This is a genomic window from Pseudomonas sp. NY15372 (genome assembly GCF_048068215.1).
Lineage (GTDB): Bacteria > Pseudomonadota > Gammaproteobacteria > Pseudomonadales > Pseudomonadaceae > Aquipseudomonas > Aquipseudomonas guariconensis_A.
Genome location: NZ_JBLUPY010000006.1, coordinates 113,852 through 170,845 on the forward strand (window position 1 = coordinate 113,852; position 56,994 = coordinate 170,845).

Sequence of the window (56,994 nt, forward strand, 5' to 3'; positions counted from 1 at the left end):
CGCATTGCGAGCCATGGCAATCGGCCATGGCCTGCTGCACGCTGTGCAGCTCGCCCTGGTGCTTGAGGCCTTCGACGCTGATCAATTGCTTGCCGTGCAAGGCCGAAACGAAGGTCAGGCACGAGTTGAGGCTGCGGTAGCGCAGGGTGTCGCGGCCCTGGTCGTCCTGGGCCAGCTCGCCCACCACCACCGTGCAGGCACCACAGTCGCCACTGGCGCAGCCTTCCTTGGTGCCGGGTTTGCCCAGGTGCTCACGCAGGTATTGCAGCACCGTCATGTTCGGGTCCAGGGCGTGCTCACTACGCAGCTCCTGGTTGACGAGAAACTGGATCACGGGGAAGGCCTCGCAATGGTTTTATTGTTGTTCGGGCGGACTCTAAGCAACGGCTGACCTTTTGGTCAATAATTTTCTGACTCAAAGGTCAAGAAATTGCCTGCAGCCCCGCCCGACGGTAGTGATCGACCTATCCCAAGCATAGTGCCTGTCAGCTTTCAGGCAGGCTCCGCAGGTCGAATAAAGCGCGTCGATCCGCTGCGCGGTAGGCAGGTAATTACGCTACAATCGCCACCTTGTGCCCCGTTCAAAGATTCTGAAGGAAAACCATGACGTTCAAGGCGCCGGACAGCCTCTCCGAGCAGATTGCCCACTACCTGGCCGAGCGGATCATTCGCGGCGAACTCAAGCCGGGCGAACGCATCCAGGAGCAGAAGGTCACCCAGGCGCTCAATGTCAGCCGCGGCTCGGTGCGCGAGGCGCTGCTGATCCTCGAACGTCGGCACTTGATCGCCATCCTGCCGCGCCGCGGCGCCCACGTTACCGAGCTGGATGAACGTGGCGTACGCAGCCTGTGCACCCTGATGGGCGAGTTCTACATCCTGCTGGGCAACGCGGTGGCCAGGCACTGGCGCAGCGAGGGCGACCTCGAGCCGTTCCTGGAAATCCAGCAGCGCCTGCAACAGGCTCATGCCCGGCAGGACATCGAGGCCTTCGTCGCCGACAGCTTCGCGGTGATGCGCGCAGCCTACCCGTTCGCCGACAACCCCTACCTGCAGGAAACCGTCGAGAACCTGCAGCCGGCCATGAGCCGTGCCTACTACCTGGCCCTGGACCAGCGCCAGGCCAACATGGTCGATTACCTGGAGCTGTTCGCCCGGCTGCTCGAAGCCGTGGTCGCGCGTGACCAGGTGCGCATCCGCGAAGTGCTGGTCGCCTATAGCCAGCGCAGTTGCGAGCTGGTGCTGGCGGCGCTGGCCCGGGCCTGATCGATGCGCCTGAAGTGCATTCGCCTGGCCGGGTTCAAGTCGTTCGTCGACCCGACCACGGTCAACTTTCCCAGCAACATGGCAGCCGTGGTGGGGCCCAACGGCTGTGGCAAGTCCAACATCATCGACGCGGTGCGCTGGGTGATGGGCGAGAGCTCGGCCAAGAACCTGCGTGGCGAGTCGATGACCGACGTCATCTTCAATGGCTCATCCGGCCGCAAGCCCGTGAGCCAGGCCAGCATCGAACTGGTGTTCGACAACAGCGAAACCACGCTGCTCGGCGAATATGCCGCCTACGCCGAGATCTCCATCCGCCGCAAGGTCACCCGCGACGGGCAGAACACCTACTACCTCAATGGCACCAAGTGCCGGCGTCGTGACATTACCGACATCTTCCTCGGTACGGGCCTGGGGCCGCGCAGCTACTCGATCATCGAGCAGGGCATGATCTCCAAGCTGATCGAAGCCAAGCCCGAGGAGTTGCGCAACTTCATCGAGGAAGCCGCGGGCATCTCCAAGTACAAGGAGCGCCGCCGCGAGACCGAGAACCGCATCCGCCGCACCCAGGAAAACCTCGCCCGCCTGACCGACCTGCGCGAGGAGCTGGAGCGCCAGCTCGAACGCCTGCACCGCCAGGCCCAGGCTGCCGAGAAATATCGCGAATACAAAGCCCAGGAGCGCCAGCTCAGGGCGCGCCTGTCGGCGCTGCGCTGGCGCGAGCTGGACGAACGCGTGCGCCAGCGCGAGGCCGTCATCGGCGACCAGGAAGTGGCCTTCGAGGCCCTGGTGGCCGAGCAGCGCAATGCCGATGCCAGTATCGAGCGCCTGCGTGATGGCCACCATGAGCTGTCCGAGCGTTTCAACCAGGTCCAGGGCCGCTTCTATTCGGTCGCAGGCGACATCGCCCGGGTCGAGCAGAGCATCCAGCATGGCCAGCAACGCCTGCGCCAATTGCAGGACGACCTCAAGGAGGCCGAGCGCACCCGCCTGGAAACCGAGTCGCACCTGGGCCACGACCGCACCCTGCTGGCCACCTTGGGTGAAGAGCTGGCGATGCTCGAACCCGAGCAGGAGCTGACCCTGGCCGCAGCCGAGGAAGCCACCGCTCACCTCGAGGAGGCCGAGGAGGGCATGCAGGGCTGGCAGGAGCAGTGGGACACCTTCAACAGCCAGTCGGCTGAGCCGCGGCGCCAGGCCGAAGTGCAGCAATCGCGCCTGCAGCAGCTCGAAGCGAGCCTCGAACGCCTGGCCGAGCGCCAGCGTAAGCTGGGCGAGGAGCGCGACCAGCTGGGCGCCGACCCGGAAGGCGAAGTGCTGCTCGAGCTGACAGAACAGCTCGCCGGTAGCGAGCTGTCGCTCGAAGAACTGCAGCTGGCCGAGCAGCAGGTGGCCGAGCAGATCGAAGGGGTGCGCGAGCAATTGCAGTCGGCCACCGAGGCCCACCAGCAAGCCCAGGGCGAATTGCAGCGCCTGGGCGGGCGCCTGGCTTCCCTGGAAGCCTTGCAGCAGGCCGCCCTGGAGCCTGGCGCCGATGCTGCCGACTGGCTGCGCGGCCAAGGCCTGGAGCAACGACCGCGCCTGGCCGAAGGGTTGCGGGTCGAACCCGGGTGGGAGTTGGCCGTGGAAACTGTGCTCGGCGCCGACCTGCAGGCGGTGCTGGTCGACGACTTCCGTAACCTGGATTTCGCTGCCCTCGAGCAGGGCGAACTGCGCCTGACACTGGCGCAGCGCCAAGGTGCCCGGCTGCCGGGCAGCCTGCTGGATAAAGTCGAAGGCCACACGGACCTTGCGCCCTGGCTCGGTCAGGTACGCCCGGTAGACAGCCTCGAGCAGGCCTTGGCGCTGCGCGAAGGCCTGGGCGAGGGCCACAGCTTGGTCAGCCGCGACGGCTACTGGGTCGGGCGCCACTTCCTGCGGGTCGATCGGGGTGGCGAGTCCCAGGGTGGAGTGCTCGCCCGGGGCCAGGAGATCGAGCGCCTGGGCCTTGAACAGCGCGAGCTGGAAGAGCGTCTGGAGCACCTCGACCGCAAGGTCCAGGCCCGGCGTGAGCAACAGCGCGAGCTGGAAGCGCAGCGTGAACAGCTGCACCGGCGTACCCAGGACGCAAGCCGCCAGCAGGGCGAACTCAAGGCGCGTCTGTCGGCTGGCCGCGCCCGTGCCGAACAGTTGGCTTTGCGCCAGCAGCGCCTGGGCGAAGAACTGGCCGAGCTGCAAGAGCAGCGCGCCCTCGAGCACGAGCAACTGGGCGAGGCGCGCCTGTTGCTGCAGGAGGCCCTGGAGCAAATGGCCCAGGATACCGAGCAGCGCGAACAGCTGATGGCCCGCCGCGACACCCTGCGCGAAGGCCTGGACCGCATTCGCCAGGAAGCCCGCCAGCACAAGGATCACGCTCATCAACTGGCCGTGCGTCTGGGCTCCCTGCGCGCCCAGCACGACTCCACCCGCCAGGCCCTGGAGCGCCTGGAGCTGCAGGCGGCGCGCCTGAGCGAGCGCCAGGAACAGCTGAGCCTGAACCTGGAAGAGGGCGAGGCGCCGCTGGAAGAGTTGCGCCTGAAGCTCGAAGAGCTGCTCGAGCGGCGCATGGGCGTCGACGAAGAGATGCGTCAAGCGCGTCTGCACATGGACGAGGCCGACCGCGAGCTGCGCGATGCCGAGCGCCGCCGCACCCAAGCCGAGCAACAGGCCCAGTTGTTGCGTGGCCAGCTGGAGCAGTCGCGCTTGGAGTCCCAGGGCCTGGACGTGCGTCGCAAGACGCTGCAGGAGCAGTTGCAGGCCGATGGCTATGATTTGCAGGGCGTGCTCGCCACTCTCGAGCCCGAGGCCAGCGAGCAGGGCTCCGAGCAGGAGCTGGAGCAACTGGACGGGCGCATCCAGCGCCTGGGCGCGATCAACCTGGCGGCCATCGACGAATACCAGCAGCAGTCCGAACGCAAGCGTTACCTGGATGCTCAGGATGCTGACCTGGTGGAAGCCCTGGAGACCCTGGAAAACGTCATTCGCAAGATCGACAAGGAAACCCGCAACCGCTTCAAGGATACCTTTGATCAGATAAATGCCGGTTTACAGGCACTTTTTCCAAAAGTTTTCGGTGGCGGCAGTGCCTACCTGGAACTGACGGGCGAAGATCTACTCGATACTGGGGTGACGATCATGGCGCGCCCACCGGGCAAGAAGAACAGCACCATCCATCTGCTGTCCGGCGGCGAGAAGGCGTTGACCGCCCTCGCACTGGTGTTCGCCATCTTCAAGCTGAACCCGGCACCGTTCTGCATGCTCGACGAGGTCGATGCCCCGCTGGACGATGCCAACGTCGGGCGCTATGCCAGGTTGGTCAAGGAAATGAGCGAAAGCGTGCAGTTCATCTACATCACCCATAACAAGATCGCCATGGAAATGGCCGAACAATTGATGGGAGTGACGATGCACGAGCCGGGCTGTTCACGCCTTGTTGCAGTTGATGTGGAGGAAGCGCTGGCCATGGTCGACGCCTGATGAGACAACAGGGGGTACAAACCAGAGGGAAATGCCCCCGACATGTGCGACAGACGGTGTAAAGTTGTCTTTGGTCGTGCTAGCTTAATGTCACTTGTTTTTTGCGTGGGTAAAACGCCTGTCAGAACATAGAGTTGGCGCCACGTGTTAAAGGGCTTTGAAGCCTTTGTTTTCAAGCATATTTTTTAGAGGCACGGGATTACATGGAAATCGGTCTGCGCGAGTGGCTGATCGTCATCGGCGTCATTGTCATCGCCGGTATTCTTTTCGACGGCTGGCGCCGCATGCGCGGCGGCAAGGGCAAGTTGAAATTCCGTCTGGATCGCAGTTATTCCAACCTGCCGGACGAAGAGGGCAGCGCCGAGGTGCTCGGCCCTGCACGTGTGCTGGAAACCCAGAAAGAACCTGAGCTGGACGAAAGCGACCTGCCGTCGGTCAGCGCACCGGCGCGCGAGCGCGAGCCCAAGCCGGCCAAGGCTGCCAAGCGCGGCAAGCGTGCTGGCGAGCCGCAGCAGGGCGACCTGAACCTGGCCGCCGAGCCACGCGAGCCCGACTTGTTCGCCGATGCCGACGACGATTACCCGGCCGACAAGCGCCACAACGGTTCGGCTGCAGGCGGCAATACCGTCAAGGAGCTGCCGCCGGCCGAAGAAGTGCTGGTGATCAGCGTGATTTCCCGTGACGAGGGCGGCTTCAAGGGCCCGGCCCTGCTGCAGAACATCCTCGAAAGCGGCCTGCGCTTCGGCGAGATGGACATCTTCCACCGCCACGAGAGCATGGCCGGCCACGGCGAGGTGCTGTTCTCCATGGCCAACGCGGTCAAGCCGGGCGTATTCGACCTGGACGACATCGACCATTTCAGCACCCGCGCGGTGAGCTTCTTCCTGGGCCTGCCTGGGCCACGTCATCCGAAGCAGGCCTTCGACGTGATGGTAGCTGCCGCGCGCAAGCTGGCCCACGAGCTCAACGGCGAGCTCAAGGACGACCAGCGCAGCGTGTTGACCGCCCAGACCATCGAACACTACCGCCAGCGCATCGTCGAGTTCGAGCGCCGTGCGCTGACCCAGAAGCGTTGATGTACCCAAGCGGGCGGGTCTGCCTCGATTCTGCCCGCGAGATTTCAACGAAAGCGTAGCCCGTAGGCTGGTACTGTTCGCTCAAGCTATTTGTGGCATTCGTTGGGGCTGCTATGCAGCCCATCGCGGGACAAGCCCGCTCCTACAGGAATCGCACTTGCGCTGTAGGAGCGGGCTTGTCCCGCGATGGGGCGCGTAGCGGCCCCAATTGCTTAGGTACACAGCATTGGCTCCAGGCTGCTCTTTTGCTTTGCAAGAGAAAACGAACGATGAACGTCGAAAACCGTATCCATGAACTGCGTGCCGAGCTCGACCAGCACAACTACCGCTACTACGTGCTGGACGAACCGAGCGTGCCCGACGCCGAATACGACCGCCTGTTCAACGAGCTCAAGGCCTTGGAGGCCGAGCACCCGCACCTGGTGACCCCCGACTCGCCGACCCAGCGGGTGGGCGGCTCGGCCCTGGCGGCGTTCAGCCAGGTCCGCCACGAAATCCCCATGCTCAGCCTGGGCAACGCCTTCGAGGAAGACGACCTGCGTGATTTCGATCGCCGGGTAGTGGAGGGCCTGGACCTGCCGACTGGCGACCTGTTCGCCGAAGAGGCGGCGGTCGACTATAGCTGCGAACCCAAACTCGATGGCCTGGCGGTCAGCCTGCTGTACCGCGATGGCCTGCTGGTACAAGGCGCCACCCGTGGTGATGGCACCACCGGCGAGGACATCAGCGCCAACGTGCGCACCGTGCGCAACATCCCGCTCAAGCTGCAAGGCACCGGCTGGCCGGCAGTGCTGGAGGTCCGTGGCGAGGTCTACATGAGCAAGGCCGGTTTCGAGCGCCTCAACGCCGCCCAGGCCGAGGTCGGCGGCAAGACCTTCGCTAACCCGCGCAACGCAGCCGCCGGCAGCCTGCGCCAGCTGGACTCGAAGATCACCGCCAGCCGCCCGCTGGAGTTCTGCTGCTATGGGGTGGGCCAGGTGTCCGAGAGCATCGCCGACAGCCATATCGGGATCCTCGAGAAGCTCAAGGGCTGGGGCATGCCCATCAGCCGTGAGCTCAGGCATGCCGCCGGGGTCGAGCAGTGCCTGGCCTACTACCGCGACATCGGCGCCCGGCGCAACGACCTGCCGTACGAGATCGACGGCGTGGTGTTCAAGGTCAACAACCTGGCCGCCCAACGCGAGCTCGGTTTCCGTGCCCGCGAGCCACGTTGGGCTATCGCCCATAAATTCCCGGCCATGGAAGAGCTCACCGAAGTGCTCGATGTCGAATTCCAGTTCGGCCGCACGGGCGCGGTCACGCCAGTGGCGCGCCTGAAGCCGGTCAAGGTGGCGGGTGTCACCGTTTCCAACGCCACCTTGCACAACATGGACGAAATCGCCCGTCTGGGCCTGATGATCGGTGACACCGTGATCATCCGCCGGGCCGGCGACGTCATCCCGCAGGTGATGCAGGTGGTGACCGAGCGCCGCCCCGAGAGCGCCCGGCCGGTGCAGGTGCCCAGCCAGTGCCCGGTCTGTGGTTCGCAGGTCGAGCGCACCCAACTGGTCAAGCGCAGTAAAGGCAAGGAAACCACCAGCGAAGGCGCGGTATACCGTTGCGTCGGTCGCCTGGCCTGTGCCGCCCAGCTCAAGCAGGCGATCATCCACTATGTCTCGCGCCGAGCCATGGACATCGACGGCATGGGCGAGAAAAGCGTCGAGCAGTTGGTCGACGAAGGCCTGATCCGCTCGCCGGCTGACTTGTACCGCCTGACATTCGAGCAGGTGGTCGAGCTCGAAGGTTTCGCCGAGGTCTCCAGCAACAAGCTGCTAGACGCCATTGAGGCCAGCAAGCGGCCTAGCCTGGCGCGCTTCATCTTCGCCCTGGGGATCCCGGACGTCGGCGAGGAAACCGCCAAGGTCCTGGCCCGTTCCCTGGGTAGTCTGGCGCGGGTGCAGCAGGCCTTGCCGCAGGTGCTGACCTACCTGCCGGACATCGGCCTGGAAGTTGCCTACGAGATCCACAACTTCTTCGAGGACGACCACAACCGCGACGTCATCCAGCAACTGCTCGACAGCGGCCTGCAGTTGCAGGACGAAGGCGAGCTGGCTCCCGAGTTCGCCGCCAGTACCACCCTGGACAGCATGATCGCCAAGCTCGATATCCCCTCGGTCGGCCCGACCGGCGCGCAGAAACTGGTAGCCAAGCTGGGTACCCTGGACAAGATCATCGAAGCCGACGGCATCGACCTGCGCCAGGCCTTGAACACCAAGCAGGCCGAGGCCGTGCGTGAGTTCTTCAAGGCGCCAGCCAACCAGCAACTGGCCCGTGCCATCGAAGCGCAACTGCTGGGATTCGGCATGCACTGGGCCAGCGAGAAGAAGGTTGCAGAAGGCCTGCCCCTGGCAGGGCAGACCTGGGTCCTGACCGGCACCCTGGAGCGCATGAGCCGCGACGTCGCCAAGGAAAAACTGGAAAGCCTCGGCGCCAAGGTGGCCGGCTCGGTATCCGGCAAGACCCATTGCGTGGTCGCCGGCCCCGGCGCCGGTTCCAAGCTGGCCAAGGCCAATGACCTTGGGGTCAAGGTGCTCGATGAAGACGCCTTCGTCAGCTTCCTCGACGCCCAGGGCATCGCGGTCTGAGCGACCAATGGGGACAAGTCATTGAGAAATGATGGTTTTTTCTCGGTGCAGAGGTTGTAACTTCGCCCCAGACCGGTACAATGGCGCGGCTCGTCACTTGGCGAGCCGCGCAGTGGTGGCCCCATCGGTCCCCCCGCAACGATTACCCGTTAACCTGGTCAGGCCCGGAAGGGAGCAGCCATAGCGGGAACATCGTGTGCCGGGGTGTGGCTGGTGGGGCCGCCTCCATTTTGGCGTCTGCCAAGCCGCTTCATCCTTCCGACCTTGCCCTGTGTACCCAGCATTCAACGCCTGGTAATACCACGCACCTTTCTCCCGCCCCTTCGCGCGCCTTATCATGCAAGGCATTCCGCCAGTCCGTTTTGGCCGCGAGGTAACGACCATGGACCACGTAGACGACCTGACCCGCCACAAGATCCGTGAATGGCAGGTGCGCCGCCTGGAGATCAAGGACCTGATGGCTGCCCACCCCGAGCGGGTGCTGGAGCTGACCAAGGTGCTTGACCAGATGGAAGAAGAGCACGAGCGCATACTGGGCGAGGCCGAGGTGGTGAGCAGCGACAAGCCGGCCATGACGAGCCCCGGTGGGTTCGAGCTGCAGTTGCGGGTTTCGGCCGGCAACGCCCGGCACTTGCGCAAGCTGCTGGAGATGGCGTTGTACGAACTTGATGGCGTGATCGAGTCCGACGGCGAGGCGAGCGCAGGCGAGGCGCGAACATACCCGGGAGGTATGGCCGGCAGCCTCGGGGCCTATGAGTACGCATTGCAGGTGGCGGCCGGTGCCGAGCCGTGCGCTGTTGAATGATTTTGGCGTGAGCGCGTATGCAACCTGAACACTACGATTTCACCCAGCCGGTGTTCCTACCGGTGACCGCGCAGGCTTGCCAGGGCCTGCTCGATGCACCTGGCCAGCCGGCGCTGGAGGCCCTGGGCGATGCGCAGTTGGCTGCGGTGCTGGTCATTCAGCATCTTGCCGATGCCAAGGGGCAGGTGCTCGACCCGGCAGCGGCCGAAAAGGTGCTGGCCAGGCTTCTGGCCTGGGCGGTCGATGGGCGTCATTCGCCGGGCGTGGGGCTGCTGTCGGAAGCACGCCGGTTGTTCGATGCGCGCAAGCTGTACTTTGGCCTGGAGGTCATGAAAGGGTCGAAGTTGCATCTATTGCCGGCGGAGGAAGTCAATGCCGGCAATTACCTGCTGCCCGACGGCAAGTGGGATTTCGAATTCAAGGTCCGTCGGCACCTTAACAACAACCCGTTCCGCCAGCAGGCCGTCACGGGTGTAAACAAGGAGCGGTGGCTCACCGATGCGCAGGACAAGTTGGTCCGGGTGGTGCGGGCCAACCCGGACGAAGACTTGCATGTGCAAGGGTACGCTGGCATCGGCAAGAGCTATCTGCTCGGCGCCTTGATCGATTGCCTGCCGGCGGGCCGCGTACTGCCATTGGCGCGTACCACCGGCAAGCTCCAGACCCTTCGCCGCCGCCTTGGCGTGCAGGCCGATAGCAAGCGCGGCAAGACTTTCGGTGAGTTCGCCCAGGAGCTGCTGTCAGGTTCGCGACGGCCGTCGAGCAAGCCGGCCAGGCTGCTGCGCAAGCGCGCCCTGGCCGAGGAGCTGGGAATCCTCGGCTTTCGTCAATACGGGCCGGAGAAGGCGCTGGAGATCTGCCTGGAGGTGCTGAAAAACTATTGCGAATCGTGGGACTACAGCATCACTGCCCGCCACCTGCCGTTCTTCGAGCAGCCGTTGTCGAACGTCGACGGCCGCGTTCTGCTCGAATACGCGAGCCGGCTGTGGACGTACCTGCAGGCCAACCCTGAGTGGGGCAGCCACAGCGGTTTTGCGCCATTGTTGCTGGTCAAGCGCGCGAGCCTGGCCGGTTGCAGCGTGCCGGCGCACTACAGCCATGTGATCATCGACGAAAGCCAGGACGTGCCGGCGTCGCTGCTGCAGATCATCGAGCGCGGCCGACAGGTGCTGATCACCCTGGGCGACGAATACCAGCGTGCCTGGGGCCCGGGTTTGCGCAGGCAGCGCGAGGTACGCCAGCGCGAGATTGCCTTCTCCGTACGCAGCGGGCCTCAGGTCGAGCGCTTGATCAACCCGCTGATCAGCGTGCACTCGCAGAAGTCCAAACTCGCCTTCGAGGGCGCCGGCAGCGCCGAGGTCGGGATCGAGTTCTATCCGCAAGCCTTCGTGCCGCCGGTTGGGTGCGTGGTGTTGACGGCCTCGCACTGGGACACCATGAAATGGGCCCTGGAGCTGGCGGGCAAGCGTTGCGCGCTTGGCTTCGCCGAGCAGTCGGGCATGGCGGCCTTCATGGAGACCGCGATCAAGCTGTTTCGCGGCGAGCAGGATGCCGACACCTCGCACCCGTATTTCGCCCATAGCACCGATTGGCGCCAGGTGCAGGATGCCCACCGTCACGATGCGTCGTTCCAGTGGGTGCAGGGCCGGTTGCAGGAGAGCTTCAGGATGGCCGACCTGAATGCGCTCAAGGCGCAGGTGACCGGCCAACCGGGCAGCGTCATGCTGATGCTGGCCGAGGACGCCGGGGGGCTGGAATTCGACCATGTGCTGCTGACGCCAGAGCTGATGAGCACCGAGCCGTTCAAGGACGCCTACGCGTTCGACGCCCGGGTCTGTGCGGTGTACATCGCGCTGTCGCGAGCCCGTCGGCACCTGTACCTGCCGTACGATGTGCAGGAGTGGGTTGCCTATCACAAGGGGCAGCCGTTCCGGGAGTCCCACGGTTATTGACGGGCTGGCCTGTGCCGGCCCAATCGCGGGGCAAGCCCGCTCCCACAAAGGTCAGCGCGACAGCGTAGCCCGAAGGCCTGGGTAATCTCCTACAGGATCAGCGCCGGCCAGCAATTCCCTGTGCGATAGCGCATATCTCCCTGTGCGGGCTTGTCCCGCGATTGAGCTGCTACAGGCAGGTCAAAGTTTGAACAGCCTGTGTACTGTTTTGATCTTGAGTAGGAGTTGCCTTGCGGAAGAAGCAGAGATATCTGGCATTTATGTAGGAAACTAATCCTTATTATCCAGGCTCATCACAACAACAAGCGGAGACGCAAGCATGCAGATGAGCACTATGAAACCTGGGCCCGGACATCAGCCTGCAAGTTGGCGCCAAGGCAGCATCCGAATGGTCGGGTCGGGGCTGCTTGTGTCGCCGCCATCCTTTCAAGAAGAGTTGACGCCGCTGCAGGGTGTCGCCATCGGGCTTGTCGTGCTGGGGATCATCATTTTTCTGAACGCTATATCTTTCGCCTAGCGATGCTCATCGATCAATGACCTGACGGGATGCGGCTGGCTGTACTGCAGGTGCGCTGTAGCGCTGCACGATCCGGTCGATCTGCCCCGATTGCTTCATGCGTGCCAGCGCCTTGAGTATCTGCTGGGTCGGAACGGCCGGGTCGTCGCGGACCATGCAGTGCAGGTCCTGCTCTTCCAGCACGGCCACGGCTGGCAGTTGCCGGGCGGGTGGCTGCTGGCGGTTGAACCAGTGCAGGGAGAACGCATTGCTTACGGCGTGGCGGTAGCGCCCGGCCTGCAGTTTCTGCAGGACCAGCAGCTGGTTGCGGCTATCTTCGCGGTGCAGCCTGCCTTGGGCGAACAGGCGTTCCAGGGCCGGGTAGCTGTACCCCAGCACGGTGCCCACGGGCTGGCGCACCAGCTCATCTGCCTGGGTGGGGTGGTGTGTGCCGGGGCTGCCGACCAGCAAGTCGCGCTGGCGAAGCAGGGGTACGCTCCACAGGAAATTGTCGAAGCGCTCGCTGAACCATTGGGGCGTGACATAGCAGCGCACGTCGATATCGCCGTTGTCCATGGCCTGCTTGAGGCGCAGGCGGGCCATCAGGTGGTAGCGCGGGCGCACGCCGGTTTCCTGGGCAAGGGCCTGCATCAGGTCGAACAGGATGCCTTCGACCGGCTGATCCTGCTCGAGGCGTATCAGCGGCATGCTCCAGCTTTCGGCCACGGAAAAACGTAGAAGCGGCTGTTCCGCCAGGGTGTGGCTGGCCCAGAACACGAGGATGAGCAGGACTCGCCGCACGTCAATCCTCCCTGATCGCTGCCGGAGCGTGCCTGTTCATAGCGTAGACGAGTTCGGCAGGGTGCAATTTTGCCCCCGCTCCGCTAGCATTAGCGATCTTCCGCTCGTTCAGGTTGCGATGGTTTTTTGATGAGTTATCAGGTTCTTGCACGTAAATGGCGCCCGCGCTCGTTCCGCGAAATGGTCGGCCAGGCCCATGTGCTCAAGGCTTTGATCAACGCCCTGGATAACCAGCGCCTGCACCATGCCTATCTGTTCACCGGTACCCGCGGCGTGGGCAAGACCACCATCGCGCGTATCATTGCCAAATGTCTGAACTGCGAAACCGGCATTACCTCGACGCCGTGCGGCACCTGCTCGGTATGTCGGGAAATCGACGAAGGCCGCTTCGTCGACCTGATCGAGATCGACGCCGCGAGCCGCACCAAGGTCGAAGACACCCGCGAATTGCTCGACAACGTGCAGTACGCCCCGAGCCGTGGGCGCTTCAAGGTCTACCTGATCGACGAAGTGCACATGCTCTCGACCCACTCGTTCAACGCCTTGCTCAAGACGCTGGAAGAGCCGCCACCCTACGTCAAGTTCATCCTGGCCACCACCGACCCGCAGAAGCTGCCGGCCACCATTCTCTCGCGCTGCTTGCAGTTCTCCCTGAAGAACATGAGCCCGGAGCGTGTGGTCGAGCACCTGAGCCATGTGCTCGGCGCCGAGAATGTGCCCTTCGAGGAGGACGCCCTGTGGTTGCTCGGCCGCGCGGCCGATGGCTCGATGCGCGATGCCATGAGCCTGACCGACCAGGCCATTGCCTTTGGCGAGGGCAAGGTCTTGGCCGCGGACGTACGGGCGATGCTCGGTACTCTGGATCACGGTCAGGTCTATGGCGTGCTCCAGGCCTTGCTCGAAGGCGATGCCCGGGCACTGCTGGAAGCGGTGCGCAACCTGGCCGAGCAGGGCCCGGACTGGAACGGTGTGTTGGCCGAAATGCTCAACGTGCTGCACCGGGTTGCCATCGCCCAGGCATTGCCCGAGGCCGTCGACAACGGCCAGGGCGACCGTGAACGGGTGCTGGCCCTGGCCTCGGCACTGCCGGCCGAGGATGTGCAGTTCTATTACCAGATGGGCCTGATCGGCCGTCGCGACCTGCCCCTGGCGCCGGACCCGCGCGGTGGCTTCGAGATGGTCCTGCTGCGAATGCTGGCCTTCCGCCCGGCCGATGCCGACGATGCACCGAAGCCGGTACTAAAGCCGGTGGGGATCAGCCAGGCCACAGCTGATCCGGCAACCCCGGTGGCAGCTGCGGCGCCTGCCGTCGAGCCGGCTGTTGCCAGCGTTCCCGAGCCCGCCGCGGCACCTGCAGACGTAGCGGCGGTGGCCGATCCCGTCGTCGAGCCTGCCGAAGCGCCGCAGCAGCCGGTTGAACCCACCCCGCCCGCAGAGGCCGAGCCTGAGGCTCAGGCAGAGGTCCACGCGCCCGAGCCGCAGGTGGAGGAGGTCATCGACCTGCCATGGGAAGCGCCTGCTGCCCCGCAGGCCCCTGTCGCTGTGGCGCCTGCCCCTGAGCCGGCGCCTGAACCAGGGCCGAGCGTGGAGTCATCGAACGACGACGAGCCGCCGTTCGACCCGTCTGCCTATGGCCCTGCCGGCATGGACCGGGACGACGAGCCTCCGCTGGACGAGGACTACTACACGCCGGACAGCGATCCAGCAGGCTTCAGCTATCTGGACGAGCTGGCCGAACATGTGCACGAGGCCGAGCCGGCCAAGGCGCCGGAGCCATTGCCTGCGGCCAAGCCCGCCACAGGCCTGGCCTTGCAATGGCTGGAATTATTCCCGCAGTTGCCTGTGTCGGGCATGACAGGCAACATCGCCGCAAACTGTACGTTGATCGCCGCTGAGGGCGATGACTGGCTGCTGCACCTGGACCCGGCCCAGGGCGCGCTGTTCAACACGACCCAGCAGCGGCGCCTGAACGAGGCGCTCAACCAGCACCTGGGGCGCACCCTGCGCTTGCAGATCGAGCTGATCCGCCCGGAGCAGGAGACGCCCGCCCAGGCTGCAGCGCGCAAGCGGGCCGAGCGTCAGCGCGACGCGGAGGTGTCGATCGAACAGGACCCACTCATCCAGCAGATGATCCGGCAGTTCGGTGCAACGGTGCGGCAGGATACTATTGAGCCTGTACAGGCCTTGGTCAGCCAGGGCGAATAACCGATAACCATGCGCCCGGCGCTGCGTCGGCCGCATTACATGAACCAATCGAGGTGTACCCCATGATGAAAGGTGGCATGGCCGGCCTGATGAAGCAGGCCCAGCAAATGCAGGAAAAGATGCAGAAAATGCAGGAAGAGCTGGCCAACGCCGAAGTCACCGGCCAGTCGGGTGGTGGCCTGGTGAGCGTGGTGATGACCGGTCGTCACGACGTGAAGCGCGTCAGCATCGACCAGAGCCTGATGTCGACCGAAGAGGACGACAAGGAGGTACTGGAAGACCTGATCGCTGCTGCGCTGAACGACGCGGTGCGCAAGGTCGAGCAGAACAGCCAGGAAAAGATGGGCAGCATGACCGCTGGCATGCAATTGCCGCCTGGCTTCAAGATGCCGTTCTGATGCGTTGCCGGTCTTGACCGGCTGCCTATCGAAGCCGCTGCCGATTATCGGGGCGGCTTTTTTATTGCGCGTCGGTTTGAGGTAAGCGCAAAGTCCGTTTGCGATGGTGACGCCGAGTCACTTTTACGCCCTTACGGCGCCTGGGCTATCACGCATCGCAAGCAAGAGCAAGAATAGGAGCGGGAGGAGAGGGCATCAGGGCGGCAGATGACAGGGTATCCCAGCTTGCATCCATTTGACGTGAATGACCCTGATGGGTATAAACCGCCTCCTATTGATCTGTCAGGCCTTTCCCATGAGCTTCAGCCCCCTGATCCGCCAACTGATCGATGCCCTGCGCACCTTGCCCGGCGTCGGCCAGAAAACCGCCCAGCGCATGGCACTGCAGCTGCTCGAGCGCGACCGCAGCGGCGGCCTGCGCCTGGCCCAAGCCCTGAGCCAAGCCATGGAGGGCGTCGGCCATTGCCGCCAATGCCGCACCCTGACCGAGCAGGAACTGTGCCCCCAGTGCGCCGACACGCGCCGCGACGACACCCAGCTGTGCGTGGTCGAAGGCCCTATGGACGTGTACGCAGTGGAGCAGACCGGCTACCGCGGTCGCTATTTCGTGCTAAAGGGCCACCTGTCGCCCTTGGATGGCCTGGGTCCAGAGGCCATCGGCATCCCGCAGTTGATGGCGAGGATCGAAGAGCAGGGCACGTTCAGTGAAGTGATCCTGGCCACCAACCCCACCGTGGAAGGGGAGGCGACCGCCCACTACATCGCTCAGCTATTGGCCGAAAAAGGCCTGGCCGCCTCTCGGATCGCTCACGGCGTGCCGTTGGGAGGGGAGCTGGAGATGGTGGACGGTGGGACCCTGGCTCATGCATTCGCAGGGCGTAAACCCATTTCGCTGTAAGCCGATACGCCACCGCCTGTAGGAGCGGGCTTGCCCGCGAATGGGCCGCGCAGCGGCCCCGATGCATCTCAATATTCGCTGAGCGAAAACTCGGTCAGGCAGAAGGTCGGCACTCCCGCCGCCTGTAGGCGACGCGAACCTTCCAGCTCCGGCAGGTCGATGATCGCTGCCGCCTCGAACACCTCGGCGCCGGTACGTCGCACCAGGTTGGCAGCCGCCAGCAAGGTGCCGCCGGTGGCGATCAGGTCGTCGAAGATCAATACCGAATCACCTTCGCACAGGCTGTCGGCATGCACTTCCAGGAAGGCTTCGCCGTATTCGGTCTGGTAGGCCTCCGACAGCACGTCGGCCGGCAGCTTGCCCTGTTTGCGGAACAGGATCAGCGGCTTGTTCAATTGATGGGCGATGATCGAGCCGATCAAGAAGCCGCGGGCGTCCATGGCACCGATGTGGCTGAACTCGGCCTCGACGTAGCGCTCGATGAATTGGTCGGCGACGTAGCGCAGCCCACGGGGCGACTGGAACAGCGGGGTGATGTCGCGGAAGATCACGCCCGGCTTGGGGAAGTCCGGGACCGGGCGGATCAGGGCTTTGAGGTCGAAGGTATCGCAGTGCATGTGGCTTTCCTGGAAAACGGATGCGCCAGTATACCTTGCCGGGGAGGCTTGTTCAGGCTTCCATCGCGCCACCCGCCAGCGCGCAGAGCTGGATCGGGTCGAGGATGTGCACCTCCTTGCCTTCGGCCTTGATCAGGCCATTCTGCTGGAAGCGGGTGAAGACCCGTGACACGGTTTCCACCGCCAGGCCCAGGTAGTTGCCGATCTCGTTGCGCGACATGCTCAGGCGGAACTGGTTGGCCGAGTAGCCGCGAGCACGGAAGCGCGCGGAAAGGTTGACCAGAAAGGTAGCGATGCGCTCGTCGGCAGTCTTCTTCGACAACAGCAGCATCATCTGCTGATCGTCGCGGATCTCGCGGCTCATCACGCGCATCAGTTGGCGACGCAGTTGCGGCAGTTGCACCGACAGCTCGTCCAGACGCTCGAACGGAATCTCGCAGACCGATGTGGTCTCTTGTGCCTGGGCCGACACCGGGTACGCCTCGGTGTCCATGCCGGACAGGCCGACCAGCTCGCTGGGCAGATGGAAACCGGTGATCTGCTCTTCGCCGCTGTCGCTCAGGCTGAAGGTTTTCAGGGCGCCGGAGCGCACCGCATACACCGAGCCGAAATTGTCGCCCTGGCGGAACAGGAATTCCCCTTTCTTCAACGGGCGGCCGCGCTTGACGATCTCGTCCAGGGCGTCCATGTCCTCCAGGTCGAGGGACAGGGGCAGGCACAGAGGCGCCAGGCTGCAATCCTTGCAGTGGGCCTGGTTGTGAGGGCGCAGTTTGACTGGCTCGGACATGACAATCGATCCTTGTGAGAAAGCACACATAAGCTGTAAGGGTAACTCACAGCGTGGGGTGTAGGCCAGCATGCGCTATTTTGGTGCGCGCTGGCCAGGCCGTGGCGAATAGCTGCCCAGGCCTGTCAATTGCCCAATAGTGTCCCTGGCAAGGAGGTCTGTCCATGCGGTCGATCGATTCGTATCAGATCACCCGTGAAAAACGCTGGCGGTTGTGCATGGCCAGGTAAGCATCGAACACCATGCATACCGAGCGCACCAGCAGGCGCCCGGCAGGCATCACGCGGATGCCCTGGGTGTCCAGGCTGATCAGGCCGTCTCGCTGCATGGCTTGAAGCGCCGGCCACTGCTCGTTGAAGTAGCCGCGAAAATCGATGGAGAAGGCCTGCTCGATGGTGTCGAAATCCAGCTCGAAGTGGCAGATAAGCTGCTGGATCACCGCCCGCCGCACGCGGTCGTCCGGGGTGCACAGCAGCCCGCGCTGGGTGGCCAGCTGGGCGTTGGAGAGGGTCTCCTGGTATGTGGCCAGGTCGCTGCTGTTCTGGCAGTAGAGGTCGCCGATCTGGCTGATGGCCGAGACGCCCAGGCCGATCAGGTCGCAATGCCCGTGGGTGGTATAGCCCTGGAAGTTGCGTTGCAGGGTGCCTTCTTCCTGGGCGATGGCCAGTTCGTCATCGGGCAGGGCAAAGTGGTCCATGCCGATGTAGCGGTAGCCGGCGGCCGTCAGTTGCTCGATGGTGCGGTGCAGCATCTCCAGTTTGGCGGCGGGGGCCGGCAGTTCATTGCTGTCGATGCGCCGCTGCGGCATGAAGCGCTCGGGCAGGTGGGCGTAGTTGAACACCGAGAGGCGGTCCGGTTGCAGGCGGATCACTTCCTCCACGGTACGGGCGAAGCCGTCTGGAGTCTGTCGGGGCAGGCCGTAGATCAGGTCGAGGTTGACCGAACGGAACTGTAGGGTACGTGCAGCTTCGACCAGCGTACGGGTCTGCTCCAGGCTCTGCAGGCGGTTGATCGCTCGTTGCACGGCCGGGTCCAGGTCCTGTACACCCAGGCTGACGCGGTTGAAGCCCAGCTCGCGCAGCAGGCCCATGGTCGACCAGTCGGCCTCGCGTGGGTCGATCTCGATGCCGTAATCGCCGGAGTCGTCGTCCAGCAGGTGGAAATGCTGGCGCAGGGTTGCCATCAAGTGGCGCAGTTCCACATGGCTGAGGAACGTGGGAGTGCCGCCGCCGAAGTGCAGTTGCTCGACGCGCTGGTTGGGGGCCAGGTGGCAGGCGACAAGCTGGATTTCCTGCTCCAGGCGTTGCAGGTAGGGCTGGGCCCGGGCGCGGTCCTTGGTGATGACCTTGTTGCAGGCGCAGTAATAGCAGATGTTGGCGCAGAACGGCACGTGCACGTACAGCGACAACGGGCGAACCGCACGGCGGCTCTCGCGCAGGGCATGGAGCAGGTCGAACGAGCCCACTTCACCATGCAGTTGCACGGCGGTCGGGTATGAGGTGTAGCGCGGCCCGGCCAGATCGTAGCGGCGGATCAGGTCGGAATCCCAGCATAGGTCGTCGAGCATGGTGGTCCCCGGATAGAGCGGCAGTGTCCGGAGTCTAGGGGGCCGACGAAAAAGCTGTTTTGATTTGCATCAACGGGCTTCGGATGGACCGTCCGGGGGCGCTGTGCGCCCCAATCGCCGGCAAGCCGGCTCCCACCTGTCCTGCGCTGCTTTCAGGGACACCGCCGTCCCTGTGGAAGCTGGCTTGCCAGCGATAGGGTCGGGGCAAACAACTCAAGACAGTTGCTCCCATTTGCCCTGCGCTGCTTTCAGAGACACCGCCGTACCTGTGGGAGCTGGCTTGCCAGCGATAGGGCCGGGGCAAGCAACTCAAGACAGTTGCTCCCATTTGCCCTGCGCTGCTTTCAGAGACACCGCCGTCCCTGTGGGAGCTGGCTTGCCAGCGATAGGGCCGGGGCAAACAACTCAAGACATTTGTTTCCATTTGCCCTGCGCTGCTTTCAGGGACACCGCCGTCCCTGTGGAAGCTGGCTTGCCAGCGATAGGGTCGAGGCAAACAACTCAAGACAGTTGCTCCCATTTGCCCTGCGCTGCTTTCAGAGGCACCGCCGTCCCTGTGGGAGCTGGCTTGCCAGCGATAGGGCCGGGGCAAACAACTCAAGACAGTTGCTCCCACTTGTCCTGCGCTGCTTTCAGAGACACCGCCGTACCTGTGGGAGCTGGCTTGCCAGCGATAGGGTCGGGGCAAACAACTCAAGACAGTTGTTCCCATTTGCCCTGCGCTGCTTTCAGGGACACCGCCGTCCCTGTGGGAGCTGGCTTGCCAGCGATAGGGCCGGCAAACAACTCAAGATAGTTGTTCCCACAGAGGTAGCGCCAGCCATCGGTTCTGCGCCGCTGATCAATGCCCCATCAGCCAATGCTGGTGCGGCCCGGGCAGTGTCCACAGGCCGAACAGGATCACCAGCAATCCGCCTGCCATGCGCACGCCACGCTTGCGCAGCAAGGTGCCGATACGCTCGGCAGCAAGGCCTGTGGCGACCAGCACAGGCCAGGTGCCCAGCCCGAACGCCAGCATCAGCGCGGCACTGTGGGCCGCATTGCCCTGGCTGGCCGCCCACAATAGCGTGCTGTAGACCAGGCCACACGGCAGCCAGCCCCACAGGGCGCCGAGCAGCAGGGCGCGGGGCAGGCTCGACACCGGCAGCAAGCGCGTCGCCAACGGTTGGACGTGCCGCCACAGGCCGCGCCCGAGCGCTTCGATGCGGGTCAGGCCGCTCCACCAGCCGGCCAGGTACAGGCCCATGGCAATGAGCAACAACGCGGCAACCACGCGCAGCCCTTGAGCCAATGGGCTGCTGGCCAACGCCACGCCGGCAAGGCCCAGCACCAGGCCGGCGGCGGCGTAGCTGAGGATGCGCCCGAGGTTGTAGGCCAGCAGTAGGCGCAGGCGTCGGGCGCGTTGCTCAGGCGGGATGGCGAGGGTCAGGGCGCCCATCAGGCCGCCGCACATGCCCAGGCAGTGGCCGCCGCCAAGCAGGCCCAGAACCAGCGCCGAGCCGATGAGCGGGAGCAGGTCAGGCACGTGGTTTCGAGTCCTTGTCTGCGTCGGCTTGGGCTTGGTCAGGTTTCACGGCGGCCTGGTGGCGCGGGTCCTGGTCATCGAACAGGATGCTGTGGGCGGGGCTGTCGAGGTCGTCGTACTGGCCGCTGTCCACCGCCCAGAAGAAGATGTACACGGCCACGCCTACGATCAGCAGGGCCGCCGGGATCATGACGTAGAGGGCGGGCATAGCGGTTTCCTTCCGGGTGTCGAGGGCTCATGTGCAGGCTGGCCCGCTGCGCTGGGCAGGCGGGTCAGGCGCAGGGCGTTGAGAACCACGATCAGCGAGCTGACCGACATGCCAATGGCCGCCCAGACCGGCGTGATCCAGCCCAGGGCGGCGAACGGCAACATCAGGCCATTATACAGGGTCGCCCAGAGCAGGTTCTCGAGGATGTTGCGTCGGGTACGGCGGGCCAGGTCGAAGGCCTGCACCAGCGCCTCGAGGCGGTTGGACAACAGCACCGCGTCGGCGCAGGTCTTGGCCAGGTCCGTGGCCGAGCCCATGGCGATGCTGATATCGGCGGCAGCCAGTACCGGCACATCGTTGACGCCGTCACCCAGCATCAGCACCTTGCGGCCTTCGGCCTGCAAGGCCTTGAGTCGGTCCAGCTTGTCGTCCGGGCGCAGGCCGCCGATGGCCTGGTCGATGCACAACTGCGTTGCCACCTCGGCGACCATCGGTGAGCTGTCGCCGGACAGCAGCAGGGTCTTCCAGCCCCGGGCCTTGCAGGCAGCCAACAGGGCGGGAGCATCCTCACGCAGGCGGTCATCGAGACCGAACCAGGCCAGGGGGCCCTGGGTATCGCCCAGTAACAGCCATTGGCCGCGCGGTTGCGGCACGCTCGGCACGGGCGCGCCGCTCAGGGCGCAGACGAAACTGGCCTGGCCGATACGCAGGCGCGCGCCTTCGAACAGCCCCTCAAGGCCCAGCCCTGGCTCCGTCTGGACATCTTCGGCAGGTATCGCGGCACGGCCGAAGGCGCGCGCGATGGGGTGCTCCGAGCGATTTTCGAGCGCCGCGGCCAGGGCCAGGCAACGATCGGCGGGCAAGGGGCCTAGCGGGTGGATGCTGCGCAGGGCCAGGCGGCCTTCGGTCAGGGTGCCGGTCTTGTCGAAGATCACTGTGTCGATCTGGTTCAGGCCTTCGAGCACATGGCCGCGGGTCACCAGCAAGCCCAGCCGGTGCAGGGTGCCGGTGGCTGCGGTGAGGGCGGTGGGCGTGGCCAAAGACAGTGCGCATGGGCAGGTCGCCACCAGCATGGCCAGGACGATCCAGAACGCACGTGGCGCGTCGATTTGCCACCACAGCAGGCCAATGGCGACACTGGCTACCAGGGTGAACAACAGGAACCACTGGGAAGCCCGGTCGGCGATCTCGGCCAACCGGGGCTTTTCCGACTGGGCCCGCTCGAGCAGGCGAACGATGGCCGAGAGCCGCGAGTCCTGGCCCAGTGCTTGGACCTCCACGGTCAGGGGGCTTTCGACATTCAGCGTGCCGCCGGTGACCCGATCGCCGGCCTGGCGCGCCAAGGGTAGGTATTCGCCGGTCAGCAGCGACTCGTCGATGCTGGAGCGGCCGTCGACGATGCGGCCATCGGCCGGGATCACCGCGCCGGGCAGCACCTGCACCCGGTCACCCTGGCGCAGCTCCGCCAGCAGGATACGCTCGCCGTGGCCGGCGGCATCCAGGCGCAGGCACGAGGCCGGCAGCAGGTTGACCAGCTGGGCGGTGGCGGCGGCTGTACGTTCCCGTGCGCGGCGTTCCAGGTAGCGACCGGTGAGCAAGAACAGCGCGAACATGCCGACCGTGTCGAAGTACAGCTCGCCGCTGCCGGTGATGGCGGTCCAGATTCCGGCGCCGTAGGCCAGGCCGATGGCCAGCGACACCGAGACGTCCATGGTCAGGTGGCGGGTACGCAGGTCGCGGGCGGCGCCCTTGAAGAACGGTGCGCAGCTGTAGAAGACGATGGGCGTGGTCAGAAACAGCGCGACCCAACGCAGGATGGTATGCAGTTCGGGGCTCAGGTCGATGTTGAATTCAGGCCAGGTGGCCATGGTCGCCATCATCGCCTGGAACCACAGCAGGCCCGCCACGCCCAGGCGGCGCAGGGCGCTGCGGTTCTCCCGGGCCAGCTGTTCGGCGGCCTGGTCAGGCTGGTAGGGGTGGGCGGCGTAGCCGATCTGGCGCAGCTCGGCCAGCAGGTGCGAGAGCGGTACCTGGCGGTCGTCCCAGGCCACCAGCAGGCGGTGATTGGACAGGTTCAGGCGCGCCTCGGCCACACCTGGCAGGTTGCGCAGATGTTTCTCGATCAGCCAGCCACAGGCGGCGCAGCTGATGCCTTCGATCATCAGCGTGGTTTCGCGAAGCTCGCCCTGTTGGCGGACGAAGCCCTGCTGCACATCGGCGCGGTCGTAGAGGGCCAATTCGTCCTGCAACTGGCGCGGTAGGGCCTCGGGGTTGGCGCTGGTGTCGCTGCGGTGCTGGTAGTAGCTCTCCAGGCCGCCGGCCACGATCGACTCGGCCACGGCCTGGCAGCCGGGGCAGCAGAACTGTCGCGGTTCACCGAGGACCACTGCGGTGAAGCGGCTGCTGGCGGGGACGGGCAGGGCGCAGTGGTAGCAGGGCGTGGGTTGGGTCATCGAATTGTTGCCTTACGCAAATCTTCAGGTTTGCATCGACCCTGTGGGAGCGGGCTTGCCCCGCGATGGCGTCGGTTCGGCTAAAGGAGGTGCCCGAGCTGACGCCATCGCGGGACAAGCCCGCTCCCACAAGGTGCGAGGCGGTGTCGCTATTCCTGGTGCTCGGCACCCTGCAGGGCCTCATCGCCCAGTTCCAGGTTCACCCCATGGGCGACTTTCTCCTCCTCGAACAGCCGCCACACGCGACCGTCCTGGTTGCCCAGCAGCTCGACGAAGCGCCGGCCTTCGACCTTGTCTTCCAGCTGGCCGACATAACGGCCTGGCTCGACACGGGCCAGTTGCACCTTGCGGTCGCGCTCCGGCTGGGTCGGTGAGATCAGGTTCAGTTCCAGCGCCTGCGGGTCGCTCTCGCCGCTCAGGCGCACCTGGACTTCGCCGGTCAGCTCGTCCAGATGCACGCTGGCCTTGAGGTTGAGGGTCTGGGCCAGCAGTTCCCGGTCCAGGGAACGGTTGATGCCCTTGCCGGCCTCGTAGTAGTTGTCGTTCACCAGGTTGTCCGGGTTGCGCACGGCAATGCTGACCATGGTCAGGCTCAGGCAGACCGAGGTGGTCAGGATGCCGATGATGATCCAGGGCCAGAGGTGCTTGTACCATGGGCTGGCGGCGGTTGCGGCAGGCATGTCGTTCTCTCTCAGCGGATTTGCGGGCCGATGAAACGGCTCTTGGCTTCAACCTGGGTGGCGCTGTCGTCGGCGTCCTTGAGGATGAAGGTGATTTCGTTGGTGGTCGAGGGCAATTGCTCGGGGGCGACCGACAATTGCACCGGCAGGCTGACGATATCGCCGGCGGCGACTCGCACCTCGCGGTGGCCTTCGAGCTGCAGGCCTGGCAGGCCGGCGGCATCGAGCACGTAAACATGGTCGCGCTGGTCTTTGTTCATGACCTTGAGGCTGTACACGTTCTCGATTCGCCCTTGGGCATTCTCGCGGTACAGCACGCGGTCCTTGCTGACGTCGAAGCCCACCAGCGAACGGGTGGCGAACGCGGTGACCAGCAGGCCGATCATCACCAGCAGTACCAAGGCGTAACCGATCAGGCGCGGGCGCAGCATATGGGTCTTCTGCCCGGACAAGTTGTGCTCGGTGGTATAGCTGATCAGGCCCTTGGGGTAGTTCATCTTCTCCATGATGTTGTCGCAGGCGTCGATGCACGCCGCGCAGCCGATGCATTCGATCTGCAGGCCATCACGGATGTCGATGCCGGTCGGGCAGACCTGTACGCACATGGTGCAATCGATGCAGTCGCCCAGGCCCTTGGCCTTGTAATCCATGTCCTTCTTGCGTGGTCCGCGGGTTTCGCCGCGGCGCGGGTCGTAGGAAACGATCAGGGTGTCCTTGTCGAACATCACGCTCTGGAACCGCGCGTACGGGCACATGTGCACGCACACCTGCTCCCGCAGCCAGCCGGCATTGCCATAGGTGGCGAGGGTGAAGAAACCGACCCAGAAGTAGGCCCAGCCATCGGCTTGGCCTGTGAAGAATTCGCTGACCAGTTCGCGGATCGGCGAGAAATAGCCGACGAAGGTCATGCCGGTGACGAAGCCGATCAGCAGCCATAGGCTGTGCTTGGCGGTCTTGCGCAGCAGCTTGTTGGCGCTCATCGGCGCCTTGTCCAGCTTCATGCGTTGGTTGCGGTCGCCCTCGGTGACTTTCTCGCACCACATGAAGATCCAGGTCCAGACGCTTTGCGGGCAGGTATAGCCGCACCACACACGGCCGGCGAACACGGTGATGAAGAACAGGCCGAAGGCGGCGACGATCAGCAGGCCCGAGAGCAGGATGAAGTCCTGGGGCCAGATGGTGGCGCCAAAGATGTAGAACTTGCGCTCGGGCAGGTTCCACCATACGGCCTGATGATCGCCCCAGTTCAGCCACACGGTGCCGAAGTAAAGCAGGAACAGGATCGCTCCGCCGACCATCCGCAGCCTGCGGAACACGCCAGTGAAGGCGCGGGTGTAGATCTTTTCCCGGGAGGCATAGAGGTCGAGGGATTCCTGGCCTTTCTTGGCGGGTGGGGTGACATCATGTACCGGAATTTGCTTGCTCATCATCGTGTCCCACGGCAGTGGAGAAATGCCGCGGCCAGTACGTGCCGGCCGCAGTCCTGCGCATTCTGCTAGCGCTCTGCGGCCCATGATACGCCTGTGCTGGCAGGCAAAGGGCGCGCCGCGACCTTTAGTCGCATTGGGTTTATGGCGTGGATCGTGTAAAGGCGGCTGTCAATTGATTCAAGTCATCAAGCGGTTGAAATTGTCTGGCTTCATCGCCGGCAAGTCGGCTCCCACTCCGAATCTGTGGGAGCCGGCTTGCCGGCGATAGTGCCAGAACAGGCAACGCCGAACCCTGCTCAAGAAAAAGGCCCCGGCAGGGTCGCTGGCGGGGCCTGGGTCACACACTCACTCGGCCTTGGCCGTTTCCTGTTCCTGGTGCGAGAGGCTGTAGACGTAGGCCGCCAGCAGGTGGACCTTGTCGTTGCCTTGCATCTGCGCCTGGGCTGGCATCTGCCCCTGGCGACCGTAGCGGATGGTCTGTTGCAGCTGGGCGAAGCTCGAGCCGTAGATGAACGCCTGCGGGTGGGTCAGGTTCGGCGCGCCCATGGCTGGGGTGCCCTTGCCCTCGGGGCCGTGGCAGGCTACGCAGTTGGCGGCGAATAGCTTCTGGCCATTGGCCGGGTCGGCCTTGGCGCCTTCCGGCAGGCTGCGCCCGTCCAGGTTGGTCAACACGAAGGCGGCGACGTCGGCCACGCCCTGCTCGCCGAGCACCTCGGCCCAGGCCGGCATCACGCCGTGGCGACCATTCATGATGGTGGTCTTGATGGTCTCCGGCTCGCCGCCCCAGCGCCAGTCGTTATCGGTCAGGTTGGGGAAGCCGTAGGCGCCCTTGGCGTCGGAGCCGTGGCACACCGAGCAGTTGGAGGCGAACAGGCGGCCCCCCATCTTCAGCGCTTGCGGGTCCTTGGCCACTTCCTCGATGGGCATGGCGGCGAACTTGGCGAAGATCGGCCCGAAGCGGGCGTCGGCCTTGGCCATTTCCTTTTCCCACTCGTGCACGCCGGTCCAGCCTGGTTGGCCGTTGGCGAACTCGGTCTTCTTCTCGTTATCCAGGTACTGGTAGCCCGGCAGGATGCCTTTCCAGTTACCCAGGCCCGGGTAAAGCACCAGGTAGCCCAGGGCGAACACGATGGTGCCGACGAACAGCCAGAACCACCATTTGGGCAGCGGGTTGTCGTATTCCTCGATACCGTCGAAGGCATGGCCGACGGTCTCGTCGGTGGCTTCCTCGCGCTGGCCCTTGCGAGTGGAAAGCAACAGCCAGGTCAGAGAGAAGATGGTGCCCAGGGTCAGGACGGTGACGTACAGACTCCAGAAGGTTGTCATTGTTCGTTGCTCCTAGAAGCTTTCGCTTGCGCTTGCTCGACGTGCTGGCTGGCCTCGGGGTCATCGGCGAACGGCAACCGGGTCGCCTCGTCGAATTCCTTCTTGCGCCGTGGGTTGAACACCCACAGCGCCAGGCCAACGAAGGCCACCATCACCACGACGGTGCCCAGGCCGCGAATCATCCCGATATCCATCAGTGTCACCGCTTGCTCTTGATGATGGTGCCAAGGCCTTGCAGGTACGCCACGATGGCGTCCATCTCGGTCTTGCCCTTGACCGCGTCGCGGGCGCCGGCGATGTCCTCGTCGGTGTAGGGCACGCCCAGGGTGCGCAAGACTTCCATCTTCTTCGGCGTATCCTTGCCGTCGAGCTTGTTCTCGACCAGCCACGGGTAGGACGGCATCTTCGACTCCGGTACCACGTTGCGCGGGTTGTACAGGTGTGCGCGGTGCCAGTCGTCGGAGTAGCGGCCACCGACGCGGGCCAGGTCAGGCCCGGTACGCTTGGAGCCCCACAGGAACGGGTGGTCCCAGACGCTTTCGCCAGCGACCGAGTAGTGGCCGTAGCGCTCGGTCTCGGCGCGGAACGGGCGGATCATCTGCGAGTGGCAGCCTACGCAACCTTCGCGGATGTAGATGTCGCGGCCTTCGAGCTCCAGCGCGGTTCGCGGCTTCATGCCCTCGACCGGCTTGTTGGTCACGTCCTGGAAGAACAGCGGGACGATCTGGGTCAGGCCACCGACGCTGACGGCGATGACCATGAAGAAGGCCAGCAGGCCGATATTCTTCTCGACTGCTTCGTGTTTCATCAGTGAGCTCCCACGACGACGATCTTGGCGGCTTCCTCAGCCTCGGCCGGCTTCGAGGCGCGGACGGTGCGGTAGACGTTGTAAGCCATCAGCAGCATGCCGGAGGCGAAGAACGCACCGCCCAGGGCACGGACGATGTAGCCCGGGTGGCTGGCCTGGAGGGCTTCGACGAAGGAGTAGGTGAGGGTGCCGTCGTCGTTGATGGCGCGCCACATCAGGCCCTGGGTGATGCCGTTGACCCACATCGAGGCGATGTACAGCACGGTGCCGATGGTCGCCAGCCAGAAGTGCGCGTTGATCAGGCCGACGCTGTGCATCTGCTGGCGGCCGTAGAGCTTGGGAATCATGTGGTAGACCGAGCCGATGGAGATCATCGCCACCCAGCCGAGCGCGCCGGCGTGGACATGGCCGATGGTCCAGTCGGTGTAGTGCGACAGCGAGTTGACCGTCTTGATGGCCATCATTGGGCCTTCGAAGGTGGACATGCCGTAGAAGGCCAGCGACACCACCAGGAAACGCAGGATCGGGTCGGTGCGCAGTTTGTGCCAGGCCCCGGAGAGGGTCATCATGCCGTTGATCATGCCGCCCCAGCTCGGGGCCAGCAGGATGATCGACATCACCATGCCCAGCGACTGTGCCCAGTCAGGCAGCGCGGTGTAGTGCAGGTGGTGCGGGCCGGCCCAGATGTACAGGGTGATCAGCGCCCAGAAGTGCACGATCGACAGGCGATACGAGTAGATCGGGCGTTCGGCCTGCTTGGGTACGAAGTAGTACATCATGCCCAGGAAACCGGTGGTCAGGAAGAAGCCCACGGCGTTGTGGCCGTACCACCACTGGATCATCGCGTCGGTGGCGCCGGAGTAGGCCGAGTACGATTTGAACCAGCTGACCGGCAGGGACATGTGGTTGACGATGTGCAGCATCGCCGTGACCACGATGAAGCCACCGTAGAACCAGTTGCCGACATAGATGTGCTTGGTCTTGCGCTTGACGATGGTGCCGAAGAACACCAAGCCGTAGGTGACCCAGACGATGGCCAGCAGGATCGCCAGCGGCCACTCGAGCTCGGCGTATTCCTTGGTGGTGGTGTAGCCCATCGGCAGGGTGATCAGGGCGCCGACGATCACCGCCTGCCAACCCCAGAAGGTGAAGGCGGCCATGCTGTCGGAGATCAGCCGGGTCTGGCAGGTGCGCTGCACCACGTAGTAGGAGGTGGCGAACAGTGCGCAACCCCCGAAGGCGAAGATCACCAGGTTGGTGTGCAGCGGGCGAAGGCGGCCGAAGCTCGTCCATGGCAGGTCCAGGTTCAGCTGGGGCCATACCAGTTGCGAGGCGATGAAGACGCCGAGCCCCATGCCAAGGATCCCCCAGACCACCGTCATGATGGCGAACTGGCGGACGACCTTATAGTTATAAGCAGTCGGACTGATTGCAGTGCTCATTCTAAGGTTCCACGGTTTAGGGTGTTCTTGTTGGTCGAAAATCGGCGCAAGTATCGATAACCACTAGGGTTATGGCAACGCAAGAATGCTTGCGCCGACCCGTGTCCAGGCCCTTTCCACCACCGTCCCGCGGTTTAGGGGCTGGATGATTGTACACAAATAAATGTTTGTAATGTGTACCGTTTTTCGCCTTTTTCTGATCGATCGGTCAAGCTTTTTTCTAGAGCGGCGACAGGCCATGCGCCACGTCTGCTCCGCTCGTTGTGAGCGAAGCCTATATGAGGCAACAAGCTTAGTTCTGTTCGAGGGGGGTGCAAGGAGGGTAGGTTGAGCAGGGGGTATTGCGGGGGCAGCCCTTTCGCGGGCAAGCCAGCTCCCACAGGGATTAGCGCCAACCCTGTGGGAGAGGATTTGCCCGCGAAGGGGTGTTATTTGACAGTCACGGTTTCGGCCGTGTCGTCCTGCGAGAGGCTGTAGACATAGGCGGCAAGCAAGTGGACCTTGTCGTTACCCTGGAGCTCGCGCTGGGCTGGCATCTGGCCCTGGCGACCGTAGCGGATGGTCTGCTGCAGCTGGGCGAAGCTCGAGCCGTAGATGAACGCCTGCGGGTGAGTGAGGTCTGGTGCGCCCATGGCAGGGGTACCTTTGCCTTCAGGCCCGTGGCAGGCCACGCAGTTGGCGGCGAAGATTTCCTGGCCCTTGGCCGGGTCGGCCTTGGCGCCTTGCGGCAGGCTACGGCCGTCCAGGTTGGTCAGCACGAAGGCGGCCACGTCGGCCACGCCTTGTTCGCCGATCACCTCGGCCCAGCCCGGCATCACGCCGTGGCGCCCATCCATGATCGAGGCCTTGATGGTCTCCGGCTCGCCGCCCCAACGCCAGTCCTTGTCGGTGAGGTTGGGGAAGCCGTAGGCGCCTTTGGCGTCGGAGCCGTGGCACACCGAGCAGTTCGAGGCGAACAGGCGGCTGCCCATCTTCAGCGCTTGCGGGTCCTTGGCCACGTCTTCCACGGGCATGGCGGCGTACTTGGCGAAGATCGGTCCGAACTTGGCGTCGGCCTTGTCCATTTCCTTCTGCCATTCGTTGACCTGGGTCCAGCCATTTTCATAACCCGGCAGCACGCCTTTCCAGTTGCCGAGGCCCGGGTAGAGGATCAGGTATCCGACCGCGAACACCAGGGTGCCGACGAACAGCCAGAACCACCACTTGGGCAGCGGGTTGTCGTATTCCTCGATGCCATCGAAGCTGTGGCCCATGGTTTGATCGGTGGTGTTCCTGCTCTGGCCCTTGCGGGTGCCGAGCAGCAGCCAGGTCAGGCCGATGAGGCTGCCGAGGGTCAGTACGCTGATGTACGTACTCCAGAAGGTGGTCATTACTGGTTACTCCTTGTGGCAGGTTCCTGCCCGGCTGGGGGCAGGCGGTCATCGACGAAGGGCAGCAGGCGCGCTTCGGCGAAGTCGCGGTCGCGGCGACGGTTGAACACCCACAGGCTCAGGCCGATGAAGGCGATCATCACCATCAACGTGCCCAGGCCGCGGATCATGCCGATATCCAGTGACAGTTCCATCGCTTACCTCTTGTTCTTGATCGAGGTGCCCAGCACCTGCAGGTAGGCCACCAGGGCGTCCATTTCGGTCTTGCCCTTGACCGCATCGCGGGCACCGGCGATGTCCTCGTCGGTGTAGGGCACACCGAGGGTGCGCAGGGTGCGCATCTTGGTGTCGGTGTGGCTGTCGTCGACCTTCTGTGCGACCAGCCATGGGTAGGACGGCATCTTCGACTCCGGCACGACGTTGCGCGGGTTGTACAGGTGCGCGCGGTGCCAGTCGTCGGAGTAGCGGCCGCCGACGCGGGCCAGGTCAGGCCCGGTACGCTTGGAGCCCCACAGGAACGGGTGGTCCCAGACGCTTTCGCCGGCGACCGAGTAGTGGCCGTAGCGCTCGGTCTCGGCGCGGAACGGGCGGATCATCTGCGAGTGGCAGCCTACGCAACCTTCGCGGATGTAGATGTCGCGGCCTTCGAGCTGCAGGGCGGTGTAGGGCTTCATGCCTTCGACTGGCTTGTTGGTCACGTCCTGGAAGAACAACGGGACGATCTGGGTCAGGCCGCCGATGCTGACGGCAAACACCATCAGCAGTGCCAGCAGGCCTACGTTTTTCTCGATGACTTCGTGTTTCATCAGGCTTGTCTCCTCAGGCCAGCTGGGCGTTCGCAGGGGCGGCGGCAGTGGCGGGTGCACGCACGGTGCGCCAGGTGTTCCAGGCCATCAGCAGCATGCCGGTGAGGAAGATCACGCCGCCGACGAAGCGGACGATGAAACCTGGGTGGCTGGCCACCAGCGTCTCGACGAAGGAGTAGGTGAGCGTGCCGTCGGCATTGACCGCACGCCACATCAGGCCCTGGGCGATGCCGTTGACCCACATCGAGGCGATGTACAGCACGGTGCCGATGGTCGCCAGCCAGAAGTGCGCGTTGATCAGGCCGATGCTGTACATGCGCTCCTTGCCGAACACTTTCGGGATGGTGTGGTACAGCGCGCCGATGGAGATCATCGCCACCCAGCCGAGGGCGCCAGCATGGACATGGCCGATGGTCCAGTCGGTGTAGTGGGAGAGGGCGTTGACGGTCTTGATGGCCATCATCGGGCCTTCGAAGGTGGACATGCCGTAGAAGGCCAGCGACACCACCAGGAAACGCAGGATCGGGTCGCTGCGCAGTTTGTGCCAGGCCCCGGAGAGGGTCATCATGCCGTTGATCATGCCGCCCCAGCTCGGGGCCAGGAGGATCAGCGACATGATCATGCCCAGCGACTGCGCCCAGTCAGGCAGCGCGGTGTAGTGCAAATGGTGCGGGCCGGCCCAGATGTACAGGGTGATCAGCGCCCAGAAGTGCACGATCGACAGGCGATAGGAATACACCGGGCGCTCGGCCTGCTTGGGCACGTAGTAGTACATCATGCCCAGGAAGCCTGCAGTCAGGAAGAAGCCTACGGCGTTGTGGCCGTACCACCATTGCACCATCGCGTCGGTGGCGCCGGCGTACAGCGAGTAGGACTTGGTCAGGCTGACCGGCATTTCCAGGTTATTGACGATGTGCAGCATCGCCACGGTGAGGATGAAGCCGCCGTAGAACCAGTTGCCGACGTAGATGTGTTTGGTGTTGCGCTTGATCAGTGTGCCGAAGAACACCACGGCGTAGGCGACCCAGACGATGGTGATCAGGATGTCGATCGGCCATTCCAGCTCGGCGTACTCCTTGGAGCTGGTGTAGCCCAGCGGCAGGGTGATAGCTGCCAGCAGGATCACCAGTTGCCAGCCCCAGAACGTGAACGCCGCCAGGCGTGGCGCGAACAAGGTGGTCTGGCAGGTGCGTTGCACCGAATAATAGGAGGTGGCGAACAAGGCGCAGCCGCCGAAGGCGAAGATCACCGCATTGGTGTGCAGTGGTCGCAGGCGGCCGAAGCTGGTCCATGGGAGGTCGAAGTTGAGGGCGGGCCAGACGAGCTGTGCGGCGATGAATACGCCGAGCCCCATCCCGACGATTCCCCACACCACCGTCATGATGGCGAATTGGCGGACCACCTTGTAGTTATAGGCGGTACTGCTGGTTGTGTTCATGTATGGGTTCCCATCCACGGTTATAGGCAGGCTAGATAGCGAGGCGAAGCATGAGTAATGGGCACATTGCCGGTATTGACGGGGATCAATGGGCGCAGGTGGGAAATGTCTCAGGCTTGCGCTGCGATCCCCCTCGGGTCGGGAAAGGGCTGGGTTACAAGGGGTGCCTGATCCTGGCTCATGGTGCAGGCGCGCCGATGGACAGCGCGTTCATGGAGGAGATGGCGCAAGGCCTGGCGGAGCAAGGGGTAGGGGTGGTTCGTTTCGAGTTTCCCTACATGGCGCAGCGCCGCGTTGGGGGTGGCAAGCGCCCGCCCAATCCGCAGGCGGTGCTGCTCGATTGCTGGCGCCAGGTGTACGCTCAGGTGCGGCCTTTGGTCACGGGGCCGCTGGCGATCGGAGGCAAGTCCATGGGCGGGCGCATGGCGAGCCTCTTGGTCGATGAGCTGGGTGCTGACGCCCTGGTGTGTCTGGGGTATCCGTTCTATGCGGTGGGCAAGCCGGACAAACCTCGGGTCGAGCACCTGGCGGGGCTGCGTACGCGTACCTTGATCGTCCAGGGGGAGCGTGATGCCTTGGGTAACCGGGAGGCGGTGCAAAGCTATGTGCTTTCGCCCTCGATCGAGGTCTGCTGGCTGGCGGCCGGGGATCATGATCTCAAGCCGCTGAAGGCGTCCGGGTTCACCCATGAGCAGCATTTGCAGGCGGCTGCGCAGCGGGTGGCGGCGTTTCTGCAAGGGTAGGGCGCCCATGAAAAAAGGCCACCGCAGGGGTGGCCTTTTTCGAAGACGCGTTCGGTGTTGCCGGGCAACCCTTACTTGCGGTCCTTCAGGTCAACGATGTCGCGCTGCTCGCAACCGGTGTACAGCTGGCGCGGACGGCCGATCTTGTACGGGCTGGAGAGCATTTCCTTCCAGTGCGAGATCCAGCCCACGGTACGTGCCAGGGCGAAGATCACGGTGAACATGCTGGTCGGAATACCGATCGCCTTCAGGATGATGCCCGAGTAGAAGTCGACGTTCGGGTACAGCGAGCGCTCGATGAAGTACGGATCGGTCAGGGCGATCTCTTCCAGGCGCATGGCCAGTTCCAACTGCGGGTCGTTCTTGATGCCCAGTTCGCTCAGGACTTCGTCGCAGGTCTGCTTCATCACGGTGGCGCGCGGGTCGCGGTTCTTGTACACGCGGTGACCGAAGCCCATGAGCTTGAACGGATCGTTCTTGTCCTTGGCCTTGGCGATGTACTTGTCGATGTTCGAGACATCGCCGATTTCATCGAGCATGGTCAGCACGGCTTCGTTGGCGCCGCCGTGGGCAGGGCCCCACAGCGCGGCGATGCCGGCAGCGATACAGGCGAACGGGTTGGCGCCCGAGGAGCCTGCCAGGCGCACGGTGGAAGTGGAGGCGTTCTGCTCGTGGTCGGCATGGAGGATGAAGATCCGGTCCATCGCCTTGGCCAGCACCGGGCTGATCGGTTTGATCTCGCACGGGGTGTTGAACATCATGTGCAGGAAGTTCTCCGCGTACGACAGGTCGTTGCGCGGGTACATCATCGGCTGGCCCATGGAGTACTTATAAACCATCGCGGCCAGGGTCGGCATCTTGGCGACCAGGCGCACCGCGGAGATTTCGCGATGTTGCGGGTTGTTGATGTCCAGAGAGTCGTGATAGAACGCCGACAGGGCGCCGACCACGCCGCACATCACCGCCATCGGGTGGGCGTCGCGGCGGAAGCCGTTGAAGAAGGATTTCAGCTGCTCGTGAACCATGGTGTGGTTCTTCACGGTGCTGACGAACTGGGCCTTCTGCTCGGCATTGGGCAGTTCGCCGTTGAGCAGCAGGTAGCAGGTTTCCAGGTAGTCCGATTTTTCGGCGAGCTGTTCGATCGGGTAGCCGCGGTGCAGCAGGACACCCTTGTCGCCGTCAATATAGGTAATCTTCGACTCGCACGAGGCGGTCGCCATGAAGCCGGGGTCGAAGGTGAAGTGACCAGTAGCCCCCAACCCGCGGACGTCGATAACATCGGGACCAACGGTGCCGGTTAAAATGGGCAGCTCGACGGGGGCTGCGCCCTCGATGACCAACTGCGCTTTTTTGTCAGCCATGTGGCCTCCTATTAATGCTTGAAATCATCAGACAGACCCCCCACGCAGGGCCCGCACCACTATAGAGGGATAAATTCGAATGTCAATTTGCCTAAAGGCTGGTTGAAACGCCCTCTGAGCCCTGGTTTTTCGCGAAATTGTCGCCCATTTACGCCTTTTATCCGTTAAAGGCAATGCGCTATTTGGGCGAGCCCCTCACGTTGTCATAAGCAGCCTAACTGTCTATACTCCGCAACCGACCGCCAGGGGCTTGCAAGCCCGTTCCGCTGGGGGTCGTCGCTCCCTGGGTGGTGGGTACCTGACCAGTACACTTACCAACAACTTTGCCCTGTTAGCTAGGGGCTCTTCAGTGTGAAAAAAGCCGTGAAAAGCCAACGACCTGTAAACCTAGACCTAAGGACCATCAAACTCCCGATCACCGCATACACGTCCATTCTTCACCGTATCTCCGGCGTCATCCTGTTCCTCGGCCTTGCCATCATGCTGTATGCACTGGGCAAGTCGCTGGGTTCCGAGGAAGGCTTTGCCGAGGTGAAGGCGTGTCTGACCAGCCCGCTGGCCAAGTTGGTGACCTGGGGCCTGCTGTCCGGCCTGCTGTATCACCTGGTGGCCGGTATCCGTCACCTGATCATGGACATGGGCGTCGGTGAGACGCTGGAAGGCGGCAAGCTGGGCTCGAAAATCGTGATCGTCATCTCCGTGGTGCTGATCGTTCTGGCGGGAGTTTGGGTATGGTAACTAATGTCACGAACCTGTCGCGTTCGGGCCTCTATGACTGGATGGCGCAGCGCGTATCTGCGGTCGTTCTCGCGGCTTACTTCATCTTCCTGATCGGCTACGTCGCCGTTCACCCGGGTCTCGACTATGCCCAGTGGCACGGTCTGTTCTCCAACAACGCGATGCGAATCTTCAGTCTGCTGGCACTCGTTGCCCTGGGCGCCCACGCCTGGGTCGGCATGTGGACCATTGCCACCGACTACCTGACGCCGATGTCGTTCGGCAAGTCGGCGACTGCGATTCGTTTCCTGTTCCAGGCTGTATGCGGCGTTGCGATGTTCGCCTACTTCGTCTGGGGTGTGCAGATTCTCTGGGGTATCTGATCCATGGCTAAAATTCCAACGATTTCCTTCGACGCCATCATCATCGGTGGCGGCGGTGCCGGCATGCGCGCTGCGCTGCAGCTGGCCCAGGGCGGTCACAAGACTGCCGTGGTCACCAAGGTGTTCCCGACCCGTTCGCACACCGTTTCCGCACAGGGTGGCATCACCTGCGCCATCGCTTCGGCCGACCCGAACGACGACTGGCGCTGGCACATGTACGACACCGTCAAGGGCTCCGACTACATCGGTGACCAGGACGCGATCGAATACATGTGTCAGGAAGGCCCGGCAGCGGTCTTCGAGCTGGACCACATGGGCCTGCCGTTCTCCCGTACCGAAACCGGCCGTATCTATCAGCGTCCGTTCGGTGGCCAGTCCAAGGACTTCGGCAAGGGTGGCCAGGCCGCCCGTACCTGCGCAGCCTCCGACCGTACCGGTCACGCGCTGCTGCACACCCTCTACCAGGGCAACCTGAAGGCGGGCACCACCTTCCTCAACGAGTACTACGCCGTTGACCTGGTGAAGAACCAGGATGGCGCCTTCGTCGGTGTGATCGCGATCTGCATCGAAACCGGCGAGACCATGTACATCAAGTCCAAGGCCACCGTTCTGGCTACCGGCGGTGCGGGTCGTATCTACGCTTCCACCACCAACGCCCTGATCAACACCGGCGACGGTGTCGGCATGGCCCTGCGTGCCGGTGTACCGGTGCAGGATATCGAGATGTGGCAGTTCCACCCGACCGGCATCGCCGGCGCCGGTGTACTGGTCACCGAAGGTTGCCGCGGTGAAGGTGGCTACCTGATCAACGCCCACGGCGAGCGCTTCATGGAGCGTTACGCGCCGAACGCGAAGGACCTGGCTGGCCGCGACGTGGTCGCCCGCTCCATGGTCAAGGAAATCATCGCCGGCAACGGCGTGGGCCCGAACAAGGACCACGTACTGCTGAAGCTGGACCACCTGGGCGAGGAAGTGCTGCACAGCCGCCTGCCAGGCATCTGCGAGCTGTCCAAGACCTTCGCCCACGTCGACCCTGTGGTCGCTCCGGTTCCGGTCATCCCGACCTGCCACTACATGATGGGCGGCGTTGCCACCAACATTCATGGCCAGGCCATCACCATGGACGCCGAAGGCAAGGACCAGATCATTCCTGGCCTGTTCGCCGTAGGTGAAGTGGCGTGCGTATCGGTTCACGGTGCCAACCGCCTGGGCGGCAACTCGCTGCTCGACCTGGTCGTGTTCGGCCGCGCTGCCGGCCTGCACCTGGAGAAGGCGCTGACCGAAGGCGTCGAGTACCGCGATGCCAGCGACACCGACGTCGACGTTGCCCTGAACCGCCTGAGCAAGCTCAACGAGCGCACCACCGGCGAAGACGTCGCCAGCCTCAAGCGTGAGCTGCAAAGCTGCATGCAGAACTACTTCGGTGTATTCCGTACCGGCGAATACATGCAGAAGGGTATCGAGCAGCTGGCTGGCCTGCGCGACCGTATCGCCAACGTCAAGATCAACGACAAGTCCCAGGCCTTCAACACCGCGCGTATCGAAGCGCTGGAGCTGCAGAACCTGCTGGAAGTCGCCGAAGCGACCGCCATCGCGGCCGAAGCCCGTAAAGAGTCCCGCGGCGCTCACGCCCGTGAAGACTACGAAGACCGTGACGACGAAAACTGGCTGTGCCACACCCTGTATTACCCGGGTGAGAAGCGCGTCGCCAAGCGTGGCGTCAACTTTGCGCCGAAGACAGTTCCTGCCTTCGAACCAAAAGTCCGGACTTACTAAGGGTGGCCGCTATGTTGCAAGTCGAAGTTTATCGTTACAACCCGGACACCGATTCGGCGCCGAAGATGCAGACCTTCCAGGTCGATACCGGCGGCAAGGATCTGATGGTTCTGGACGTGTTGGCACTGATCAAGGAGCAGGACGAGGGCTTCTCCTACCGTCGCTCCTGCCGTGAAGGCGTTTGCGGTTCCGATGGCATGAACATCAACGGCAAGAACGGCCTGGCCTGCATCACCCCGCTGTCGGCGGCGGTCAAGGGCAACAAGCTGGTTCTGCGCCCGCTGCCGGGCCTGCCGGTCATTCGTGACCTGGTCGTCGACATGAGCATCTTCTACAAGCAGTACGAGAAGGTGAAGCCGTTCCTGCAGAATGACACGCCGGCCCCGGCCATCGAGCGTCTGCAGTCGCCGGAAGACCGCGACAAGCTGGACGGTCTGTACGAGTGCATCCTGTGCGCCTGCTGCTCGACCTCCTGCCCGTCGTTCTGGTGGAACCCGGACAAGTTCCTGGGCCCCGCCGCTCTGCTGCAGGCCTATCGCTTCCTGGCCGACAGCCGTGACACCAAGACCCAGGAGCGCCTGGCGTCCCTGGATGACCCGTTCAGCGTATTCCGCTGCCGCGGGATCATGAACTGCGTAAACGTTTGCCCGAAAGGTCTGAACCCGACCAAGGCAATCGGTCACGTACGTAACATGCTGCTGCAAAGCGGCACCTGATCCAAAAATGTTGCACCAGCAGTAAGCCGAGGTGCGGGCGTCGAGCCCGCACTGAGGTAAAACCCGAGCAAGGGCCCACAAAGCCCGCGCTCATTACCTATGAAGATATGAGACCAGCAGGGGCTTCCGGGCTGGTACCCGGAAAATCTGCAGGATCCAGGTGGCGTGGTTCAGTCGCTGTGTTCGGACTTTTCCAGGTTTGCTGTGGCTCTTGCCGATCAGTCCCCTAACCGAGGGTGACCAAGCATGCAAGAAAGCGTGATGCAGCGCATGTGGGAAAGCGCCCACCTTTCAGGTGGTAACGCTGCATATGTGGAAGAGCTTTATGAGCTCTACCTGCACGACCCTAACGCTGTGCCAGAAGAGTGGCGCACCTACTTCCAGAAGTTGCCCGCCGACGGCAGCACCGCTACCGATGTATCGCACTCTACAATCCGCGACCATTTCGTACTGCTGGCAAAGAACCAGCGCCGCGCTCAACCGGTTTCCGCCGGGAGCGTGAGCAGTGAACACGAGAAGAAGCAGGTTGAAGTTCTGCGACTGATCCAGGCCTATCGTATGCGCGGCCATCAGGCTGCCAAGCTCGACCCGTTGGGGTTGTGGCAGCGCCCTGCGCCCGTAGACCTGTCGATCAATCACTACGGCTTGACCAATGCCGACCTTGATACGACCTTCCGTGCCGGCGACCTGTTCATCGGCAAAGAGGAGGCGAGCCTACGCGAAATCTTCGATGCGCTGCAGAAGACATATTGTCGCACCATCGGCGCCGAGTTCACCCACATCGTCGATTCCGAACAGCGCAGCTGGTTCCAGCAGCGCCTGGAAAGCGTCCGTGGCCGTCCTGAATTCTCCGCCGACGTGCAGACCCACCTGCTCGAGCGCGTCACCGCAGGTGAAGGCCTGGAGAAATACCTGGGCACCAAGTACCCAGGCACCAAGCGTTTCGGCCTCGAGGGCGGCGAAAGCCTGATCCCGATGCTGGACGAAATGATCCAGCGCTCCGGCTCCTACGGCACCAAGGAGGTCGTGATCGGCATGGCCCACCGCGGCCGCCTCAACGTGCTGGTCAACACCTTCGGCAAGAACCCGCGCGAGCTGTTCGACGAGTTCGAAGGCAAGAAGATGAACGAGCTGGGCTCCGGTGACGTGAAGTATCACCAGGGCTTCTCCTCCAACGTGATGACCCCCGGTGGCGAAGTCCACCTGGCCATGGCGTTCAACCCGTCCCACCTGGAAATCGTCTCGCCGGTGGTGGAAGGTTCGGTGCGCGCCCGCCAGGACCGTCGCAACGACACCGTCGGTGACAAGGTCCTGCCGATCTCGATCCACGGCGACGCTGCGTTCGCCGGCCAGGGCGTGGTCATGGAAACCTTCCAGATGTCGCAGACCCGCGGTTTCAAGACCGGCGGCACCGTGCACATCGTGATCAACAACCAGGTTGGTTTCACCATTTCCAACCCGCTGGACTCGCGCTCCACCGAGTACGCCACCGACGTCGCCAAGATGATCCAGGCGCCGATCCTGCACGTGAACGGCGATGACCCGGAAGCGGTCCTGTTCGTGACCCAGCTGGCCATCGACTATCGCATGCAGTTCAAGCGTGACGTGGTCATCGACCTGGTCTGCTACCGTCGTCGCGGCCACAACGAGGCCGACGAGCCCAACGGCACCCAGCCGCTGATGTACCAGCAGATCAGCAAGCAGCGCACCACCCGCGAGCTGTACGCCGAGGCCCTGATCCAGGCCGGTCGTATCGACGCCGAGCGCGCCCAGGCCAAGATCGACGAGTACCGCAACGCGCTGGACAACGGCCTGCACGTGGTCAAGAGCCTGGTCAAGGAGCCGAACCGCGAGCTGTTCGTCGACTGGCGTCCGTACCTGGGCCATGCCTGGACCGCGCGTCACGACACTCGCTTCGACCTCAAGACCCTGCAGGACCTCTCGGCCAAGCTGCTCGAGCTGCCGGAAGGCTTCGTGGTCCAGCGCCAGGTGGCGAAGATCTACGAAGACCGCCAGAAGATGCAGGCCGGCGGCCTGCCGATCAACTGGGGTTATGCAGAGACCATGGCCTACGCCACGCTGCAGTTCGAAGGCCACCCGATCCGCATGACCGGCCAGGACATCGGTCGTGGCACCTTCTCGCACCGTCACGCGGTGCTGCACAACCAGAAGGACGCCAGCACCTACGTACCGCTGCAGAACCTGTTCCCGGGCCAGCCGAAGTTCGAGCTGTACGACTCCTTCCTGTCGGAAGAGGCGGTACTGGCCTTCGAATACGGTTACTCGACCACCACGCCGAACGCGCTGGTGATCTGGGAAGCCCAGTTCGGTGACTTCGCCAACGGTGCCCAGGTGGTGATCGACCAGTTCATCACCAGCGGCGAGCACAAGTGGGGCCGTCTGTGCGGCCTGACCATGCTGCTGCCACACGGCTACGAAGGGCAGGGCCCGGAGCACTCCTCCGCGCGTCTGGAGCGTTACCTGCAGCTGTGCGCCGAACACAACATCCAGGTGTGCGTACCGACCACGCCGGCACAGATCTACCACCTGCTGCGTCGCCAGGTCATCCGCCCGCTGCGCAAGCCGCTGATCGTGCTGACGCCGAAGTCGCTGCTGCGCCACAAGCTGGCCGTCTCGACCCTGGAAGACCTGGCCGAAGGCTCGTTCCAGACTGTGATCCCGGAAATCGACAGCCTCGATCCGGCCAAGGTCGAACGCCTCGTGCTGTGCAGCGGCAAGGTCTACTACGACCTGCTGGAAAAGCGCCGTGCCGAAGGCCGCGAAGACATCGCCATCGTGCGTATCGAGCAGCTGTATCCGTTCCCTGAGGACGACCTGGTGGAAATCCTGGCGCCGTACACCAACCTCAAGCATGCGGTGTGGTGCCAGGAAGAACCGATGAACCAGGGCGCCTGGTACAGCAGCCAGCATCACATGCGCCGCATCCTGACCCGCCACAACAAGGCGCTGGTCCTGGAGTACGCCGGCCGCGACGCTTCCGCCGCGCCAGCCTGTGGTTACGCTTCGATGCACGCCGAGCAGCAGGAAAAACTGCTGCAGGATGCCTTCACTGTCTAACGCCTTCGCGCACCTGAAACCGAATTTAAGGAAACACTGACAATGGCTATTGAGATCAAAGCCCCAACCTTCCCGGAATCGGTCGCCGACGGCACCGTTGCCACCTGGCACAAGAAGCCGGGCGAAGCCGTCAAGCGTGACGAACTGATCGTCGACATCGAGACCGACAAGGTCGTCCTGGAAGTACTGGCCACCGCCGATGGCGTGCTGGGCGACATCGTCAAGGGCGAGGGCGACACCGTCCTGTCCGACGAAGTCCTGGGCTCGATCGTTGAAGGTGCTGCTGCTGCCGCTCCGGCTGCCGCACCTGCCGCTGCCGCTCCGGCTGCCGCTGCTACCGACGCTGGCGAAGACGACCCAGTCGCCGCCCCGGCCGCACGCAAGCTGGCTGAAGAAAATGGCATCGACCTGGCTTCCGTTGCCGGCACCGGCAAAGGTGGCCGCGTGACCAAGGAAGACGTGGTCGCCGCCATCGCCAACAAGAAGTCGGCACCTGCCGCTGCTGCCAAGCCCGCCGCCGCCGCTGCTGCCCCTGTGGTCACCGCCGCTGGCGATCGCACCGAGAAGCGCGTGCCGATGACCCGCCTGCGCGCCAAGATCGCCGAGCGCCTGGTCGAAGCCCAGTCGAACATGGCCATGCTGACCACCTTCAACGAAGTGGACATGACCGAAGTCATGGCCCTGCGTTCGAAGTACAAGGACCTGTTCGAGAAGAGCCACAACGGCGTACGCCTGGGCTTCATGTCGTTCTTCGTCAAGGCCGCCACCGAGGCGCTCAAGCGCTTCCCGGCCGTCAACGCCTCGATCGACGGTAACGACATCGTCTACCACGGCTACGCGGACGTCGGCGTCGCCGTCTCCAGCGACCGTGGCCTGGTGGTTCCGGTCCTGCGCAACGCCGAATCGATGTCGCTGGCCGAGATCGAGAACGGCATCGCCACCTTCGGTAAGAAGGCCCGTGAAGGCAAGCTGGCCATCGAAGAGATGACTGGCGGTACCTTCACCATCACCAACGGTGGTACCTTCGGCTCGATGATGTCGACCCCGATCGTCAACCCGCCGCAGGCGGCCATCCTGGGCATGCACAACATCATCCAGCGTCCGATGGCGATCAATGGCCAAGTGGTCATTCGCCCGATGATGTACCTGGCGCTGTCCTATGACCACCGCCTGATCGACGGCAAGGAAGCGGTAACCTTCCTGGTGACCATCAAGAACCTGCTGGAAGACCCGGCTCGTCTGCTGCTGGACATCTAACGCACAGCTGCAAGCGGCAAGTGGCCAGTTCCCTCGGGAGCGCGCCGCTTGCCGCTTGAGGCTTGCCGCTTGAAGCTTAAAAGGAATCTTTTATGACCCAGAAATTCGACGTGGTAGTGATTGGTGCAGGTCCTGGCGGCTACGTGGCCGCGATCAAGGCTGCTCAGCTCGGCCTCAAGACCGCCTGCATCGAGAAATACACCGACGCCGAGGGCAAGCTGGCCCTGGGCGGTACCTGCCTGAACGTGGGTTGCATTCCTTCCAAGGCCCTGCTGGACAGCTCCTGGAAGTACAAGGAAGCCAAAGAGAGCTTCAACGTCCACGGTATCTCCACTGGCGAAGTGAAGATGGACGTCGCCGCGATGGTTGGCCGCAAGGCTGGCATCGTCAAGAACCTGACCGGTGGCGTCGCCACCCTGTTCAAGGCCAACGGCGTGACCTCGATCCAGGGCCACGGCAAACTGCTGGCCGGCAAGAAGGTCGAAGTCACCAAGCCTGACGGCACCACCGAAGTCATCGAAGCCGAGAACGTGATCCTGGCTTCCGGCTCGCGTCCGATCGACATTCCTCCGGCTCCTGTCGACCAGAAAGTCATCGTCGACTCCACCGGTGCCCTGGAATTCCAATCCGTACCCAAGCGCCTGGGCGTCATCGGCGCTGGCGTGATCGGCCTGGAACTGGGTTCGGTATGGTCGCGCCTGGGTGCCCAGGTCACCGTCCTGGAAGCCCTGGACACCTTCCTGATGGCCGCCGACACCGCGGTTTCCAAGGAAGCCCAGAAGACCCTGACCAAGCAGGGCCTGGACATCAAGCTGGGCGCTCGCGTGACCGGCTCGAAAGTCAACGGCGAAGAAGTCGAAGTCACCTACACCGACGCCAATGGCGAGCAGAAGATCGTCTTCGACAAGCTGATCGTCGCCGTCGGCCGTCGTCCTGTGACCACCGACCTGCTGGCCGCCGACAGCGGCGTGACCATCGATGAGCGTGGCTACATCTACGTCGATGACCACTGCGCCACCAGCGTACCGGGCGTCTACGCCATCGGTGACGTGGTGCGTGGCCTGATGCTGGCCCACAAGGCTTCGGAAGAGGGCATCATGGTCGTCGAGCGCATCAAGGGCCACAAGGCCCAGATGAACTATGACCTGATCCCGTCGGTCATCTACACCCACCCGGAAATCGCGTGGGTCGGCAAGACCGAACAGGCGTTGAAAGCCGAGGGCGTTGAGGTTAACGTGGGCACCTTCCCGTTCGCGGCCAGCGGCCGTGCGATGGCTGCCAACGACACCGGTGGTTTCGTCAAGGTCATCGCCGATGCCAAGACCGACCGCGTACTGGGCGTTCACGTGATCGGCCCATCGGCTGCCGAACTGGTGCAGCAGGGTGCGATCGCGATGGAATTCGGTACCAGCGCAGAAGACCTGGGCATGATGGTGTTCAGCCATCCGACCCTGTCCGAAGCGCTGCATGAAGCCGCGCTGGCCGTGAATGGCGGTGCCATCCACGTGGCCAACCGTAAGAAGCGTTAATTATAAGAAACCACGGCGGGCTGCCCGTCGTGGGTCTTGCGTGCAAGACTCACCGCGGAACGTCCGCCGGACCGGGCCACCGGGATAACCCGGGGCAAACGGTCACAGGTGGCGCGGCGCCAGAAATGGCGCAGCGCCGAAGCGCAGTACCTAACGAAGACGGTAAAAAGCATGAATCTTCACGAGTATCAGGGTAAACAGCTGTTCGCTGAATACGGCCTGCCAGTTTCCAAGGGTTTCGCAGTCGACACCCCTGAGCAAGCGGCAGAAGCCTGCGACAAGATCGGCGGCTCGGAGTGGGTGGTAAAAGCCCAGGTCCACGCCGGTGGTCGCGGTAAAGCGGGCGGCGTCAAGCTGGTTCGCAGCAAGGAAGACGCCAAGGCGTTCGCTGCGCAGTGGCTGGGCAAGAACCTGGTTACCTACCAGACCGACGCCAATGGTCAGCCAGTCTCCAAGATCCTGGTCGAATCCTGCACTGACATCGCCAAGGAACTGTACCTGGGCGCTGTAGTCGATCGTTCGAGCCGTCGCATCGTGTTCATGGCCTCCACCGAAGGTGGCGTGGACATCGAGAAAGTCGCTCACGAAACTCCCGAGAAGATCCTCAAGGCTACCATCGACCCACTGGTCGGCGCACAGCCGTTCCAGGGTCGTGAGCTGGCGTTCCAGCTGGGTCTGGAAGGCAAGCAGGTTCAACAGTTCGCCAAGATCTTCGTAGGCCTGGCCAAGCTGTTCAAGGACCACGACCTGGCCCTGCTGGAAGTCAACCCGCTGGTCATCAAGGCCGACGGCGACCTGCACTGCCTCGATGCCAAGATCAACATCGACGCCAACGCCATGTACCGTCAGCCTAAGCTGAAAACCTTCCACGATCCTTCCCAGGACGACGCCCGCGAAGCTCACGCCGCCAAGTTCGAACTGAACTACGTGGCGCTGGAAGGTAACATCGGCTGCATGGTCAACGGTGCCGGCCTGGCCATGGGTACCATGGACATCGTCAACCTGCACGGCGGCAAGCCGGCCAACTTCCTCGACGTTGGCGGTGGCGCTACCAAGGAACGCGTGACCGAAGCGTTCAAGATCATTCTGTCCGACAGCAATGTCGCGGCCGTTCTGGTCAACATCTTCGGTGGCATCGTTCGCTGCGACATGATTGCCGAAGGCATCATCGGTGCAGTGAAAGAAGTCGGCGTCAAGGTTCCGGTCGTCGTTCGCCTCGAAGGCAACAACGCCGAACTGGGCGCTAAAGTACTGGCAGAAAGCGGTTTGAACATCATTGCGGCAACCAGCCTGACCGACGCTGCTCAACAAGTTGTCAAAGCTGCGGAGGGCAAGTAATGAGCGTCCTGATCAATAAAGACACCAAGGTCATCTGCCAGGGCTTCACCGGCTCGCAGGGTACTTTCCACTCCGAACAAGCCATCGCCTACGGCACCAAGATGGTCGGCGGTGTAACCCCAGGTAAGGGTGGCACCACCCACCTGGGCCTGCCGGTGTTCAACACCGTCAAGGAAGCCGTCGAGGCGACCGGCGCCGAAGCTTCGGTGATCTACGTTCCGGCTCCGTTCTGCAAGGACTCGATCCTGGAAGCCGCCTTCGGTGGCATCAAGCTGATCGTCTGCATCACCGAGGGTATTCCTACCCTCGACATGCTGGACGCCAAGGTCAAGTGCGATGAGCTGGGCGTACGCCTGATCGGCCCTAACTGCCCAGGCGTCATCACTCCGGGCGAGTGCAAGATCGGTATCATGCCAGGCCACATCCACCTGCCGGGCAAGGTCGGTATCGTTTCCCGTTCCGGCACCCTGACCTACGAAGCGGTCAAGCAGACCACCGACGCCGGCTTCGGCCAGTCGACCTGTGTCGGTATCGGCGGCGACCCGATTCCGGGCTCCAACTTCATCGACATCCTGAAGCTGTTCCAGGAAGACCCGCAGACCGAAGCGATCGTCATGATCGGTGAGATCGGCGGTTCGGCTGAAGAAGAAGCCGCGGCCTTCATCAAGGCCAACGTGACCAAGCCTGTCGTTTCCTACATCGCTGGTGTTACCGCACCTGCGGGCAAGCGCATGGGCCACGCTGGCGCCATCATCTCGGGTGGCAAGGGTACTGCGGACGAGAAGTTCGCCGCCCTGCAGGACGCCGGTGTCAAGACCGTGCGTTCCCTGGCTGACATCGGCAAGGCCCTGGCCGAGCTGACCGGCTGGGAAATCAAGAAGTAAGTAACACGCAATACCCCCCACGCAACACAAAGGCCACCTTCGGGTGGCCTTTGTGTTTACAGGACAATGCAAACGAAGCGTGACGACAACGATTTTTTCGATGGGTTTGATAGGTATTTTCTGACAGACGCTGGTCGATGCTCCTGTGAGAATATCCGCTGCACAGAGTCACCCAGACGACAAGAACATACGCACATCGGACAAGCACGTCTGTCCCAGTGCGTTTGCCGGGTAAAACGGTTAACCTACGCCCTCACTCTGTGCCCGTCCCCCAAAAGGGAACGACACGCTAAACGGGTCTGGCTCACCAAGCCGGGCAGCATTTCCCTCACCCATGGGGAAATCCCCTCACGAATCCCGATTTCAGCAGTGTGGTACTTCCTTAAATGAAAGTGTTAAAAGGCCAGGATATCCTGGCACTTGGCTTTATGACGTTCGCATTGTTCGTCGGCGCCGGCAATATCATCTTCCCGCCCATCGTAGGCCTGCAGTCCGGCCCGCATGTCTGGATGGCGGCCCTGGGCTTTCTGGTCACCGCCGTTGGCCTGCCGGTCATCACCGTGGTTGCCCTGGCCAAGGTCGGCGGCGGCATGGACGCGCTGAGCAGCCCGATCGGCAAGTTCTTCGGCGGCCTGCTGGCGGCCGTGTGCTACCTCTCGGTAGGCCCGCTGTTCGCGACCCCGCGCACCGCTACCGTGTCGTTCGAAGTAGGCGTGGCACCGCTGACCGGTGAAAGCCCGCTGGCGCTGTTCATCTACAGCCTGGTGTATTTCGCCGTGGTACTGGCCGTGTCGATGTACCCGACCAAGCTGCTCGACACTGTAGGCCGCTTCCTCGCGCCGCTGAAGATCATCGCCCTGGCGGTGCTCGGCATCGCCGCGTTCGCGCTGCCGGCCGGCACCATCGGCGAGGCGCAGCCGCAGTACGTGGCCGCACCGTTCTCCCAGGGCTTCGTCAATGGTTACTTGACCATGGATACCCTGGGCGCCCTGGTATTCGGTATCGTCATCGTCAACGCCATCCGTTCGCGCGGTGTCGAGTCGCCGAAGCTGATCACCCGCTACGCCATCATCGCCGGCCTGATCGCCGGTGTCGGCCTGGCGCTGGTGTACATCAGCCTGTTCCGCCTGGGAGCGGGCAGCCATGACATCGCCATGGGTGCCTCCAACGGCGCGGCCGTCCTGCATGCCTACGTGCAGCACACCTTCGGCTCGCTGGGCAGCGGCTTCCTCGCGGTACTGATCGCTCTGGCCTGCCTGGTTACCGCCGTGGGCCTGACCTGCGCCTGTGCCGAGTACTTCAGCCAGATCCTGCCGCTGTCGTACCGCGCGTTGGTGGTGATCCTGGCCGGCTTCTCGCTGCTGATCTCCAACCTGGGGCTGACCAAGCTGATCATGTTCTCGATCCCGGTGCTCACGGCCATCTACCCGCCGTGCATCGTTGTCGTGGGCCTGAGCTTCGTCAAGGACCTGTGGAATTCGCCTGTGCGTATCCTGGCGCCGGTGATGCTGGTGTCGCTGCTGTTCGGCCTGGTCGACGCGATCAAGGGCAGCAGCTTGGCGCACATGCTGCCGGACGCCATGGCACACCTGCCGTTGAGCGACCAGGGCCTGGCCTGGCTGGTGCCTTCGGTGGTCACCCTGGGCCTGGCCGTGGCGTGCGACCGCATGCTGGGCAAGCCGCGCGAGGCATTGGCCTGATGAGTTGACGCCAGGTCCTGGTGCCGGCCACAAGCCCAAGGGCACCCGCCTTGGTTGAAACCTGAACCCCGCGTCCATTCGGATGCGGGGTTTTTTTATTGTCGGTGCGTGCCTTTTCCCGGCCCTGGGCGTCGAAAGCCGGTCTATATCATTCACCGTGCCTGAACGATAGGAACCTGCATGAACTTCATTCAAAGCAACCTGAGCAATGTGCTCGCCATCTGCTGGTTCGCCCTGTGTTGGGGCGGCTACACCCGCTATGCCATCTGGAAGGGCCGCGACACAGCCTGCCTGGCCAGCGTGCTGCACTTATACCGGGAAGACTGGATGCGGCGCATGCTGCTGCGTGACAACCGCATCGCCGATGCCAGTGTGATCGGCAACCTGGAGCGCAACGCATCGTTCTTCGCCTCGAGCACGCTGATCATCCTGGCGGGCATCCTGACGGTGCTGGGGGCCTCTGATCGTGCGTTGTCATTGCTGGCTGACCTGCCGTTGGTGCAGGAGGCGTCCCAGGGCGTGTCCGAGGTCAAGTTGCTGTGCCTGGCGATGGTTTTCGTGTATGCGTTCTTCACGTTCAGTTGGTGCATGCGCCAATACAACTTTGCCGCAGTGTTGGTCGGCTCGGCACCGATGATTGGCGAGCGTCTGGTCAATGAGTTGGAGCGCAAGGCATTCGCTTCCCGCGCAGCGCGTGTATTGTCGCTGGCGGCGAACCAGTTCAACTTCGGCCTGCGTTCCTATTATTTCGGCATGGCCATGCTGAGCTGGTTCATCAGCCCATGGTTGTTCATGGCCATGAGTGTCGGGGTGGTATGCATTCTGTATCGCCGTGAATTCCATTCCGATGTGCTGGAGGTCATGGTCTTCACGCCAACCGAAAGTGCGCCGGCGGAGGTGGGCAAGGACAACGTCAATAACGTGGGCTGAAACGTTTTATTGAAAACTCGGGCACAAAAAAACCCGGCAATCGCCGGGTTTTTTTGTGGGTGTTGCTTACTGCTTGGCAGGCTCGCTTGGAGCGGTTTCCGGAGCAGGAGTGGCTTCTGGAGCCGGAGTAGCAGGAGCAGCTTCCGGAGCAGGGGCGGCCGGGGCAGCTTCCGGAGCCGGAGCAGCAGGAGCGGCTTCAGGAGCGGCTTGCTCGGTCTTGGTTTCCGGAGCTTTCTCTTCGTTCGCCTTGTCGCAAGCGGCCAGGCCCATGGCAGCGGCCAGCATCAGGGCAAAAGCAAAAGGTTTACGCATGGGGGTGTCTCTCCTTGTGGAATAACTTACTTGTTCCATTTGAGCTCAAGTAAGCGGAATTAGTTCCGCGCAGATTACAGATATATCGCACGCGGAGCTAGATAGACTTTTCACTGAAAGTGTGCAGAGTGAACATCCTCACGAAAAAATAAGGTTGCCCATGTCTGATAACGACCTGATGGCCATGGCCGAACGCTTTCTTTCGGCGTTGAAACATTGCCAGCGCTTGCAGATGCAGGTGCATCATGCCGATACCGAGGGCATGACGCTGATGCTGCCCTGGTCGCCGACGATTGTAGGCAATCCGCAAACTGGCGCGGTGCATGGCGGTGCCCTGACCACCTTGATGGATACCACCTGCGGCATGGCAACTTTATGTGTATTGCCCAAGTTCGAAGTGTGCCCGACCCTCGATCTGCGCATCGACTACATGCACCCGGCGCAAGCGGGCAAGCCAATATACGGCCACGCCCAATGCTACCGGGTAACCCGCGATGTGATCTTCACCCGCGGCACCGCCTACCAGGACGACCCAGCCCAGCCGATCTGCCACGTGGTCGGCACTTTCATGCGCCTGGGCCAGGCCATCAAGGGCGGCATCCGCTTCGGCAATACGCTCAAGGAGGGCCGGCCATGATTCCCCGGGACGTTCGCCTGCGCCTCAATGAAGCGCATGCCGTAGGTGACTACGAGCCGTTGCTGGCGCTGATTCCCTATGCCGGGCTGATCGGCATCGAGTGCGCGCGCGAGGGCGATGACCTGCTGTTTCGCCTGCCGGCCAACCCGGACAATATCGGCAACCCGCTGCTGCCGGCGATCCATGGCGGGGTGATCGCAGGCTTCATGGAACTGTCGGCGGCGTTGTACCTGCTTATCTACAGCGAGAGTGCGAGCATCCCCAAGATCATCGATTTCTCCATCGACTATTTGCGCGCCGGGCATTACCGCGACACCTTCGCCCGCTGCCAGCTATGGCGCCAGGGGCGGCGGGTGACCAACGTCGCCATCACGGCCTGGCAGGCCGACCCTGCCTCGCCTATCGCCACGGCGAGGGCGCATTTCAAGATCGAACCGGAAAAGCCCTTGAAATAGTCCGGGCTGCCCCCATCTGCTGGACATCCGCCGCCAAAAGGCAGCCTACATAGGCGCCCGGCGACCACTGCCATCAGATCGGAGTGTTGAAGACCATGAGTGTGGAAACTCAAAAGGAAACCCTGGGCTTCCAGACCGAGGTGAAGCAGCTGCTGCACCTCATGATCCATTCGCTGTACTCGAACAAGGAGATCTTCCTGCGTGAGCTGATCTCCAACGCCTCCGACGCCGCCGACAAGCTGCGTTTCGAGGCCCTGGCCAAGCCTGAGCTGCTCGAGGGTGACGCCGACTTGAAGATCCGCGTGAGCTTCGACAAGAACGCCGGCACCGTGACCCTCGAGGACAACGGCATCGGCATGAGCCGCGAGGACGTGATCACCCACCTGGGCACCATCGCCAAGTCCGGCACTGCTGACTTCATGAAGAACCTGACCGGTGACCAGAAGAAGGATTCGCACCTGATCGGCCAGTTCGGCGTCGGCTTCTATTCGGCGTTCATCGTCGCCGACAAGGTCGATGTCTTCAGTCGGCGCGCCGGCCTGCCGGCGGCCGAGGGCGTGCACTGGTCGTCCAAGGGCGAGGGCGAATTCGAAGTCGCCACCGTGGACAAACCCCAGCGTGGCACCCGCATCGTCCTGCACCTGAAGAAGGGCGAGGAAGAGTTCGCCGACGGCTGGCGCCTGCGCAACGTGGTCAAGAAGTATTCCGACCACATTGCCCTGCCGATCCAGCTGCCCAAGGAGCAGGCCGCCGCCGAAGGCGAAGAGCAGCCAGCCGAAGAATGGGAAACCGTCAACCGCGCCAGCGCCCTGTGGACCCGTCCGCGTACCGAGATCAAGGACGAGGAATACCAGGAGTTCTACAAGCACATCGGCCATGACTTCGAGAACCCGCTGGCCTGGAGCCACAACAAGGTCGAAGGCAAGCTCGAATACAACTCGCTGCTGTACGTGCCGGCCCGTGCGCCGTTCGACCTGTACCAGCGCGAAGCACCACGCGGCCTGAAGCTGTACGTGCAGCGCGTGTTCATCATGGATCAGGCCGAATCGTTCCTGCCGCTGTACCTGCGCTTCATCAAGGGTGTGGTCGACTCCAATGACCTGTCGCTGAACGTTTCCCGCGAGATCCTGCAGAAGGACCCGATCATCGACTCGATGAAATCGGCCCTGACCAAGCGCGTGCTGGACATGCTGGAGAAGCTGGCCAAGAACGAGCCGGAGCAGTACAAGGGCTTCTGGAAGAACTTCGGCCAGGTGATGAAGGAAGGCCCGGCCGAAGACTTCGCCAACAAGGAAAAGATCGCAGGCCTGTTGCGCTTCGCCTCGACCTCCGAGGACAGCGGCGAGCAGAACGTGGCCCTGGCCGACTACCTGGCCCGCGCCAAGGAAGGTCAGGACAAGATCTACTACCTGACCGGCGAGTCCTATGCCCAGGTCAAGAACAGCCCGCACCTGGAAGTCTTCCGCAAGAAAGGCATCGAAGTGCTGCTGCTGACCGACCGCATCGACGAGTGGCTGATGAGCTACCTCAACGAGTTCGATGGCAAGGCCTTCGTCGACGTCGCCCGTGGCGACCTGGACCTGGGTGCCCTGGATTCCGAGGAAGACAAGAAGGCCCAGGAAGAAGTCGCCAAGGAGAAGGAAGGCCTGGTCGAGCGCCTGAAGACCGCTCTGGGCGATAGCGTCGCCGAGGTACGCGTCTCGCACCGCCTGACCGACTCGCCGGCGATCCTGGCCATCGGTGAGCAGGACCTGGGCCTGCAGATGCGCCAGATCCTCGAGGCCAGCGGCCAGAAGGTGCCGGAATCCAAGCCGATCTTCGAGTTCAACCCGGGTCACCCGCTGATCGAGAAGCTGGACAACGAACAGAGCGAGGACCGCTTCGCGGAACTGTCGCACATCCTGTTCGACCAGGCGGCCCTGGCGGCCGGTGACAGCCTGAAGGACCCGGCGGCCTACGTTCGTCGCCTGAACAAGCTGCTGGTCGAGTTGTCTGCTTGAGTTGATGCAAGGAACGCCCGCTTAGGCGTAGTGCCAGTCAGTCAAGCTGATTAGGGCGTCATTGGGGCTGCTATGCAGCCCATCGCGGCACAGGCCCGCTCCTACAGGATCATGCAAACCATTACCAATGGCGAGGTCCCTGTAGGAGCGGGCTTGTCCCGCGATGGGGCGCGTAGCGGCCCCAATTGCTTAACTGGCTGCCGTTACGCTTCGGAGGGTTTTTTTCATGGTGCAAGGAGGAGTTTGATGAGCAAGGTAATCGTCGAGTCGCTGGTCTACCACCTGTCCGGCAAGGCCTACGAGAGCCGCCTGGTCTATGCCCCGGGCGCATTGCCGCAGCCGGGCCTGTTGATGGCGCCGAACTGGATGGGCATTGGCGAGGGCGCTGAGCGGATCGCCAAGGAAGTCGCCAGCCAGGGCTACGTGGTGCTGATTGCCGACCTGTACGGGCAGTCGCTGCGGCCCTCCAATGCCGACGAGGCCGGGGCGGCGATGATGCCGCTCAAGAACGACCGCGCCGAGCTGCGCAAGCGTATGGAAGAAGCCTTGGCGCAGTTGCTGGGGCAATCCAAGGCCTTGCTGGAGCCGGGCAAGGTCGCCACCTTCGGCTTCTGCTTCGGCGGTTGCTGTGCCCTGGAGCTGGCCCGCACTGGTGCCGATTTGCAGGCGACGGTGTCGTTCCACGGCACCCTGGACACGCCGAACCCGGCCGATGCCAAGCGCATCAAGGGCTCGGTGTTGGTGCTGCATGGTGCATCCGACCCGCTGGTGCCCAAGGAGCAGTTGCCGGCCTTCGAGGACGAGATGAACGCGGCCAAGGTGGACTGGCAGTTGCTGAGCTACGGCGGTGCGGTGCACTCGTTCACCGACCCTGCGGCCAACGTGCCGGGCAAGATGCAGTACGACCGGCGCACGTCCGAGCGGGCGTTCCGAGCAATGTTCAACTTGCTGGATGAAGTGTTCCAGAAGTAGCGCATTGCCTGCATCGCGAGACAAGCCCGCTTCCACAGATTGGGTGCAGCGGCGCCTTTGTGGGAGATTGCCCAGCCCTTCGGGCTGCGCTGTCGCGCAGAGAACAAGCGGCTAGCGCCGCCCCCCCTGTGGGAGCCAACTGTCTTGAGTTGCTTGCCCCGGTCCTATCGCTGGCAAGCCAGCTCCCACAGGTACGGCGGTGTCTCTGAAAACAGCGCAGGCCGGGTGGGAGCGGGCTTGTCCCGCGATGAAGGCGACTCGATATCGCGCCTTAGCGCGGCAATTCGATGCGTGACGTTTCCCCCGGCACCGTGGGCCAATCCCCCGCAGCCCACCTGGCTCTGGCCTGCTCGATCAATTCCGGGTCACTGGCCACGAAGTTCCAGTTCATCCGCCGCGGCCCATCCAGCGGCGCGCCGCCGATCAACACCAGCTGGCATTCGCCTTGTGCGTACAGCGTCACTTCTTCGCCTTCCGGCAGCACCAGCAGATTGCAGGGCTCGACTTCGTCTTCATTCAGCAACAGTTCGCCATCGAGCACGTACAAGGCGCGCTGGGCATGTTCGGTGGGGACTGTCAGCGTGGTCGCCGCCTGCATTTGCACGAGGGCATACAGGGTAGGGGAGAGCACCGGTACGGGGGACTGCAGGCAAAAGCCTTCGCCGGCAATCATGCAGATACGCACGCCCAAACTGTCGCTCACCGGCAGACTGGCTCCCGGGTGGTGGCTATAACTCGCAGGCCCTTGCTCATGTTCCCTGGGCGAAGCCAGCCACACCTGCAAACCGTGCAGGCGCGAGCCGTCGGCGAAGGCATCCGCTGGCGTGCGTTCGACATGGGCGACGCCACTGCCTGCGGTCATCCAGCTCACGTCACCGGGCAATACACGCTGTTCGGAGCCCAGGCTGTCCTTGTGCAGGATTTCGCCTTCGAACAGGTAGGTCAGGGTCGACAGGCCGATATGCGGGTGTTGGCGGATGTCCATGCCGCTGCCGGGTGCGTAGTCTGTTTCCAGCATATGGTCGAAGAACACGAATGGCCCGACGCTACGGCATTGAGCCGACGGCAGCGGACGCAGGATGGGCTGGCCTTCGACCGATTCGGCGCGGGGGTGGATGACCAGGGGGCGGCTCATGGCGGGGCTCCAGGCAGGCAACAGGTGCCTCTAGCATAGCGGGTCGGGGCGCAGCGCTGAACCGTCTGGCTTAGCTGTTGGTCTACTGTTTTCGTACCCCTGAAAAGGACACTGCCCATGATTGCCAGAGCGCTGACCTGCTTGCTGTTGTCGGGAGGATTGTGCCTGGCGGCGCAGGCTCGCGATTACCGCTACAGCGACGCTCACCTGCACTACGTCGATTTCTTCCAGGAAAGCGAAGGCATGCCGGCATTGCTCCAGGCAATGGATGCGGCAGGTATCGACCAGTCGATGATTTCCGGCATTCCGGTGGCCAAGAAGTGGCATGAGGACGAGCCCAAGCGTCCCCGCTACTACGCAGGCGACGACGCCGAAGCCTACTGGTACAGCGCCACCGACCTCTATGTGGCCGCGGCGCTGGAAAAACTGCCGCCCGAGCAGCGGCGGCGCTTTCACCCGTTCATCAGTGGCTTCAACCCGGTGGACAAGAATGCCGTGCACCATGTCGAACGAATGCTCGAGCTGTATCCAGGTCTATGGCAGGGCATCGGCGAAGTGTTCACCCGCCACGACGACCTCACCGCCTTGACCAGCGGCGATACCCCGCGGGCCAACAACGAGGCCATGACACGCATCTATCATCTGGCCGCCGAGCAGGACCTGCCGGTGCTGATGCACTCCAACATCACCTCCAAGCGCGAACGCAACCCGCTCTACCTGGCCGAGATCGAGCAGCCACTGCGTGACCATCCGCATACCCGCTTCATCTGGGCCCATGCTGGCACCAGCATGGAAATCCACCGGCACCAGACACAGATGAAGTTCCTCCTGCCTGTGGTCACGCGGCTGCTGGAGACCTACCCGAACCTGTACATCGACTTGTCCTGGAGCATGCGCGAGCCCTACCTGCTCGATGAACACGGCAAGCCGCGCAAAGCATGGCTGGCGCTGGTCGAGCGCTTCCCTGAGCGCTTCATGCTCGGCTCCGACGTGGTGGGGCGTTTCTCCAGCATCGGTGAGCAGATGCACGGCTTCGATCCGTTCCTCGATGCGTTGCCTGCCGAGGTGGCCCGTAAGGTGGCGCGGGAGAACTTTCTCGGCGTATTGCCTGGTGGGCCAAGGTAGCGTCCTTGCATATCGCGGCTCTGGGGCTGCAAAGCAGCCCCCGGCAATCTCCAGACGCACAAATGAAAACGCCCCGAACCAGTCGGGGCGTTTTCGTTACGGCTGCGTCAGGCTGTTACTTGCCAGTCCAGCGCTTGAGCACCAGGGTAGCGTTGGTGCCGCCGAAGCCGAAGCTGTTGCTCATGACCGTATCGATCTTGGCGTTTTCTTCGGTCTTGCGCAGGATCGGAAGGTCGGCGACCTCCGGGTCCAGCTCGTCGATGTTGGCGGAGCCGGCGATGAAGTTGTTTTCCATCATCAGCAGGCAGTAGATCGCCTCGTGTACGCCTGCGGCGCCCAGCGAGTGGCCCGACAGGCTCTTGGTCGAGCTGATCTTCGGTGCCTTGTCGCCGAACACTTCACGCACGCCCTTGATCTCGGCGACGTCGCCGACCGGGGTGGAGGTGCCGTGGGTGTTGAGGTAGTCGATCGGGGTGTCGACGGTGGACAGCGCCTGCTGCATGCAGCGGATCGCGCCTTCGCCGCTCGGGGCAACCATGTCGTAGCCGTCGGACGTCGCGCCGTAGCCAACGATTTCGGCGTAGATCTTGGCGCCACGGGCCAGGGCGTGTTCGAGCTCCTCGACCACCACCATGCCGCCACCGCCGGCGATGACGAAGCCATCACGGTCGGCGTCGTAGGCGCGCGAAGCCAGTTCCGGGGTTTCGTTGCGCTTGGTCGACAGGGCGCCCATGGCATCGAACAGGAACGACTGGCTCCAGTGCTCTTCTTCACCGCCACCGGCGAAGACGATGTCCTGCTTGCCCCACTGGATCTGCTCCAGGGCGGTGCCGATGCAGTGTGCCGAAGTGGCGCAGGCCGACGAGATCGAGTAGTTGATGCCCTTGATCTTGAACGGGGTGGCCAGGCACGCCGACACGGTGCTGCCCATGGTACGGGTGACGCGATACGGGCCGACACGCTTGACGCCTTTCTCGCGCAGGGTGTCCAGGGCTTCCATCTGGTTCAGGGTGGAGGCACCGCCGGAACCTGCGACCAGGCCGGTACGCGGGTTGGAGACTTGCTCCTCGGTCAGGCCGGCATCCTTGATCGCGTCCTGCATCGCCAGGTAGGCATAAGCAGCGGCATGGCCGACGAAGCGATAGACCTTGCGGTCGATCAGCTCTTCGAGGTTGAGGTCGATGGAACCGGAAACCTGGCTACGCAGCCCCATTTCCTTGTATTCCGGGTTGTAACGGATACCCGGACGGCTGTTGCGCAGGTTTTCGGTGACGGTAGCTTTGTCATTGCCCAGGCACGATACGATGCCCAGACCAGTGATAACGACGCGGCGCATGCGAATAACCCTTAGAAATTGTCAGTGGAGGTGAACACGCCGACCCGCAGGCCTTCGGCGGTGTAGATCTCGCGACCGTCGACGCTGACCGAGCCATCGGCGATGGCCATGTTCAGCTTGCCCTTCAGGACGCGCTTGATGTG

At 63.3% G+C, this 56,994-nt stretch carries 49 protein-coding genes and 1 other RNA gene (2 of these 50 only partly in view); 27 read left to right on the plus strand and 23 right to left on the minus strand.

Annotation, left to right across the window (positions count from 1 at the left end; translation table 11 throughout):
- Nucleotides 1-334 carry the 5' portion of a xanthine dehydrogenase small subunit gene (gene xdhA, locus ACNFG0_RS07140; RefSeq protein WP_196144771.1) on the minus strand. It extends 1,121 nt beyond the left edge of the window, so only the first 334 of its 1,455 coding nucleotides appear in the window; it begins with the start codon at nt 332-334; the stop codon falls past the left edge of the window.
- 269 nt (nt 335-603) lie between these two features.
- Between xdhA and ACNFG0_RS07145 the strand changes: the two genes are divergently transcribed.
- The 7 genes from ACNFG0_RS07145 (at nt 604) to ACNFG0_RS07175 (ending at nt 11,212) form a co-directional block, all read left to right on the plus strand.
- Nucleotides 604-1,263, plus strand: coding sequence for a GntR family transcriptional regulator (locus ACNFG0_RS07145; RefSeq protein ID WP_196144770.1), 660 nt, complete (start codon nt 604-606; stop codon nt 1,261-1,263).
- A gap of 3 nt (nt 1,264-1,266) precedes the next feature.
- Entirely contained in the window at nt 1,267-4,755 is a 3,489-nt protein-coding gene (smc, locus tag ACNFG0_RS07150; RefSeq protein ID WP_416764359.1) for a chromosome segregation protein SMC, read from the plus strand.
- Between the two features lie 203 nt (nt 4,756-4,958).
- A complete protein-coding gene (gene zipA / locus ACNFG0_RS07155) occupies nt 4,959-5,831 on the plus strand; it encodes a cell division protein ZipA (RefSeq protein WP_196144768.1) in 873 nt (290 codons plus the stop codon).
- Nucleotides 5,832-6,100: 269 nt separating this feature from the next.
- On the plus strand, nt 6,101-8,455 hold the full coding sequence (gene ligA, locus ACNFG0_RS07160; protein WP_416764360.1) for an NAD-dependent DNA ligase LigA: 2,355 nt from the start codon (nt 6,101-6,103) through the stop codon (nt 8,453-8,455).
- 122 nt (nt 8,456-8,577) lie between these two features.
- Nucleotides 8,578-8,674, plus strand: an RNA gene (ffs, locus tag ACNFG0_RS07165) — signal recognition particle sRNA small type.
- Nucleotides 8,675-8,837: 163 nt separating this feature from the next.
- On the plus strand, nt 8,838-9,260 hold the full coding sequence (locus tag ACNFG0_RS07170; RefSeq protein WP_416764361.1) for a hypothetical protein: 423 nt from the start codon (nt 8,838-8,840) through the stop codon (nt 9,258-9,260).
- A 17-nt stretch (nt 9,261-9,277) separates the two neighbouring features.
- The gene (locus ACNFG0_RS07175; RefSeq protein WP_416764362.1) at nt 9,278-11,212 is read left to right on the plus strand and encodes a hypothetical protein; all 1,935 of its coding nucleotides are present in this window, start codon (nt 9,278-9,280) and stop codon (nt 11,210-11,212) included.
- Nucleotides 11,213-11,735: 523 nt separating this feature from the next.
- Here the strand turns inward: ACNFG0_RS07175 and ACNFG0_RS07180 are convergent.
- Complete coding sequence (locus ACNFG0_RS07180) at nt 11,736-12,509, minus strand: substrate-binding periplasmic protein (protein WP_416764363.1); 774 nt, start codon at nt 12,507-12,509, stop codon at nt 11,736-11,738.
- A gap of 129 nt (nt 12,510-12,638) precedes the next feature.
- On the opposite strand from ACNFG0_RS07180, the gene dnaX reads away from it, so the two are divergent.
- The 3 genes from dnaX (at nt 12,639) to recR (ending at nt 16,010) form a co-directional block, all read left to right on the plus strand.
- Complete coding sequence (gene dnaX, locus ACNFG0_RS07185) at nt 12,639-14,714, plus strand: DNA polymerase III subunit gamma/tau (protein ID WP_416764364.1); 2,076 nt, start codon at nt 12,639-12,641, stop codon at nt 14,712-14,714.
- A gap of 62 nt (nt 14,715-14,776) precedes the next feature.
- Complete coding sequence (locus ACNFG0_RS07190; RefSeq protein WP_084854642.1) at nt 14,777-15,112, plus strand: YbaB/EbfC family nucleoid-associated protein; 336 nt, start codon at nt 14,777-14,779, stop codon at nt 15,110-15,112.
- A 295-nt stretch (nt 15,113-15,407) separates the two neighbouring features.
- Nucleotides 15,408-16,010, plus strand: coding sequence for a recombination mediator RecR (recR, locus tag ACNFG0_RS07195; RefSeq protein ID WP_196144761.1), 603 nt, complete (start codon nt 15,408-15,410; stop codon nt 16,008-16,010).
- Between the two features lie 68 nt (nt 16,011-16,078).
- On the opposite strand, the gene ACNFG0_RS07200 is transcribed toward recR, so the two are convergent.
- The 16 genes from ACNFG0_RS07200 to ccoN (ACNFG0_RS07275) form a co-directional block, all read right to left on the minus strand.
- Nucleotides 16,079-16,627, minus strand: coding sequence for an adenine phosphoribosyltransferase (locus tag ACNFG0_RS07200; protein WP_084854644.1), 549 nt, complete (start codon nt 16,625-16,627; stop codon nt 16,079-16,081).
- A 52-nt stretch (nt 16,628-16,679) separates the two neighbouring features.
- The gene (fnrA, locus tag ACNFG0_RS07205; RefSeq protein ID WP_196144760.1) at nt 16,680-17,414 is read right to left on the minus strand and encodes a Crp/Fnr family transcriptional regulator FnrA; all 735 of its coding nucleotides are present in this window, start codon (nt 17,412-17,414) and stop codon (nt 16,680-16,682) included.
- Nucleotides 17,415-17,598: 184 nt separating this feature from the next.
- Nucleotides 17,599-18,981, minus strand: coding sequence for an oxygen-independent coproporphyrinogen III oxidase (gene hemN, locus ACNFG0_RS07210; RefSeq protein WP_196156363.1), 1,383 nt, complete (start codon nt 18,979-18,981; stop codon nt 17,599-17,601).
- A gap of 841 nt (nt 18,982-19,822) precedes the next feature.
- Nucleotides 19,823-20,506, minus strand: a complete 684-nt coding sequence (locus ACNFG0_RS07215; RefSeq protein WP_196144758.1) for a sulfite exporter TauE/SafE family protein — start codon at nt 20,504-20,506, stop codon at nt 19,823-19,825.
- Complete coding sequence (gene ccoS / locus ACNFG0_RS07220) at nt 20,499-20,714, minus strand: cbb3-type cytochrome oxidase assembly protein CcoS (RefSeq protein WP_196144757.1); 216 nt, start codon at nt 20,712-20,714, stop codon at nt 20,499-20,501. The genes ACNFG0_RS07215 and ccoS overlap by 8 nt, the downstream gene beginning before the upstream one ends.
- Complete coding sequence (locus tag ACNFG0_RS07225) at nt 20,693-23,167, minus strand: heavy metal translocating P-type ATPase (protein ID WP_416764365.1); 2,475 nt, start codon at nt 23,165-23,167, stop codon at nt 20,693-20,695. Before ACNFG0_RS07225 ends, ccoS begins: the two co-directional genes overlap by 22 nt.
- Before the next feature lie 149 nt (nt 23,168-23,316).
- Entirely contained in the window at nt 23,317-23,847 is a 531-nt protein-coding gene (locus ACNFG0_RS07230; protein WP_196166693.1) for a FixH family protein, read from the minus strand.
- Between the two features lie 11 nt (nt 23,848-23,858).
- Nucleotides 23,859-25,274, minus strand: a complete 1,416-nt coding sequence (gene ccoG, locus ACNFG0_RS07235; RefSeq protein ID WP_196166694.1) for a cytochrome c oxidase accessory protein CcoG — start codon at nt 25,272-25,274, stop codon at nt 23,859-23,861.
- A gap of 348 nt (nt 25,275-25,622) precedes the next feature.
- Nucleotides 25,623-26,603 carry a cytochrome-c oxidase, cbb3-type subunit III gene (ccoP, locus tag ACNFG0_RS07240; protein WP_196144753.1) on the minus strand — a complete coding sequence of 327 codons (981 nt, stop codon included), beginning with the start codon at nt 26,601-26,603 and terminating at the stop codon, nt 25,623-25,625.
- On the minus strand, nt 26,600-26,797 hold the full coding sequence (locus ACNFG0_RS07245) for a cbb3-type cytochrome oxidase subunit 3 (RefSeq protein WP_084854741.1): 198 nt from the start codon (nt 26,795-26,797) through the stop codon (nt 26,600-26,602). Before ACNFG0_RS07245 ends, ccoP (ACNFG0_RS07240) begins: the two co-directional genes overlap by 4 nt.
- A 5-nt stretch (nt 26,798-26,802) precedes the next feature.
- Nucleotides 26,803-27,411 carry a cytochrome-c oxidase, cbb3-type subunit II gene (gene ccoO / locus ACNFG0_RS07250; protein WP_196144752.1) on the minus strand — a complete coding sequence of 203 codons (609 nt, stop codon included), beginning with the start codon at nt 27,409-27,411 and terminating at the stop codon, nt 26,803-26,805.
- Nucleotides 27,411-28,853: a cytochrome-c oxidase, cbb3-type subunit I gene (gene ccoN / locus ACNFG0_RS07255; RefSeq protein WP_196144751.1), complete on the minus strand. Its 1,443-nt coding sequence runs from the start codon at nt 28,851-28,853 to the stop codon at nt 27,411-27,413. Before ccoN (ACNFG0_RS07255) ends, ccoO (ACNFG0_RS07250) begins: the two co-directional genes overlap by 1 nt.
- A gap of 428 nt (nt 28,854-29,281) precedes the next feature.
- A complete protein-coding gene (ccoP, locus tag ACNFG0_RS07260; protein WP_196155544.1) occupies nt 29,282-30,223 on the minus strand; it encodes a cytochrome-c oxidase, cbb3-type subunit III in 942 nt (313 codons plus the stop codon).
- Nucleotides 30,223-30,411: a cbb3-type cytochrome oxidase subunit 3 gene (locus tag ACNFG0_RS07265; protein ID WP_196144827.1), complete on the minus strand. Its 189-nt coding sequence runs from the start codon at nt 30,409-30,411 to the stop codon at nt 30,223-30,225. The genes ccoP (ACNFG0_RS07260) and ACNFG0_RS07265 overlap by 1 nt, the downstream gene beginning before the upstream one ends.
- 9 nt (nt 30,412-30,420) lie before the next feature.
- Nucleotides 30,421-31,029 carry a cytochrome-c oxidase, cbb3-type subunit II gene (ccoO, locus tag ACNFG0_RS07270; RefSeq protein WP_196144749.1) on the minus strand — a complete coding sequence of 203 codons (609 nt, stop codon included), beginning with the start codon at nt 31,027-31,029 and terminating at the stop codon, nt 30,421-30,423.
- 13 nt (nt 31,030-31,042) lie between these two features.
- The gene (gene ccoN / locus ACNFG0_RS07275; RefSeq protein WP_416764366.1) at nt 31,043-32,467 is read right to left on the minus strand and encodes a cytochrome-c oxidase, cbb3-type subunit I; all 1,425 of its coding nucleotides are present in this window, start codon (nt 32,465-32,467) and stop codon (nt 31,043-31,045) included.
- A gap of 50 nt (nt 32,468-32,517) precedes the next feature.
- Here ccoN (ACNFG0_RS07275) and ACNFG0_RS07280 point away from each other — a divergent pair, with 50 nt between their 5' ends.
- Complete coding sequence (locus ACNFG0_RS07280; RefSeq protein WP_230381273.1) at nt 32,518-33,210, plus strand: alpha/beta family hydrolase; 693 nt, start codon at nt 32,518-32,520, stop codon at nt 33,208-33,210.
- 71 nt (nt 33,211-33,281) lie between these two features.
- Here ACNFG0_RS07280 and gltA read toward each other — a convergent pair whose 3' ends face one another.
- Nucleotides 33,282-34,571: a citrate synthase gene (gene gltA / locus ACNFG0_RS07285; protein WP_196144747.1), complete on the minus strand. Its 1,290-nt coding sequence runs from the start codon at nt 34,569-34,571 to the stop codon at nt 33,282-33,284.
- Nucleotides 34,572-34,922: 351 nt separating this feature from the next.
- Between gltA and sdhC the strand changes: the two genes are divergently transcribed.
- The 11 genes from sdhC (at nt 34,923) to ACNFG0_RS07340 (ending at nt 48,879) form a co-directional block, all read left to right on the plus strand.
- Nucleotides 34,923-35,309, plus strand: coding sequence for a succinate dehydrogenase, cytochrome b556 subunit (gene sdhC, locus ACNFG0_RS07290; RefSeq protein ID WP_172402947.1), 387 nt, complete (start codon nt 34,923-34,925; stop codon nt 35,307-35,309).
- Nucleotides 35,303-35,671 carry a succinate dehydrogenase, hydrophobic membrane anchor protein gene (sdhD, locus tag ACNFG0_RS07295; RefSeq protein WP_043211427.1) on the plus strand — a complete coding sequence of 123 codons (369 nt, stop codon included), beginning with the start codon at nt 35,303-35,305 and terminating at the stop codon, nt 35,669-35,671. Before sdhC ends, sdhD begins: the two co-directional genes overlap by 7 nt.
- A 3-nt stretch (nt 35,672-35,674) precedes the next feature.
- Nucleotides 35,675-37,447 (plus strand): succinate dehydrogenase flavoprotein subunit, encoded by a 1,773-nt coding sequence (gene sdhA / locus ACNFG0_RS07300; protein ID WP_196144746.1) that lies wholly within the window; start codon nt 35,675-35,677, stop codon nt 37,445-37,447.
- An 11-nt stretch (nt 37,448-37,458) separates the two neighbouring features.
- Nucleotides 37,459-38,163 (plus strand): succinate dehydrogenase iron-sulfur subunit, encoded by a 705-nt coding sequence (locus tag ACNFG0_RS07305; RefSeq protein ID WP_196144745.1) that lies wholly within the window; start codon nt 37,459-37,461, stop codon nt 38,161-38,163.
- Between the two features lie 246 nt (nt 38,164-38,409).
- The gene (locus tag ACNFG0_RS07310) at nt 38,410-41,241 is read left to right on the plus strand and encodes a 2-oxoglutarate dehydrogenase E1 component (RefSeq protein WP_196144744.1); all 2,832 of its coding nucleotides are present in this window, start codon (nt 38,410-38,412) and stop codon (nt 41,239-41,241) included.
- Between the two features lie 42 nt (nt 41,242-41,283).
- Complete coding sequence (gene odhB / locus ACNFG0_RS07315; RefSeq protein WP_196155545.1) at nt 41,284-42,498, plus strand: 2-oxoglutarate dehydrogenase complex dihydrolipoyllysine-residue succinyltransferase; 1,215 nt, start codon at nt 41,284-41,286, stop codon at nt 42,496-42,498.
- 92 nt (nt 42,499-42,590) lie between these two features.
- Nucleotides 42,591-44,027, plus strand: a complete 1,437-nt coding sequence (gene lpdA, locus ACNFG0_RS07320; protein ID WP_196144742.1) for a dihydrolipoyl dehydrogenase — start codon at nt 42,591-42,593, stop codon at nt 44,025-44,027.
- A 171-nt stretch (nt 44,028-44,198) separates the two neighbouring features.
- The gene (gene sucC, locus ACNFG0_RS07325; protein WP_011534748.1) at nt 44,199-45,365 is read left to right on the plus strand and encodes an ADP-forming succinate--CoA ligase subunit beta; all 1,167 of its coding nucleotides are present in this window, start codon (nt 44,199-44,201) and stop codon (nt 45,363-45,365) included.
- Nucleotides 45,365-46,249, plus strand: a complete 885-nt coding sequence (sucD, locus tag ACNFG0_RS07330; RefSeq protein WP_084854666.1) for a succinate--CoA ligase subunit alpha — start codon at nt 45,365-45,367, stop codon at nt 46,247-46,249. The genes sucC and sucD overlap by 1 nt, the downstream gene beginning before the upstream one ends.
- Before the next feature lie 386 nt (nt 46,250-46,635).
- Nucleotides 46,636-47,949: a branched-chain amino acid transport system II carrier protein gene (gene brnQ / locus ACNFG0_RS07335; protein ID WP_196155546.1), complete on the plus strand. Its 1,314-nt coding sequence runs from the start codon at nt 46,636-46,638 to the stop codon at nt 47,947-47,949.
- A gap of 180 nt (nt 47,950-48,129) precedes the next feature.
- Complete coding sequence (locus ACNFG0_RS07340) at nt 48,130-48,879, plus strand: DUF599 domain-containing protein (RefSeq protein ID WP_196144740.1); 750 nt, start codon at nt 48,130-48,132, stop codon at nt 48,877-48,879.
- Nucleotides 48,880-48,945: 66 nt separating this feature from the next.
- On the opposite strand, the gene ACNFG0_RS07345 is transcribed toward ACNFG0_RS07340, so the two are convergent.
- The gene (locus tag ACNFG0_RS07345; protein WP_196144739.1) at nt 48,946-49,191 is read right to left on the minus strand and encodes a hypothetical protein; all 246 of its coding nucleotides are present in this window, start codon (nt 49,189-49,191) and stop codon (nt 48,946-48,948) included.
- Nucleotides 49,192-49,351: 160 nt separating this feature from the next.
- On the opposite strand from ACNFG0_RS07345, the gene ACNFG0_RS07350 reads away from it, so the two are divergent.
- The 4 genes from ACNFG0_RS07350 to ACNFG0_RS07365 all read left to right on the plus strand — a co-directional run bounded on the left by ACNFG0_RS07350 (nt 49,352) and on the right by ACNFG0_RS07365 (nt 53,255).
- Nucleotides 49,352-49,828 (plus strand): PaaI family thioesterase, encoded by a 477-nt coding sequence (locus tag ACNFG0_RS07350; protein WP_196144738.1) that lies wholly within the window; start codon nt 49,352-49,354, stop codon nt 49,826-49,828.
- Nucleotides 49,825-50,283 (plus strand): PaaI family thioesterase, encoded by a 459-nt coding sequence (locus ACNFG0_RS07355; protein WP_196144737.1) that lies wholly within the window; start codon nt 49,825-49,827, stop codon nt 50,281-50,283. The genes ACNFG0_RS07350 and ACNFG0_RS07355 overlap by 4 nt, the downstream gene beginning before the upstream one ends.
- Before the next feature lie 95 nt (nt 50,284-50,378).
- Nucleotides 50,379-52,283: a molecular chaperone HtpG gene (htpG, locus tag ACNFG0_RS07360; protein WP_196166696.1), complete on the plus strand. Its 1,905-nt coding sequence runs from the start codon at nt 50,379-50,381 to the stop codon at nt 52,281-52,283.
- Between the two features lie 246 nt (nt 52,284-52,529).
- On the plus strand, nt 52,530-53,255 hold the full coding sequence (locus ACNFG0_RS07365; RefSeq protein WP_196144735.1) for a dienelactone hydrolase family protein: 726 nt from the start codon (nt 52,530-52,532) through the stop codon (nt 53,253-53,255).
- Between the two features lie 271 nt (nt 53,256-53,526).
- On the opposite strand, the gene ACNFG0_RS07370 is transcribed toward ACNFG0_RS07365, so the two are convergent.
- Entirely contained in the window at nt 53,527-54,390 is an 864-nt protein-coding gene (locus ACNFG0_RS07370) for a pirin family protein (RefSeq protein ID WP_416764367.1), read from the minus strand.
- Nucleotides 54,391-54,507: 117 nt separating this feature from the next.
- On the opposite strand from ACNFG0_RS07370, the gene ACNFG0_RS07375 reads away from it, so the two are divergent.
- The gene (locus ACNFG0_RS07375; RefSeq protein WP_416764368.1) at nt 54,508-55,515 is read left to right on the plus strand and encodes an amidohydrolase family protein; all 1,008 of its coding nucleotides are present in this window, start codon (nt 54,508-54,510) and stop codon (nt 55,513-55,515) included.
- A 115-nt stretch (nt 55,516-55,630) separates the two neighbouring features.
- Here the strand turns inward: ACNFG0_RS07375 and fabB are convergent, their stop codons facing one another.
- Complete coding sequence (fabB, locus tag ACNFG0_RS07380; protein ID WP_084854676.1) at nt 55,631-56,851, minus strand: beta-ketoacyl-ACP synthase I; 1,221 nt, start codon at nt 56,849-56,851, stop codon at nt 55,631-55,633.
- 11 nt (nt 56,852-56,862) lie between these two features.
- Nucleotides 56,863-56,994, minus strand: the 3' portion of a protein-coding gene (gene fabA / locus ACNFG0_RS07385; RefSeq protein WP_043211383.1) for a 3-hydroxyacyl-[acyl-carrier-protein] dehydratase FabA. 384 nt of this gene lie beyond the right edge of the window; only the last 132 of its 516 coding nucleotides appear in the window; its start codon lies off the right edge, out of view; the stop codon is at nt 56,863-56,865.

Bases quoted from the DNA above. Each gene is read 5' to 3' on its own strand.
- ACNFG0_RS07145 (WP_196144770.1), top strand. From the start codon at position 604: ATGACGTTCAAGGCGCCGGACAGCCTCTCCGAGCAGATTGCCCACTAC.
- smc (WP_416764359.1), top strand. From the start codon at position 1,267: ATGCGCCTGAAGTGCATTCGCCTGGCCGGGTTCAAGTCGTTCGTCGAC.
- zipA (WP_196144768.1), top strand. From the start codon at position 4,959: ATGGAAATCGGTCTGCGCGAGTGGCTGATCGTCATCGGCGTCATTGTC.
- ligA (WP_416764360.1), top strand. From the start codon at position 6,101: ATGAACGTCGAAAACCGTATCCATGAACTGCGTGCCGAGCTCGACCAG.
- ACNFG0_RS07170 (WP_416764361.1), top strand. From the start codon at position 8,838: ATGGACCACGTAGACGACCTGACCCGCCACAAGATCCGTGAATGGCAG.
- ACNFG0_RS07175 (WP_416764362.1), top strand. From the start codon at position 9,278: ATGCAACCTGAACACTACGATTTCACCCAGCCGGTGTTCCTACCGGTG.
- dnaX (WP_416764364.1), top strand. From the start codon at position 12,639: ATGAGTTATCAGGTTCTTGCACGTAAATGGCGCCCGCGCTCGTTCCGC.
- ACNFG0_RS07190 (WP_084854642.1), top strand. From the start codon at position 14,777: ATGATGAAAGGTGGCATGGCCGGCCTGATGAAGCAGGCCCAGCAAATG.
- recR (WP_196144761.1), top strand. From the start codon at position 15,408: ATGAGCTTCAGCCCCCTGATCCGCCAACTGATCGATGCCCTGCGCACC.
- ACNFG0_RS07200 (WP_084854644.1), bottom strand. From the start codon at position 16,627: ATGCACTGCGATACCTTCGACCTCAAAGCCCTGATCCGCCCGGTCCCG.
- fnrA (WP_196144760.1), bottom strand. From the start codon at position 17,414: ATGTCCGAGCCAGTCAAACTGCGCCCTCACAACCAGGCCCACTGCAAG.
- hemN (WP_196156363.1), bottom strand. From the start codon at position 18,981: ATGCTCGACGACCTATGCTGGGATTCCGACCTGATCCGCCGCTACGAT.
- ccoS (WP_196144757.1), bottom strand. From the start codon at position 20,714: ATGCCCGCCCTCTACGTCATGATCCCGGCGGCCCTGCTGATCGTAGGC.
- ACNFG0_RS07225 (WP_416764365.1), bottom strand. From the start codon at position 23,167: ATGACCCAACCCACGCCCTGCTACCACTGCGCCCTGCCCGTCCCCGCC.
- ACNFG0_RS07230 (WP_196166693.1), bottom strand. From the start codon at position 23,847: ATGCCTGCCGCAACCGCCGCCAGCCCATGGTACAAGCACCTCTGGCCC.
- ccoG (WP_196166694.1), bottom strand. From the start codon at position 25,274: ATGAGCAAGCAAATTCCGGTACATGATGTCACCCCACCCGCCAAGAAA.
- ccoP (WP_196144753.1), bottom strand. From the start codon at position 26,603: ATGACAACCTTCTGGAGTCTGTACGTCACCGTCCTGACCCTGGGCACC.
- ACNFG0_RS07245 (WP_084854741.1), bottom strand. From the start codon at position 26,797: ATGGATATCGGGATGATTCGCGGCCTGGGCACCGTCGTGGTGATGGTG.
- ccoO (WP_196144752.1), bottom strand. From the start codon at position 27,411: ATGAAACACGAAGCAGTCGAGAAGAATATCGGCCTGCTGGCCTTCTTC.
- ccoN (WP_196144751.1), bottom strand. From the start codon at position 28,853: ATGAGCACTGCAATCAGTCCGACTGCTTATAACTATAAGGTCGTCCGC.
- ccoP (WP_196155544.1), bottom strand. From the start codon at position 30,223: ATGACCACCTTCTGGAGTACGTACATCAGCGTACTGACCCTCGGCAGC.
- ccoO (WP_196144749.1), bottom strand. From the start codon at position 31,029: ATGAAACACGAAGTCATCGAGAAAAACGTAGGCCTGCTGGCACTGCTG.
- ccoN (WP_416764366.1), bottom strand. From the start codon at position 32,467: ATGAACACAACCAGCAGTACCGCCTATAACTACAAGGTGGTCCGCCAA.
- ACNFG0_RS07280 (WP_230381273.1), top strand. From the start codon at position 32,518: ATGAGTAATGGGCACATTGCCGGTATTGACGGGGATCAATGGGCGCAG.
- gltA (WP_196144747.1), bottom strand. From the start codon at position 34,571: ATGGCTGACAAAAAAGCGCAGTTGGTCATCGAGGGCGCAGCCCCCGTC.
- sdhD (WP_043211427.1), top strand. From the start codon at position 35,303: ATGGTAACTAATGTCACGAACCTGTCGCGTTCGGGCCTCTATGACTGG.
- sdhA (WP_196144746.1), top strand. From the start codon at position 35,675: ATGGCTAAAATTCCAACGATTTCCTTCGACGCCATCATCATCGGTGGC.
- ACNFG0_RS07305 (WP_196144745.1), top strand. From the start codon at position 37,459: ATGTTGCAAGTCGAAGTTTATCGTTACAACCCGGACACCGATTCGGCG.
- ACNFG0_RS07310 (WP_196144744.1), top strand. From the start codon at position 38,410: ATGCAAGAAAGCGTGATGCAGCGCATGTGGGAAAGCGCCCACCTTTCA.
- odhB (WP_196155545.1), top strand. From the start codon at position 41,284: ATGGCTATTGAGATCAAAGCCCCAACCTTCCCGGAATCGGTCGCCGAC.
- lpdA (WP_196144742.1), top strand. From the start codon at position 42,591: ATGACCCAGAAATTCGACGTGGTAGTGATTGGTGCAGGTCCTGGCGGC.
- sucC (WP_011534748.1), top strand. From the start codon at position 44,199: ATGAATCTTCACGAGTATCAGGGTAAACAGCTGTTCGCTGAATACGGC.
- sucD (WP_084854666.1), top strand. From the start codon at position 45,365: ATGAGCGTCCTGATCAATAAAGACACCAAGGTCATCTGCCAGGGCTTC.
- brnQ (WP_196155546.1), top strand. From the start codon at position 46,636: ATGAAAGTGTTAAAAGGCCAGGATATCCTGGCACTTGGCTTTATGACG.
- ACNFG0_RS07340 (WP_196144740.1), top strand. From the start codon at position 48,130: ATGAACTTCATTCAAAGCAACCTGAGCAATGTGCTCGCCATCTGCTGG.
- ACNFG0_RS07345 (WP_196144739.1), bottom strand. From the start codon at position 49,191: ATGCGTAAACCTTTTGCTTTTGCCCTGATGCTGGCCGCTGCCATGGGC.
- ACNFG0_RS07350 (WP_196144738.1), top strand. From the start codon at position 49,352: ATGTCTGATAACGACCTGATGGCCATGGCCGAACGCTTTCTTTCGGCG.
- ACNFG0_RS07355 (WP_196144737.1), top strand. From the start codon at position 49,825: ATGATTCCCCGGGACGTTCGCCTGCGCCTCAATGAAGCGCATGCCGTA.
- htpG (WP_196166696.1), top strand. From the start codon at position 50,379: ATGAGTGTGGAAACTCAAAAGGAAACCCTGGGCTTCCAGACCGAGGTG.
- ACNFG0_RS07365 (WP_196144735.1), top strand. From the start codon at position 52,530: ATGAGCAAGGTAATCGTCGAGTCGCTGGTCTACCACCTGTCCGGCAAG.
- ACNFG0_RS07370 (WP_416764367.1), bottom strand. From the start codon at position 54,390: ATGAGCCGCCCCCTGGTCATCCACCCCCGCGCCGAATCGGTCGAAGGC.
- ACNFG0_RS07375 (WP_416764368.1), top strand. From the start codon at position 54,508: ATGATTGCCAGAGCGCTGACCTGCTTGCTGTTGTCGGGAGGATTGTGC.
- fabB (WP_084854676.1), bottom strand. From the start codon at position 56,851: ATGCGCCGCGTCGTTATCACTGGTCTGGGCATCGTATCGTGCCTGGGC.